The 43,671-nt window shown below is 74.0% G+C and carries 46 protein-coding genes (1 of these 46 cut by a window edge); 27 read left to right on the top strand and 19 right to left on the bottom strand.

Going from position 1 to position 43,671, the window contains the following annotated elements:
* Together Aru02nite_RS03735 and Aru02nite_RS03730 are read left to right on the top strand one after the other, a co-directional pair.
* Positions 1 to 638 (top strand): hypothetical protein (locus tag Aru02nite_RS03735; protein WP_203654882.1); only part of this gene is annotated, 638 nt, incomplete at its 5' end.
* A gap of 106 nt (positions 639 to 744) precedes the next feature.
* Positions 745 to 1,557 carry an ASCH domain-containing protein gene (locus Aru02nite_RS03730; RefSeq protein ID WP_203654880.1) on the top strand — a complete coding sequence of 271 codons (813 nt, stop codon included), beginning with the start codon at positions 745 to 747 and terminating at the stop codon, positions 1,555 to 1,557.
* Position 1,558: 1 nt separating this feature from the next.
* Here Aru02nite_RS03730 and Aru02nite_RS03725 read toward each other — a convergent pair whose 3' ends face one another.
* Positions 1,559 to 2,131: a GNAT family N-acetyltransferase gene (locus Aru02nite_RS03725; protein WP_203654878.1), complete on the bottom strand. Its 573-nt coding sequence runs from the start codon at positions 2,129 to 2,131 to the stop codon at positions 1,559 to 1,561.
* Between the two features lie 79 nt (positions 2,132 to 2,210).
* Entirely contained in the window at positions 2,211 to 3,431 is a 1,221-nt protein-coding gene (locus tag Aru02nite_RS03720; protein ID WP_203654876.1) for a macrolide family glycosyltransferase, read from the bottom strand.
* Positions 3,432 to 3,506: 75 nt separating this feature from the next.
* Here Aru02nite_RS03720 and Aru02nite_RS03715 point away from each other — a divergent pair, with 75 nt between their 5' ends.
* The 3 genes from Aru02nite_RS03715 (at position 3,507) to Aru02nite_RS03705 (ending at position 6,404) form a co-directional block, all read left to right on the top strand.
* Positions 3,507 to 4,121, top strand: a complete 615-nt coding sequence (locus Aru02nite_RS03715; RefSeq protein WP_203654874.1) for a TetR/AcrR family transcriptional regulator — start codon at positions 3,507 to 3,509, stop codon at positions 4,119 to 4,121.
* Between the two features lie 76 nt (positions 4,122 to 4,197).
* Complete coding sequence (locus tag Aru02nite_RS03710) at positions 4,198 to 5,700, top strand: carboxylesterase/lipase family protein (RefSeq protein ID WP_203654873.1); 1,503 nt, start codon at positions 4,198 to 4,200, stop codon at positions 5,698 to 5,700.
* Between the two features lie 110 nt (positions 5,701 to 5,810).
* The gene (locus tag Aru02nite_RS03705) at positions 5,811 to 6,404 is read left to right on the top strand and encodes a TetR/AcrR family transcriptional regulator (RefSeq protein ID WP_203654872.1); all 594 of its coding nucleotides are present in this window, start codon (positions 5,811 to 5,813) and stop codon (positions 6,402 to 6,404) included.
* Here Aru02nite_RS03705 and Aru02nite_RS03700 read toward each other — a convergent pair.
* Together Aru02nite_RS03700 and Aru02nite_RS03695 are read right to left on the bottom strand one after the other, a co-directional pair.
* Positions 6,394 to 7,290, bottom strand: a complete 897-nt coding sequence (locus Aru02nite_RS03700) for an alpha/beta hydrolase (protein ID WP_203654871.1) — start codon at positions 7,288 to 7,290, stop codon at positions 6,394 to 6,396. The genes Aru02nite_RS03705 and Aru02nite_RS03700 overlap by 11 nt on opposite strands.
* 41 nt (positions 7,291 to 7,331) lie before the next feature.
* Positions 7,332 to 7,883, bottom strand: coding sequence for a GNAT family N-acetyltransferase (locus tag Aru02nite_RS03695; protein ID WP_203654870.1), 552 nt, complete (start codon positions 7,881 to 7,883; stop codon positions 7,332 to 7,334).
* Between the two features lie 110 nt (positions 7,884 to 7,993).
* On the opposite strand from Aru02nite_RS03695, the gene Aru02nite_RS03690 reads away from it, so the two are divergent.
* A complete protein-coding gene (locus tag Aru02nite_RS03690; protein WP_203654869.1) occupies positions 7,994 to 8,932 on the top strand; it encodes a GntR family transcriptional regulator in 939 nt (312 codons plus the stop codon).
* 21 nt (positions 8,933 to 8,953) lie between these two features.
* On the opposite strand, the gene Aru02nite_RS03685 is transcribed toward Aru02nite_RS03690, so the two are convergent.
* The 7 genes from Aru02nite_RS03685 to Aru02nite_RS03655 all read right to left on the bottom strand — a co-directional run bounded on the left by Aru02nite_RS03685 (position 8,954) and on the right by Aru02nite_RS03655 (position 15,493).
* Entirely contained in the window at positions 8,954 to 9,595 is a 642-nt protein-coding gene (locus Aru02nite_RS03685; RefSeq protein ID WP_203654868.1) for a DUF6461 domain-containing protein, read from the bottom strand.
* 55 nt (positions 9,596 to 9,650) lie between these two features.
* Positions 9,651 to 10,463, bottom strand: a complete 813-nt coding sequence (locus Aru02nite_RS03680) for a carbohydrate ABC transporter permease (protein WP_203654866.1) — start codon at positions 10,461 to 10,463, stop codon at positions 9,651 to 9,653.
* Positions 10,463 to 11,395 carry a carbohydrate ABC transporter permease gene (locus tag Aru02nite_RS03675; protein ID WP_203654865.1) on the bottom strand — a complete coding sequence of 311 codons (933 nt, stop codon included), beginning with the start codon at positions 11,393 to 11,395 and terminating at the stop codon, positions 10,463 to 10,465. Before Aru02nite_RS03675 ends, Aru02nite_RS03680 begins: the two co-directional genes overlap by 1 nt.
* Positions 11,396 to 11,420: 25 nt before the next feature.
* Positions 11,421 to 12,779: an ABC transporter substrate-binding protein gene (locus tag Aru02nite_RS03670; RefSeq protein ID WP_203654864.1), complete on the bottom strand. Its 1,359-nt coding sequence runs from the start codon at positions 12,777 to 12,779 to the stop codon at positions 11,421 to 11,423.
* Between the two features lie 76 nt (positions 12,780 to 12,855).
* Complete coding sequence (locus Aru02nite_RS03665) at positions 12,856 to 13,617, bottom strand: DeoR/GlpR family DNA-binding transcription regulator (protein ID WP_203654863.1); 762 nt, start codon at positions 13,615 to 13,617, stop codon at positions 12,856 to 12,858.
* A 411-nt stretch (positions 13,618 to 14,028) separates the two neighbouring features.
* The gene (locus Aru02nite_RS03660; RefSeq protein WP_203654862.1) at positions 14,029 to 14,994 is read right to left on the bottom strand and encodes an alpha/beta fold hydrolase; all 966 of its coding nucleotides are present in this window, start codon (positions 14,992 to 14,994) and stop codon (positions 14,029 to 14,031) included.
* Positions 14,987 to 15,493, bottom strand: coding sequence for a GNAT family N-acetyltransferase (locus Aru02nite_RS03655; protein WP_203654861.1), 507 nt, complete (start codon positions 15,491 to 15,493; stop codon positions 14,987 to 14,989). Before Aru02nite_RS03655 ends, Aru02nite_RS03660 begins: the two co-directional genes overlap by 8 nt.
* 318 nt (positions 15,494 to 15,811) lie before the next feature.
* On the opposite strand from Aru02nite_RS03655, the gene Aru02nite_RS03650 reads away from it, so the two are divergent.
* The 12 genes from Aru02nite_RS03650 (at position 15,812) to Aru02nite_RS03595 (ending at position 26,684) form a co-directional block, all read left to right on the top strand.
* Positions 15,812 to 16,168, top strand: coding sequence for a VOC family protein (locus Aru02nite_RS03650; RefSeq protein ID WP_239076378.1), 357 nt, complete (start codon positions 15,812 to 15,814; stop codon positions 16,166 to 16,168).
* 119 nt (positions 16,169 to 16,287) lie between these two features.
* Positions 16,288 to 18,672: an ATP-binding cassette domain-containing protein gene (locus Aru02nite_RS03645; protein WP_203654860.1), complete on the top strand. Its 2,385-nt coding sequence runs from the start codon at positions 16,288 to 16,290 to the stop codon at positions 18,670 to 18,672.
* Positions 18,673 to 18,930: 258 nt separating this feature from the next.
* Positions 18,931 to 19,884, top strand: coding sequence for a metal ABC transporter solute-binding protein, Zn/Mn family (locus Aru02nite_RS03640; RefSeq protein ID WP_203654859.1), 954 nt, complete (start codon positions 18,931 to 18,933; stop codon positions 19,882 to 19,884).
* 4 nt (positions 19,885 to 19,888) lie between these two features.
* Positions 19,889 to 20,863, top strand: a complete 975-nt coding sequence (locus tag Aru02nite_RS03635) for a metal ABC transporter ATP-binding protein (protein WP_239076377.1) — start codon at positions 19,889 to 19,891, stop codon at positions 20,861 to 20,863.
* Positions 20,860 to 21,729 carry a metal ABC transporter permease gene (locus Aru02nite_RS03630; RefSeq protein WP_203654858.1) on the top strand — a complete coding sequence of 290 codons (870 nt, stop codon included), beginning with the start codon at positions 20,860 to 20,862 and terminating at the stop codon, positions 21,727 to 21,729. Before Aru02nite_RS03635 ends, Aru02nite_RS03630 begins: the two co-directional genes overlap by 4 nt.
* On the top strand, positions 21,729 to 22,565 hold the full coding sequence (locus tag Aru02nite_RS03625) for a metal ABC transporter permease (protein WP_203654856.1): 837 nt from the start codon (positions 21,729 to 21,731) through the stop codon (positions 22,563 to 22,565). Before Aru02nite_RS03630 ends, Aru02nite_RS03625 begins: the two co-directional genes overlap by 1 nt.
* Positions 22,566 to 22,571: 6 nt before the next feature.
* A complete protein-coding gene (locus Aru02nite_RS03620) occupies positions 22,572 to 22,844 on the top strand; it encodes a hypothetical protein (protein WP_203654854.1) in 273 nt (90 codons plus the stop codon).
* Between the two features lie 40 nt (positions 22,845 to 22,884).
* Positions 22,885 to 23,280, top strand: a complete 396-nt coding sequence (locus tag Aru02nite_RS03615; RefSeq protein WP_203654852.1) for a Fur family transcriptional regulator — start codon at positions 22,885 to 22,887, stop codon at positions 23,278 to 23,280.
* Positions 23,281 to 23,339: 59 nt separating this feature from the next.
* On the top strand, positions 23,340 to 23,594 hold the full coding sequence (locus Aru02nite_RS03610; protein WP_203654850.1) for a type B 50S ribosomal protein L31: 255 nt from the start codon (positions 23,340 to 23,342) through the stop codon (positions 23,592 to 23,594).
* Positions 23,595 to 23,648: 54 nt separating this feature from the next.
* On the top strand, positions 23,649 to 23,816 hold the full coding sequence (gene rpmG / locus Aru02nite_RS03605) for a 50S ribosomal protein L33 (protein WP_203654849.1): 168 nt from the start codon (positions 23,649 to 23,651) through the stop codon (positions 23,814 to 23,816).
* Complete coding sequence (gene rpsN / locus Aru02nite_RS03600) at positions 23,816 to 24,121, top strand: 30S ribosomal protein S14 (protein WP_203654848.1); 306 nt, start codon at positions 23,816 to 23,818, stop codon at positions 24,119 to 24,121. Before rpmG ends, rpsN begins: the two co-directional genes overlap by 1 nt.
* A gap of 118 nt (positions 24,122 to 24,239) precedes the next feature.
* Positions 24,240 to 26,684, top strand: coding sequence for a glycoside hydrolase family 3 protein (locus tag Aru02nite_RS03595; RefSeq protein ID WP_203654847.1), 2,445 nt, complete (start codon positions 24,240 to 24,242; stop codon positions 26,682 to 26,684).
* Positions 26,685 to 26,771: 87 nt separating this feature from the next.
* On the opposite strand, the gene Aru02nite_RS03590 is transcribed toward Aru02nite_RS03595, so the two are convergent.
* From Aru02nite_RS03590 to Aru02nite_RS03580, 3 genes are all read right to left on the bottom strand, one after another.
* The gene (locus tag Aru02nite_RS03590) at positions 26,772 to 28,055 is read right to left on the bottom strand and encodes an MFS transporter (protein WP_203654846.1); all 1,284 of its coding nucleotides are present in this window, start codon (positions 28,053 to 28,055) and stop codon (positions 26,772 to 26,774) included.
* A gap of 413 nt (positions 28,056 to 28,468) precedes the next feature.
* Positions 28,469 to 29,128 (bottom strand): response regulator, encoded by a 660-nt coding sequence (locus Aru02nite_RS03585; RefSeq protein ID WP_203654845.1) that lies wholly within the window; start codon positions 29,126 to 29,128, stop codon positions 28,469 to 28,471.
* Positions 29,125 to 30,261 carry a sensor histidine kinase gene (locus Aru02nite_RS03580; RefSeq protein ID WP_239076376.1) on the bottom strand — a complete coding sequence of 379 codons (1,137 nt, stop codon included), beginning with the start codon at positions 30,259 to 30,261 and terminating at the stop codon, positions 29,125 to 29,127. Before Aru02nite_RS03580 ends, Aru02nite_RS03585 begins: the two co-directional genes overlap by 4 nt.
* A 154-nt stretch (positions 30,262 to 30,415) precedes the next feature.
* On the opposite strand from Aru02nite_RS03580, the gene Aru02nite_RS03575 reads away from it, so the two are divergent.
* From Aru02nite_RS03575 to Aru02nite_RS03560, 4 genes are all read left to right on the top strand, one after another.
* On the top strand, positions 30,416 to 30,643 hold the full coding sequence (locus Aru02nite_RS03575) for a DUF5957 family protein (protein ID WP_203654844.1): 228 nt from the start codon (positions 30,416 to 30,418) through the stop codon (positions 30,641 to 30,643).
* Positions 30,640 to 32,148, top strand: coding sequence for a multicopper oxidase family protein (locus tag Aru02nite_RS03570; RefSeq protein ID WP_239076374.1), 1,509 nt, complete (start codon positions 30,640 to 30,642; stop codon positions 32,146 to 32,148). The genes Aru02nite_RS03575 and Aru02nite_RS03570 overlap by 4 nt, the downstream gene beginning before the upstream one ends.
* Positions 32,149 to 32,218: 70 nt before the next feature.
* Positions 32,219 to 33,226 carry a zinc-dependent alcohol dehydrogenase family protein gene (locus Aru02nite_RS03565; RefSeq protein ID WP_239076372.1) on the top strand — a complete coding sequence of 336 codons (1,008 nt, stop codon included), beginning with the start codon at positions 32,219 to 32,221 and terminating at the stop codon, positions 33,224 to 33,226.
* A gap of 78 nt (positions 33,227 to 33,304) precedes the next feature.
* Positions 33,305 to 35,293 carry a DUF8189 domain-containing protein gene (locus Aru02nite_RS03560; RefSeq protein WP_203654840.1) on the top strand — a complete coding sequence of 663 codons (1,989 nt, stop codon included), beginning with the start codon at positions 33,305 to 33,307 and terminating at the stop codon, positions 35,291 to 35,293.
* A gap of 55 nt (positions 35,294 to 35,348) precedes the next feature.
* On the opposite strand, the gene Aru02nite_RS03555 is transcribed toward Aru02nite_RS03560, so the two are convergent.
* Positions 35,349 to 36,419 carry an AF_0692 family protein gene (locus tag Aru02nite_RS03555; protein WP_203654838.1) on the bottom strand — a complete coding sequence of 357 codons (1,071 nt, stop codon included), beginning with the start codon at positions 36,417 to 36,419 and terminating at the stop codon, positions 35,349 to 35,351.
* A gap of 135 nt (positions 36,420 to 36,554) precedes the next feature.
* Between Aru02nite_RS03555 and Aru02nite_RS03550 the strand changes: the two genes are divergently transcribed.
* Together Aru02nite_RS03550 and Aru02nite_RS03545 are read left to right on the top strand one after the other, a co-directional pair.
* Positions 36,555 to 37,742, top strand: a complete 1,188-nt coding sequence (locus tag Aru02nite_RS03550; protein ID WP_203654837.1) for a sensor histidine kinase — start codon at positions 36,555 to 36,557, stop codon at positions 37,740 to 37,742.
* Positions 37,726 to 38,385: a response regulator transcription factor gene (locus Aru02nite_RS03545; RefSeq protein WP_203654836.1), complete on the top strand. Its 660-nt coding sequence runs from the start codon at positions 37,726 to 37,728 to the stop codon at positions 38,383 to 38,385. Before Aru02nite_RS03550 ends, Aru02nite_RS03545 begins: the two co-directional genes overlap by 17 nt.
* Before the next feature lie 33 nt (positions 38,386 to 38,418).
* On the opposite strand, the gene Aru02nite_RS03540 is transcribed toward Aru02nite_RS03545, so the two are convergent.
* On the bottom strand, positions 38,419 to 39,129 hold the full coding sequence (locus Aru02nite_RS03540; protein WP_203654835.1) for an SDR family NAD(P)-dependent oxidoreductase: 711 nt from the start codon (positions 39,127 to 39,129) through the stop codon (positions 38,419 to 38,421).
* A 67-nt stretch (positions 39,130 to 39,196) separates the two neighbouring features.
* Here Aru02nite_RS03540 and Aru02nite_RS03535 point away from each other — a divergent pair, with 67 nt between their 5' ends.
* Entirely contained in the window at positions 39,197 to 40,060 is an 864-nt protein-coding gene (locus Aru02nite_RS03535; RefSeq protein WP_203654834.1) for an ATP-grasp domain-containing protein, read from the top strand.
* 4 nt (positions 40,061 to 40,064) lie between these two features.
* Here the strand turns inward: Aru02nite_RS03535 and Aru02nite_RS03530 are convergent, their stop codons facing one another.
* On the bottom strand, positions 40,065 to 40,445 hold the full coding sequence (locus tag Aru02nite_RS03530) for a VOC family protein (protein WP_203654833.1): 381 nt from the start codon (positions 40,443 to 40,445) through the stop codon (positions 40,065 to 40,067).
* A 180-nt stretch (positions 40,446 to 40,625) separates the two neighbouring features.
* Here Aru02nite_RS03530 and Aru02nite_RS03525 point away from each other — a divergent pair, with 180 nt between their 5' ends.
* A complete protein-coding gene (locus Aru02nite_RS03525; protein ID WP_239076370.1) occupies positions 40,626 to 41,432 on the top strand; it encodes a SigB/SigF/SigG family RNA polymerase sigma factor in 807 nt (268 codons plus the stop codon).
* Positions 41,433 to 41,650: 218 nt separating this feature from the next.
* Here the strand turns inward: Aru02nite_RS03525 and Aru02nite_RS03520 are convergent, their stop codons facing one another.
* Positions 41,651 to 42,367, bottom strand: coding sequence for a GntR family transcriptional regulator (locus Aru02nite_RS03520; protein ID WP_203654830.1), 717 nt, complete (start codon positions 42,365 to 42,367; stop codon positions 41,651 to 41,653).
* 60 nt (positions 42,368 to 42,427) lie between these two features.
* On the opposite strand from Aru02nite_RS03520, the gene Aru02nite_RS03515 reads away from it, so the two are divergent.
* Complete coding sequence (locus Aru02nite_RS03515) at positions 42,428 to 42,853, top strand: VOC family protein (RefSeq protein WP_203654829.1); 426 nt, start codon at positions 42,428 to 42,430, stop codon at positions 42,851 to 42,853.
* A gap of 86 nt (positions 42,854 to 42,939) precedes the next feature.
* Here Aru02nite_RS03515 and Aru02nite_RS03510 read toward each other — a convergent pair whose 3' ends face one another.
* Positions 42,940 to 43,671, bottom strand: the 3' portion of a protein-coding gene (locus Aru02nite_RS03510; protein WP_203654828.1) for an aldo/keto reductase. It continues 210 nt past the right edge of the window; 732 of the gene's 942 nt are visible here — the last part of the coding sequence; its start codon lies beyond the right edge, outside the window; the stop codon is at positions 42,940 to 42,942.

Genomic DNA, 43,671 nt, shown 5'->3' with positions numbered 1-43,671 from the left:
CGGTACCGATCGGCGTCGCGGTGCTGCCGCCCGCCCTGCTGGTGCTCGCCGACCTGGTACGGCCGGTGCTCGTGGCCCGGTACGCGCTGGTGGCGTTGCCCGCGACCGTCGTCGCGGTGACCGGCGCCGCCGTACGCGGTGGCCGGGTGGCGCGGGTGGCGCTGGCGGTGGCGCTCGTCGCGGCACTCGGGACGACGCTGGTGCAGCAGGCGCGGCCGTACAAGTACGAGGATTTCCGAGCGGCGACGGATGCGGTGACCGACGCGGCCCGGCCCGGCGACGGGGTGGTGTTCCTGCCGCTGTCCAGCCGCGTCGGCTACCAGGCGTACGTGGGGCGCGAGCGCGACGGTGTCGTACCGACGGATCCGTTGCTGTGGAAGGATCCCGTGGCCGCCGACCGGATCGGTGGCCGGGAGGTCGCCGCTGCCGCGGTGGCTGCGCGGGTGCACGCCGCTCGCCGCGTCTTCCTGTACGGCACGGATCTGGTTGCGGGTGCGGTCGGCACCGGTGCCGCCGACGCCGCGAAGGCGCGTGCGGTGGCCGGCTACCGGGTCCGCTGGGTCCGGCACTTCGGTCTCGTCTCGGTCGCCCTGGTCGTCCCGCCCCGGAACCCTTCCGTGACCCCGATCTGTCCATAGTGGACGGAGTAAGTCGGTTGGCGGCGCGCGCCACGGATGGGGGAGAATTGCGGCCCGGGACGCCCCGCGGGCGGGCGCGAGGAACGTGGAAGGACGTGCGGAACCCATGGGGGAGAACGGATTCCCGCTGCCGGCGTCGGCGCGGGAGCTGACCGACGACGAGTGGGCACTGGTCGAGGTGGCGCGCCGCGCGATCGACGAGAACACCGACGCGGAGCCGGACGGCGACGGCGTGCACACCATGGGCGCCGCGGTGATGGCGGCCGACCACCGGATGTACGCGGGCGTCAACCTCTACCACTTCACCGGTGGCCCGTGCGCCGAACTCGTCGCGCTCAGTGCGGCGCGGGCGCAGGGCGCGCGGCAGATCGTGTGCATCGTCGCGGTCGGCAACCACGGGCGCGGCGTGGTCGGCCCGTGCGGGCGGGACCGCCAGGTGTTCCTGGACTACCACCCGACGATGCGGGTTCTCGTCCCCACTCCGTACGGGCCGCGCTCGGTGCGCGCGGTGGATCTGATGCCGTTGGCGCAGCGGTGGACCTCGGAGTCCGGCACGGGCCCGTTCGACCCGTCCGTGTACGACGATCCCGAGGCGTCCGGTCCGCAGACGGTGCGGTTCCACCCGCGGTACCTCGACGCGGTGCGGTCCGGCGCGAAGACGCGGACGACCCGGTGGGGTGAGGCGGTGACGACCGGTCCGGCCCGGTTCGTGTTCGAGAGCGACCCGGAGGTGGTGCTGTCCGCGACGGTCACCGACGTACGGGGCTGCACGGTGGCCGAGCTGACCGACGAGGACGCGCGGGCCGAGGACCTCACGACGGCGGACGACCTGCGGGCCGCGCTCGGTACGCACTATCCGGCGATCGGGCCCGCGGACGCGGTCGACGTGGTGACGTTCCGGGTCGATCCGGACCGCTGACTCAGCGCAGGTCGAGGCGCATCAGCACGCGCGGATGCCCGGAGAGTACGGAGCTGGTGTCCGCCGCGTACGTGAAGCCGGCGCGTTCGAAGTTCCGTCGCAGCCCCGGGTACGCCATGGTCGTGTCGACGCGCGCGTCGCCGTTGTCGAGCGGGTACGCCTCGATCGCGGGCGCGCCGTGCGACCGGGCGAACGCGACGGCACCGGCGATCAGCGCGTGCGAGACGCCGCGCCTGCGGTGGCCGGGCCGTACCCGGATGCACCACAGCGACCACACGGGCAGGTCGTCGACGTGCGGGATCTTCCGGTTCCGCGCGAACTGGGTGGCCGCGCGCGGCGCCACCGCCGCCCACCCCACCGGAGTCTCCCCGTCGTACGCGAGGACGCCGGGCGGCGGATCGGCCCGGCACAGCCCCTCGACGTACTCGGCGCGGTCGCGGCCGCGCAGCTCGTTCGCGAGCTTCGTCGGGATCCGGTAGCTGAGGCACCAGCAGACGGTCGAGTCGGGAGACTTCGGGCCGACCAGGGTGCGCACGTCCGCGAAGACCGTGGCCGGGCGTACGTCGATGCTCATCGCACCACCATGTCACGCCTCCCGGTCAGGGCCCGAAGGCGGCCGAACGGCCGGATCCCGGTCGCCGCAGCGGATACGGTCAGGGTGCGGTGAGCAGGTGCTCGATCAGGTCGGCGGCGCGCGCGGCCCCGCCGCCGGCCCGGAACCGTTGCGCCAGTTCGGCCGCGGCCGTACGCGGGGCCGGGTCGGTCAGCGCGCGCTCGACCGCGCCGCGCAGCGCGTCCACCGGTACCGGGCGGTGCGACAGGTGCTGGCGCAGGACGAGGGCCGCGCCGCGCTCGGCGAGCGCCTGCCCGATCAGGAACTGCTCCACCTGCTGCGGCACCACGACCAGCGGTACGCCGGCGTCGATGCCCTCCAGCGCGCTGTTCATCCCGCCGTGCGTGACGAACACGGACGCGCGCCGCAGTACGGCGAGCTGCGGAACGCTGCGCCGGGCGACGGTGTTGGCCGGCAGGGGCCCGAGCGCGGCCGGATCGGTGCCGCCGGTCGCGAGTACGACGCGGGCGGGGTGGTCGGCGAGAGCGTCGCGGCAGGCGCGGAAGAACGCCGGGCCGGCGCTGTGCAGCGTGCCCAGCGACACCAGTACGACCGGTCCGTCGCCGGCGAGGTGCGCCGCCAGGTCGGGGTCGAGCGGCGCGGTCGGGGCGGCCGGATCCGTTGTGGTACCGACGAAGTGGCAGCTGTCGTCGACCCGCGGGTCCGGTGGCTGCAACTCGGCCGGGACGCCGAACACGGTGAGGTCGCCGCGCATCGGCAGCATCGGCGAGCGCGGTACGAGCCCGGCGCCGAAGCGGCGCAGGACGGCGCGGCGGCCGCGGACCGCGGCGGGCAGGTCGCGCAGACCCGGGCCGGCGACGGTCAGGCTCTCCCGCAGGCTGAGCGCCCGCATCGCCGCGGTACCAACGAAGAACGTGGTCATGAACGAGATCGTGGGCAGCCCGACCGTACGCGCGGCGATGCGTCCCCACAGCGCGTTCGAGTCGTGCAGCAGGGCGGCGGGCGGCCCGGCCCGGAGCAGGTCGACCAGGAACGGCGCGAGCGCGGTCGTGGCGCGCAGGATCCGGGCGACCACCGCGACGCTGCTGCCCGAGGCGGTGGCCGCCGCGATGTCCCGTGACGTCAACACATCCACCGGGTACGGCACGAAGCGCGCGCCGGCGCCGGTGATGCGGTCCGCGAACTCGGCGTCCGCGGCGTACGTGACGTCGACGCCTCGGCGGGTCAGCTCGGCGACGACCGGCAGGGTCGGGTTGACGTGTCCCGCGGCGGGCATGCCCGCGATCACCAGCGTGGCCATGGCGGAGACCCTAGGCCAGAAGTTGCATGATGTGCAAGATTGCAGATCATGCACCGAGGGCGCTAGCGTCGGGGCGTGGACGACTCGCTCCGGGAGCGCAAGAAGCGCCAGACCCGCCAGGCCCTCGCCGCGGCCGCCCTGCGCCTGTTCACCGAGCAGGGGTACGAGCGGACCACGGTGGCGCAGATCGCCGCCGCGGCCGACGTGTCCGTCCGGACGCTGTTCAACCACTTCCCGACCAAGGACGACGTACTCTTCGGCAACGACGAGCACGCCGCGGAGATCCCGGTACGCGTGATCGCTGGTCGGCGGCCGCGGGAGAGCGTGTCCGCGCTGCTCGTCCGGGCGTACGAGGAGATGCTGGCGGACAACCGGGTCAACGGGCTCGGCACCGACACGGCCGTGCTCGCCGGGTACGTGCGGCTGGTGACGACGGTGCCCGCGTTGCAGGCCCGCGCGTTGCGGTCGAACCACCAGCTCCAGCGGCGCATGGCGTACGCGCTGGTCGAGGTGGCGCCGGAGCTGGACCTGGTCGGCGCCGCCGCGATGATCGGCGCGGTGGCCGGCGCCGCGCAGGCCGCCGCGTTCATGAGCATGGAGCTGGGCCAGTCGGACCGGCAGTTCTGGGCGGCGCTGCGCCGCGGCGTGGAGACCGCCGTCCGCGGCGCCGCCCACCCGCCCCGCCGCTGACGACCCTTTGCAGTACGACCGGATTGCGAACGGTAGGATCGGTGATGCAATCCAGTCGTACTGCAAAGGAGCGGCGATGGCGGACGGGTGCACCGTACGGACCGAATCCGGTGCGGTACAAGGGATGGAAGGTGACGGTTGCCGCCGCTTCCTCGGCATCCCGTACGCCGCACCGCCGGTCGGTGAGCTGCGCTGGAGGGCACCGCTCCCGGCAGTACCGTGGGACGGGGTGCGGGACGCCAGCCGCGCCGGCGGCATCGCACCACAGGCGCCGACCGCGGTGTCCCCGGTGCGCAGCGAGTCCGAGGACTGCCTGTTCCTGAACGTCACCACACCCGGGTACGACGACGGCACGCTCCGACCCGTACTGGTGTGGGTGCACGGGGACGGCGCGTCCGGCGCGGGCAGCTTCTTCGACCCGTACCGGATCGTGCGGGGTGGCGACGTCGTGGTCGTGACGGTCAACTACCGGCTGGGGATCTTCGGCGGGTTCGGGCTGGCCGGGTTGCCGGACTCGGGCACGTTCGGGCTGCTGGACCAGCAGGCGGCGTTCGGGTGGGTGCGGCGCAACATCGCGGCGTTCGGCGGCGACCCGGCGAACGTCACCGTCTTCGGCGAGTCGTACGGGGCGCTGTCGGTGAGCGCGCACCTGACGTCGCCCGGCGCGGCGGGGCTGTTCGACCGGGCGATCGTGCAGAGCGGGTTCGCGCTCGCCGACCTGCCCGCCGGCACGTTCTTCCCGGACATTCCCGCGGTGCCGTCGATGGGGTTCCGGCCGCTCGCCGAGACGTACGGGCTCGGGGCGGTCGTGGTGGACCGGCTCGGGCTCGGCGGCGCCGGCGACCCGGTGGCAGCGCTGCGCGCGGTACCGGTGCCCGACCTGTTGCCGTACACGTCGATGTTCCTGAACCTCGCGTACGGCGGGCCGGCGCTGCCCACGGACCCGGCCGCGGCGCTGCGGTCCGGCCGGCACCACCCCGTGCCGGTACTGGCCGGCAACACCGCCGACGAGGCCCGGCTGATGGTCGGCGTGTTCCGGGAACTGGCCGGCAGACCGGTCACGGAGCGGGAGTACCCGGAGTTGCTGCGCGCCGCGTTCCCGGACAGCGCCGACATCATCGCCGCGCGCTACCCGACCGCCGCGTACGGCTCCGCGGCACTGGCGTGGGCCGCCGTCTGCACCGACCGGGTGTGGGCGCTGCGCACCCGCGAGCAGCACCGCGCGCTCGCCGCGACCGTTCCGGTGTGGGCGTACGAGTTCGCCGACCGCGACGCCCCCGCGTACGTGGCCCTGCCGACCGGGTTCCCGGCCGGCGCGTACCACTCCGCGGAACTGCCGTACCTGTTCACGATCGCCGGCGTGGACGTCACGCTCCGCCCCGACCAGCGCGCCCTCGCCGACACGATCATCGGGTACTGGACCCGCTTCGCCCGTACCGGCGACCCGAACGGGCCCGGCCTGCCGCACTGGCCCGCGTACGCTCCCGCGGAACACGTGCAGCGGCTCGCACCCGACGCCGTCGGGCCCGCCCGGTACGCCGCCGACCACCAGCTCGACCTGTGGGAGGCCCTCACCTGATCAACTACCATCCGCTCGACCCACGCCACACGCACGGAACGCGACACCGCGGCACACCAACGGATCACGTCACCGGGGTGTGGCGCGTCAGTACCGGAAAGGGAACGGGAATGCCGAAGCGGGTGGACCACGACCAGCGGCGGCGCGAGATCGCGGCCGCGCTCTGGCGACTGGCGCGCCGCGGCCGGCTGGACGGCGCCAGCCTCAACGAGGTCGCGGCCGAGGCCGGCGTGTCCAAGGGCCTGGTGCAGCACTACTTCGCGAGCCGCGACGACCTGGTCGACTTCGCGCTGGCGGAGCTGCGGGTCCGCGTCGACCGGCGGCTGCGGGAGCGCGCCGGTCCCGGGCCGGGCGGTCACCGGGCTGCGTTGCGGTCGCTGCTGGTCGCCCTGCTGCCGTTCGACGACGACGGCGCCGACGAGGTACTCGCCGGGCACGCGCTGTTCGGCCGGGCGTTGCGGGACGAGGCGGTGGCCGAGCGGTTCCGGGCCGGGCGGGAACAGCTGCTCGCGCTGATCGGCCGGTCCGTCGCGGCGGCCCGCGCGGCCGGCGAGATTCCCGCCGAGCGCCAGCCCCGCCAGGAGGCGCGTATCGCGTTGTCGGTTGTCGGCGGCCTCGCCGAGGCGGTACTGCTCGGCGAGGCGACCCGTACCGGCGCCCTGCGTACGCTCGACTACCACCTCGGCGGGCTGTTCACCCGGTGAGCTGTCGGCGGCGGGCGAGCTCGTCGAACAGGTCGACGAGTTCGGGCCGGTCGAACGGGCCGACGTGCGGCGCCGCGACGCTGCGTACGTCGGTGGGGTTGTCCGGGGTGAGGCGGTCCGCCTCGCGGATGAACCGGTCCTGCAACGCCGGCGGGATCAGCCGGTCCGCCGTGAACCGCACGTACGTGCGGGGGATCCGGCCCCACGTCGCCGCGTGCCCGCGCGCCTCGGCGACCGGGATGGTGGCGGTCTCGTCCGGCTCCAGCATGTCGAGCAGCCGGTACAGCTGCGCGTCGGTGAACCCGCCGGCGAGGCACCGGCGTACGCCGTCGGCGACGGCCGGGTCGGCGGAGCGCCAGTTGAGCCGGTTGACGCCGAGCACGGCGGGGTCGGCGACCTTCGCGGCCTCCACCAGCGGCAGCAACGAGTCCGCGTTCTCCGGGGTTCCCAGGTACGCCACCATGTTCGGCAGGTCGACGCAGCAGTACGCGGAGAGGTAGACGACCCGCTCCAGCAGCTCCGGTACGGCGTTGCCGACGAGGCTGACGGTGACGCCGCCCTGGCTCGCCCCGGCGAGTACGACGGGGCCGTGGCGGTGGGCGCGGCGGACCACGTCGACCACGTGCGTGACGTAGTCGTCGATGGTGACGGCGGCGAGCGGGGACGGTTCGGTGGCCAGCGCGGCCAGGTCCTGCGGCGCCTGGTACGCCCGCGGCAGGTGCGCGTCCGCGCCGTGCCCCGGCAGGTCGACGGCCACCGCGCGGTGCCCGCGCAGCGTCAGTTCGCGGACCAGCCCGGCGCACCAGTACGAGGAGGAGTTGGTGCCGTGCACGAACACCAGCGTCGGTGGCCGGCGGTCGGTCGCGGTCTCGTGGTTCGCAGTCATGGCAACCTTTCTCGATGGATCGGGCGGGAACGGGGGAGCGGTCAGGGGCGCCACATCGGCCACAGCGGCGGGCCGCCCCCGACGCGTACCGGGGCGCCGAGGTCGGCGAAGCCGTGCCGCCGGTACAGTGCGCGGCTGCGCGGCGAACTCGCCTCCAGGTACGCGGCGGTGCCGGTGTGCGCCAGCCCGTGCCGCAGCAGCGCCGACCCGAGCCCGCCGCCCTGCCGCGCGCCGCGCACGCCCATGCACGCCAGGTACCGGTGCGGTACGTCGGCGGGATGCCGGGCGGCCAGCGCCGCGCCGAGCGCACCCAGCCGGCCGCCGGCACCGTCCGGATCCCCGTACGGGGACTGGCCGGCGGCGAGCGTCAGCCACACCGCCGCGCCCCCGCCCTGCCCGGCCAGGTACGCCTCGGCGGCGGGATGGTCGAGCACGTCGGCGTGGAACCGCTCCTGGCGCCGGGCCCGGTCGGCCGGGTCGGGAAACAGCCACCGCACCACCGGATCCCGCGCGAACGCGTCGGTGAGTACGGCGAGCACGGCGGCACGGTCCGCCGTCCGCCGCACCGATGCGTACTGTGTATCGGTCGTCATGCCCTCGACCGTAGCGAGAACGGTGGCACAAGTCCTTTTCCGGCGACGCGAAGTGTGCTGACCCCGGGGCTGGTGAACTAGTACACTGGGCGGCCGGAGGAGGAGGTGACATGACGGGGAGGGGTGACCCGCCGTACCGGCGGATCGTCGCGGAACTGCGCGGCCGGATCCTCGACGGCGAGCTGCGGCCCGGCGACCGGCTGCCGTCCGTCCGGCAGATCGCCCGGCACTGGGGCGTCGCCGTCGCCACCGCCACCCGGGTACTCGCGACGCTGCGCGACGACGGCCTGGTGGAGCCGCGGGTCGGCGCCGGCACCGTGGTGACCGCCCGGACCGCGCGCCGCCGCCCCGCCGCCCTGCCCGCCCGGCAACCCGCCGTACGACGGGCGCTCGGCCGGCGGCACCTGCTTCGTACCGCGATGGCCGTGGCGGACGCGGGGGGGCTGGACGCGGTGTCGATGCGCCGGCTCGCCGCCGAACTCGGCGTCGGCCCGATGTCCCTCTACCGGCACGTCGCGCACAAGGACGAGCTGGTGACCGAGCTGGTCGACGCGGCGTTCGGCGAGGTGGAGCTGCCCGCGGACGGCCCGCCCGGCTGGCGCGCCAAGCTCGACCTGATCGCCCGCCGGCACTGGCAGCTCTGCCGCCGGCACCCGTGGCTGCCGCGCGCCGTGTCGTTCACCCGGCCGCTGCTCACGCCGACCCTGACCGCCCACACCGAGTGGACGCTGCGCGCCCTGGACGGCCTCGGCCTGCCCGTGGCGACCATGGTCCGCGAGGCGCTGACGTTGCACGGCCTGGTCGTGACGGTCGCGCTGTCCGTCGCGGACGAGATCGAGGCCGAACAGGAGACCGGGGTGTCGCTCGACGGCTGGTGGCTGGCCCGCCGCGGGCACGCCGAGGAGCTGCTCGCCAGCGGCCGGTTCCCTTTGCTGGCAACGGTTCCCGCCGACGCCGCGACGGACCTCGACGCCCTCTTCGAGTACGGGTTGGCGCGGCACCTCGACGGCTTCGCCGCCCTCGTCGCCGCCGAGGGGCACGCGGGCTGACGCGACCGCCGGACGGGCGGGTCAGTGGTCGGCGACGGTGCCGCACCAGAACAGCGCGTCGTCCAGCAGCGCCGGGGTGACCCGTACTCCGGTCAGCCGCTCCGCCAAAGCGAACGCCGCCGTCGTGGTCGGCCCGACCTCGTCGCGGACGGCGCCGGACAGGTCGAGACCGACCCGCGCCATGTCGTCGAGCAGCGCGTCCGGCGTGCTGCCGCCGCGGTTCGTGGCGAACAGCGGCTCGAACTCCACCCGCACCACGCCGTCCTCCAGCCAGTGGAACCAGCCGACCCCGTTGCCCCCGTTGTACCGGTGGGACACGAGCGTGGTGCCGGCCGCCACCGGTGCCATCACCGACGGGGTGACCCCCAGGTGCCCGTTCACCTCGAACGCCAGCGTCCAGTCCGCGTCCCCGCCGCGCGCCACGGTGGCGCCGATGAGCTGCACGTCGCCGTAGTGCGGCGCGCCCCAGTACTGGAAGGAGAGGTCGACGAACTCGTCGCCGAGCGGCAGCGGGCCGGGCCGGACGTCGGCACCGAGCCGGGTGAGGAACTCGGCGGGGGAGACACCCCGCACCAGGGTCAGGCAGTACGCGGAGAACAGGCCGCCGTCGGCCCCGTCCTCGACCCACGCGTAGTCGGCCGCGACCGGCCGCCCGTCGTCCATGCGCCGAGATTACCGGGGTACGCGGCCGCTGTGGAGCGTCGCGTACCCCGGTCGGTCACTTGACGGCGCCGAGCGACAGGCCCTGTACGAGCTTGTTCTGCGCGGCGAAGCCGGCGGCGAGCACCGGTACCGAGATGACGGTCGCGGCGGCGCACACCTTCGACAGGAACAGCCCCTGGCTGGTGACGAAGCTCGTCAGGAACACCGGCGCGGTACCGGCGACGACACCGGTGAGTACCCGGGCGAAGAGCATCTCGTTCCAGGAGAAGATGAAGCAGATCAGCGCGGTCGCGGCCACGCCGGGCGCGGCGACGGGCAGGATCACCCGGCGCAGCACCGTCGGCAGCCGCGCGCCGTCGAGCGCCGCCGCCTCCAGGATCGCGACCGGCACCTCCCGCAGGAACGAGTGCATCATCCACACCGCGATCGGCAGGTTCATCGCCGTGTACAGGACGACCATCAGCCACACGTTGTCGAGCAGTCCGATCCGTTGCGAGATCAGGTAGATCGGCAGCAGGCCGGCCACGGCCGGCAGCATCTTGGTGGACAGGAAGAAGAACAGCGCGTCGGTCCACCGGCGTACCGGACGGATTGCCAGCGCGTACCCGGCGAGCATCGCGAGGATCACCACCAGCAGCGTCGAGACGAGGCTCGCGGTCGCCGAGTTGATCAGGTACGGCCAGGGGCTCGCACCCGTCGACGCCCCGAAGAACTCGCGGTACCCGTCGAGCGTCAGCGGCGCGGTCACGTCCGGCGGGTTGGTCGCCGCCGCCTGCTCGGAGTGCAGCGACGTGAACACCATCCACGCCACCGGGAAGAAGAACGCGATGCCGACCAGCCACGCCACCACGCCGAGGATCCGCCTCATCACCGGGCCTCCTGCCGGAACAGCGACGACACCACGCGCAGCGCGAACGTCGCGACGACGATCGACGCCACCACCACGACCACGCCCGCGGCGGAGGCGCGACCGTAGTCGTGCGCCTGGTAGAACGTCTCGTAGATGGTGTACGGAAGGTTCGCGGTGCCGAGCCCGCCGGACGTGATGGTGAAGACCGCGTCGAAGTTCTGCACGATGTAGATGCAGCCGAGCAGCCCACCCAGTTCCAGGTACTGCCGCAGGTGCGGCAGCGTAATGTACCGGAAGACGGCGAACGGTCCGGCGCCGTCGACCGTCGCCGCCTCGATCACGTCCGGCGGGCGGGATTGCAGTCCCGCCAACAGGATCAGCATCATGAACGGCGTCCACTGCCACACCAGCGCGGCCACCACCGCGGCCGTCGGCATCGTACTGATCCAGTCCGGTTGCGGCGCGTGCGATCCGCCGACCGCCGACAGGATCCCGTTGAACAGCCCGTACTCCGGGTTGTAGAGCGCGTGCTTCCACAGCAGCGCCGCCGCCACCGGTACCACCAGGAACGGGGCGATGAGCATCGTGCGGACGATGCCGCGGCCGAGGAACGCGCGGTTCAGCAGCAGCGCGATCCCCAGCCCCAGCACCAGACTGACGAGTACGACGGAGACGGTGAGTAGCGCCGTGGTGCCGATCGAGGCGCGCAGTGCCGGATCCGTGAGCACAGCGGAGTAGTTGCCCAGACCGGCGAAGCCGCGCCGGTCCGGGTAGAGCGCGTTCCAGTCGAGGAACGAGATGACGAGCGTCGCCACGAACGGAAGCTGGGTGACGACGATCGTGAACAGCAGTGCGGGAAGCAGCGGGCCACGCCGGGCCCAGGCCCGGACCCGCGGCGCGGATCTGTTGCGGCGCAACGTCTGTGGCGCCGACACGGTCACGGTACTCATGGCGGGCTCCGATCGTGGTCCGGCGCTACCGGTACTTCTTCGCCACGGCGTCGGCGAGGCGCTGGCTGGCGCGCAACGCGGCCGGCACCGACGTACGGCCCGCGATCGCGCCCGACAACTGTTGCGACACCTGCGTTCCGAGGTCGGTGAACTCGGGGATGTCGACGAACTGGATGCCCGGCGTCGGCCGCGGCTGTACGCCCGGGTTCGCCGGATCCGCCGTGGTGATCGCCGTCTGCGTCGCCCGGTAGAACGCCGCGGACGCCTTCTGGTAGTCCGGGTTCGCGTACGTGCTGGCGCGCTTGCCGGCCGGCACCCGCGCCCAGCCGAGCGTCGACCCGACCAGCTTCTCGTACCCGGCGCTCGACGCCCACGACACGAACTTCCAGGCGTCGTCCGCGTGCCTGCTCGCCTTCTGGATTCCCCACGCCCACGTGTACAGCCAGCCGGACGAGTCCGTCCTCGTCACCGGCGCCGGTACGTACCCGACCTTGCCGGCGACCGGGGATCCCTGCCCCTCCAGGCTTCCCGCCGCCGAGGTCGCGTCGTACCACATGGCGACCTTGCCCTGCTCCATGCCGTTGAGGCACTCGGTGAAGCCGGACTGCGCCGCGCCCGCCTCACCGTGCCTGCGTACCAGGTCGACGTAGAACTGGGTGGCCTGCTTGAAGCCGCCGCTGTCGACCTGCGCCTGCCAGTCCTTCGTGAACCAGGTGCCGCCGAACGTGTTGACCACGGTCGTCAGCGGCGCGATCATCTCGCCCCAGCCCGGCTGCCCGCGCAGGCAGATGCCGCGCATCCCCGGCTTTGCGCCGTCCGCCTTCGCCGCCAGGTCCGCGACCTGCTGCCACGTCGGCTTCGCCGGCATCGTCAGGTGCTTCGCCGCGAACACGTCCTTGCGGTACATGAGGAACGACGACTCACCGTAGAACGGCTCGCCGTACACCTTGCCGTCGGCGCCGGTGAGCGACTGCCGCATCGTGGGCAGCACGTCGTGCTGGTCGAACCCGGAATCCTTGGCCAGGAACGGATCCATCGCGTCGAGCCAGCCGTTCTTCGCGTAGAACGGCACCTCGAAGTTGCTGATCGACGCCACGTCGTACCGGCCGGCCTGGCTGGAGAAGTCCTGCGTGATCTTGTCGCGTACGTCGTTCTCCGGCAGTACGGTGAAGTTCACCGTGATGCCGGTCTGCTTGGTGAAGTGCTTCGCGGTCAGCTTCTGCAGATCGACCATCTGCGGGTTGTTGACCATCAACACGTTGATGCTGTGCCCGCCGGCGGATCCGCCGCCGGCGCCGCCGCACCCGGTCAGTACGCCGGCCGCGCAGCCGGCGGCGAGCACCGCGGCGGCCAGCCGGCCGCTGCGTACCCGGAGATTGGGCATGGTGCCTCCTCGACTTCCTGCGGGCACGGCGGCCCGCGGCATCCGCGCGGATGCCTTGGCGGACAACATGTGTGGCTCAGACCCGGAGCACCTGCGGCCCCAGCAGCGACATCCGGTGCGCCTCCGTCGCCGGCAGCCCGATGTCGGTGATGATCGTCTCGAACTGCCCCACCTCGGCGAACCGGCAGAACGTGCTCACCCCGAACTTGGTGTGCACGCCGACGAACACCCGCCGCCGGGCGGCGCGGACCGCCGCGGCCTTCACCTCCGCGACGGCCGGATCCGGTGTGGTGAGGCCGTGTTCCCGGGAGATGCCGTTGGCGCCCAGGTACGCCAGGTCGATGACGAAGCCGGACAGCATCGTCGTGGCCCAGTGGTCGACGGTCGCGAGCGTGCGCCCGCGTACCCGGCCGCCGAGCATCAGTACGGTCGCCGAGTTCGCCGCGGCCAGCGCCGCCGCGGTCGTCAGCGACGTGGTGAGGACGGTCAGGTCGCGGTCCGCGGGCATCGTCTCGGCGATCAGCTGCGGCGTGAACCCCTCGTCGACGAACACGGTCGCGGCGTCGCCCAGCTGCTCGACCGCGGCCGCGGCGATCCGCCGCTTCTCCGGCACCCGCCGCGTGGTCCGTTCCGCCAGCGTCGTCTCGAACGACGCCGTCTCCACCGGGTACGCCCCGCCGTGGCGCCGCCGCACCAACCCGTTCTGCTCCAGTACGCGCAGGTCGCGGCGGACCGTCTCGGGCGCGACCGCCAGCTCCTCCGCCAGCCGCGCGACCTCGACACCGCCGTTGCCGCGCGCCATCGAGAGGATCCTGTGCTGCCGCTCCTCAGCGTGCATCCACATCCTCCGACGATCGCAGACCACCGTTCCGTCACGTATGTCTAACATCCGTGACACGTACCGACCGGGCACGTCTGGTCACATTCTCTGCCCGTTCCTGCCCGACCGCCGCCCGGATCTTGCCCGGTACGCCGGGAACGGGGTCGCTCGGCGCTGCCCGTACGGTCCGGATCCGTGCCCGTTTCGTGCCCGTTCCTGTCCGACCGGACACCACCCGGGCCGCGCGTACGCACAGCCCGGGCGACCGTTCGGCGCCGTACCGGGCACGCGCCGGTGCCGGGCCCCGCGCGCGTGGTGCCGTGCGGCGCGGCGCCCGCCGACACGCACTCCGGTACGGCGCTGGCGAAGGTACGGGGAGGTGTGCATGCCGGATGCCCGCTCACCCCGGCGCATCACCACTGTGTGTCGCTACCCGGTGGTGAGGCGGTCGGCGTGGCGGGTGTTGGCGGCGGTCCACGCGTCGACCATCTCGGCGCCGCCGTGCCCGTCGGCCTCCGCGACCAGCAGCTCGCTGCCCGGCCAGGCGCGGTGCAGCCGCCACGGCACGACGGTCGGGCCGCTGACGTCGAGCCGCCCGTGGATGAGGGTGCCGGGAATGCCGGCCAGCCGGTCCATCCGGGCCAGGATCGGCGGATCGAGGAACGCGTCGTGCGCCCAGTAGTGCGTGACCAGCGTGGCGAACGTCCGCCGGAACGCGTCGTCCCGCCAGCGTGGATCCGGCGCCACGCCGCCGGCGCCGATCGACACGTGGTGGTCCTCCCACTCCACCCACGCGTACGACGCCGCGTCACGGACCGCCGGGTCGTCGTGCGTCAGCAGCCGCGCGTACGCCTCGACGGCGCGGTCCCGGCCGCGCACGTAGCCGACGCCGGACCGTTCCGCGTACGTGGCGAAGCGGTCCCACGCCTCCGGGTACACGGCGGCGACGGTCTCGGTGATCCAGTCGACCTGGAACCGGTCCGTCGTGGTCACCGCGAACAGCACGAGCCCGAGCACCCGTTCCGGATGCGCCTGCGCGTACGCGAGGGCGAGGGTGCTGCCCCACGAGACGCCGTTGACCAGCCAGCGGTCCACGCCGCGGTGCTCACGCAGCCGTTCGAGGTCGGCGATCAGGTGCGCCGTGGTGTTCTGCGCCAGGTCGTACCCGGGGGAGCCGGCGGACGGGGTGGACCGGCCGCAGCCGCGCTGGTCGAGGCCGATCACCCGGAAGCGGGCGGGGTCGAAACGCCGCCGGTAGCCGCCCTTGCCGAGGGTGCCGCCGGGGCCGCCGTGCAGGAACAGGGCGGGGATCCCGTCCGTCGCACCGGACTCCTCCCAGTACACGTGGTGGCCGGCGCCGACCGGCAGCAGACCCGAGGCGTACGGCTCAGTCATCCGCGGGCTCCGTCAGGTCGCGCCGGTACCGGGTGCCGGACCTGCCGCCGATCTCCGCCGGGTCGGCCGGACCGTCCGCGACGAACCCGGCGCGGAGCAGTACGGCCCGGGATGCGGCGTTGTCGTGGGAGGTGGCCGCCCGTACCGTGCGCAGCCCGTACCGGGAGGGCGCGATGCGGCACAGCTCCCGCACGGTCGCCGTCGCCACGCCGCGGCCCGCGACCCGCTCCGCGACCCGGTAGCCGAGCGTCGCCGTACCGTCGGCGATGTCGATCAGGTTGAACCGGCCCAGCACCGCGCCGTCCGCGTCGACGAGGACGTGGAGGGCGTCGGTCCCGGCCTCATGAACGGCCAGCGACGCCGCGAACCGGTCGGCGAAGTGCGCGAAGTAGTCGTCGCCGCGGTCGGTGACCGAGGCGGCGAAGTACGCGCGGTTCGCCAGTTCGAACGCCAGGACGGCCGGTGCGTGGCGGGCGTGCAGCCGCATCAGCTCGGGCATCGCCCGACCCTATCCGCCCGGTACGCCGACGCCTCCCGGTTTTCGCCCGACCGCCGGCGTCGCGCTCGCCGCGACCGGCTCAGGCGAGGAAGGCGGATGTCCGGCGGGGTCCGGTTGCGCGCCGGATGGGGCGACGGGCGCCGGTGGGCGGATCCGCCGCCGGACAGATCAGGATTCGAGAAGCGTCGCGGCGTCCGCCGCCGCTAGCGTGACTGTCATGGACGGCGGCGGACCGGGACGGACCGGTCGACCGCGACGTCCACCGGGACGCGCTTTCCGTTTCCCGGCACCGAATCCACGACCGTACGAGGAGCGATCATGTCCGACACGTCCATGCAGGGGATCAGGACCGTGCTGCATCCGGTCACCGACCTGGCGGCGGCCAAGACCGTGTACACCGCGCTGCTCGGCGCGGAGCCGACCGCCGACTCCGAGTACTACGTCGGCTACGACGTCGCCGGCCAGCACATCGGGCTGGTACCGGGCGGCGGGCCGCAGCAGATGACCTCGCCGGTGGCGTACTGGCACGTGGCGGACATCGAGGCCAAGCTGGCCGAGGTGACCGCCGCCGGGGCGAAGGTCAACGACCCGGTACGCGACGTCGGCGGCGGCCGGCTCGTGGCCACGTTCACCGACCCGGACGGCAACGTACTGGGGCTGCTGCAGGACCGGTGACCGGCGGCCCTGGCACACTGGACGACCACCGCCGCGGGGGGCCGGGGCGGTGGTGCAGCGCCGATCCGCCGGCCGGGCCGTACGTGCGGGCCCGCCGGCTCCGGACCGATGGGGAGACGATGAGCACTGCCACCCGGACGGACGCGTCCGCCGTGTCCGCCGCCGACAGCCACGACCTGATCCGCGTGCACGGCGCACGGGTCAACAACCTGAAGGACGTCAGCGTCGAGCTGCCGAAGCGCCGGCTGACGGTGTTCACCGGGCTGTCGGGTTCGGGGAAGAGTTCGCTGGTGTTCGGGACGATCGCGGCGGAGTCGCAGCGGCTCATCAACGAGACGTACAGCGCGTTCGTGCAGGGCTTCATGCCGACGCAGGCGCGCCCCGACGTGGACGTACTGGAGGGGTTGACGACCGCGATCCTGGTGGACCAGGAACGCATGGGCGCGAACGCACGCTCCACGGTCGGCACCGCCACCGACGTCAACGCGATGCTCCGCATCCTGTTCAGCCGGCTCGGTACGCCGCACATCGGTTCGCCGCAGGCGTTCTCCTTCAACGTGGCGTCGGTGAGCGGGGCGGGCGCGGTCACCATGGAGCGCGGCGGGCAGAAGGTGAAGGAGCGCCGCAGCTTCAGCATCACCGGCGGCATGTGCCCGCGCTGCGAGGGCATGGGCACCGTCACCGACATCGACCTCACCCAGCTGTACGACGAGACGAAGTCGCTCGCCGACGGCGCCCTCACCATCCCCGGGTACAACGCCGGCGGCTGGAACTACCGGCTCTACGCGTCGTCCGGCTTCGTCGACCCGGCGAAGCCGATCCGGAAGTACACGAAGCGGGAGCTGCACGATCTGCTGCACCGGGAGCCGACCCGGATGAAGATCGAGGGCATCAACATGACGTACGAGGGGTTGCTGCCGCGGATCCAGAAGTCGTTCCTGTCCAAGGACGTGGAGGCGATGCAGCCGCACATCCGGGCGTTCGTGGAGCGGGCGGTGACGTTCACGACGTGCCCGGAGTGCGACGGCACCCGGCTCTCCGAGGCGGCCCGCTCGTCGACGATCAACGGCCGCAACATCGCGGAGCTGTGCGCGATGCAGATCAGCGACCTCGCCGACTGGGTACGCGGCCTGGCGGAGCCGTCCGTCGCGCCGCTGCTCACCGCGCTGCAGGAGACGCTCGACTCGTTCGCCGAGATCGGCCTGGGGTACCTGTCGCTGGACCGGTCGTCGGGCACGCTGTCCGGCGGCGAGGCGCAGCGCGTGAAGATGGTACGGCACCTGGGTTCCTCGCTCACCGACGTGACGTACGTGTTCGACGAGCCGACGATCGGCCTGCACCCGCACGACATCCAGCGGATGAACGACCTGCTGCTCCGCTTGCGGGACAAGGGAAACACCGTACTGGTGGTCGAGCACAAGCCGGAGGCGATCGCGATCGCCGACCACGTCGTGGATCTCGGACCCGGCGCCGGCGCCGCCGGCGGTACGGTCTGCTTCGAGGGCACCGTCGCCGGGCTGCGCGCCAGCGGCACCACCACGGGCCGCCACCTGGACGACCGCGCCAGCCTCAAACCGTTGGTACGCAAGGCGACCGGGCAGCTGCCGATCCGCGGCGCCAACGCGCACAACCTGCGCGACGTCGACGTCGACATCCCCCTCGGCGTGCTGTGCGTGGTCACCGGCGTCGCCGGTTCGGGGAAGAGTTCGCTGGTGCACGGGTCGGTCCCGGCGAGCGCCGGGGTGGTGTCCGTGGACCAGGCGCCGATCAAGGGGTCGCGGCGCAGCAACCCCGCGACGTACACGGGGCTGCTGGAACCGGTACGCAAGGCGTTCGCCAAGGCGAACGGCGTGAAGCCGGCCCTGTTCAGCGCCAACTCCGAGGGCGCCTGCCCGACCTGCAACGGCGCCGGCGTCGTGTACACCGACCTGGCGATGATGGCCGGCGTCGCCACCCCGTGCGAGGAGTGCGAGGGGAAGCGCTTCCAGGCGTCCGTGCTGGAGTACCACCTGGGTGGGCGGGACATCAGCGAGGTACTCGCGATGTCGGTGGCGGAGGCGGCGGAGTTTTTCGGCACCGGCGACGCGCGTACGCCGGCGGCGCACCGGATCCTCGAACGGCTCGCCGACGTCGGCCTCGGCTACCTCACGCTCGGCCAGCCGCTCACCACCCTGTCCGGCGGCGAGCGCCAGCGGCTGAAGCTCGCGACCCACATGGCCGACCAGGGCGGCGTGTACGTGCTGGACGAGCCGACCAGCGGCCTGCACCTGGCCGACGTCGAGCAGCTGCTCGGCCTGCTCGACCGGCTCGTCGACGCCGGCAAGTCGGTCATCGTCATCGAGCACCACCAGGCCGTGATGGCGCACGCCGACTGGATCATCGACCTCGGCCCCGGTGCCGGCCACGACGGCGGACGCGTCGTCTTCGAGGGCACCCCGGCCGACCTCGTCGCCACCCGCGCCACCCTCACCGGCCAACACCTCGCCGCGTACGTCGGGGCCTGACGCCGACGCCCACCGGAACCCGGGTCGTCCTTTGTGGACGGCCCGGGTTCCGTGCTGTGCGCGGGTTTCCGTCCGGGTCCGAGGGTCGGTTGCCGGACAGGCGTCGCGGACGGGGCCGATCCGCTGCCGTACCGGCAAAGCGGACGTTTGCCGTGGCGGTGTGGTGACCGTCGCCTCGTCCCGTCGGCGACTTCTTGAAAATGGGTATGGTTTTCGTTAGCGTGTGGACGGCCGTCGATGTATCCACGGAGGCGAAACGTGTCACCCACCCATCAGCAGGGCACCCCGGCGCGCCGGCGCGTCGTACGAGCGATCGGTGCCGCCGTCGTCGCCGCGCTCGCGCTGGCCAGCTGCTCCACCGCGTCCGGCAGCGCCGACACCCGCGCCGGCGGTACGACGATCCGCGTGGTCGCCGCGGAGAACCTCTGGGGCAGTCTCGCGTCCCAGCTCGGCGGGTCGCACGCGCAGGTCACCAGCATCATCCACAGCCCGGACGCCGACCCGCACGACTACGAGCCGACCGCCGCCGACGGGCGCCGGATCGCCGCCGCGGACCTGGTCGTCGCCAACGGCGTCGGGTACGACCCGTGGGCGACGAAGCTCGCCGACGCCAACCCGTCCGACTCGCGGACCATGCTGACCGTCGGCGACCTGGTCGGCGCGAAGGACGGCGGAAACCCGCACCGTTGGTACGACCCGGACGACGTGCGGACGGTGATCGACCGGATCACCGCGGCGTACAAGAAGATCGAGCCGAAGGACGCGGCGTTCTTCGACCGGCAGCGGAAGACGGTGCTGGACACCAACCTCAAGCGGTACTTCGGGCTCGTCGACACGATCCACCAGCGCTACCACGGCACCCCCGTCGGCGCCTCGGAGTCCATCTTCGCGATGCTGGCCCCGGCGCTCGGCCTCGACCTGCGTACGCCGACGGGGCTGCTCGACGCGGTCAGCGAGGGCGCCGACCCGACCGCCCGCGACAAGGCCACCGCGGACACCCAGATCCGTACCAAGCAGATCAAGGTGTACGTCTACAACAGCCAGAACGCGACCCCCGACGTACAGGCGCAGGTGAAGGCGGCGAAGGCCGCGGGCATTCCCGTCACGACGATCACCGAGACGCTGACCCCGGCGGGCGCCTCGTTCCAGGACTGGCAGGTCGCGCAGCTCACCGCGCTGCAACGGGCGCTCGCCACCGCGACGGGACGGTAGCACCGTGTCCACGCTCCCGCACGACACCGACATCCCGTACCACAGCGAGGATCCGCACCGCGCCGCGATCCCGCGCGACGATGCGGATCCGTCCGCCACCGGTATTCCCGACCACGGCGAGGATCTGCGCGGCACCGGGATTCCGCCCCGCAGCGCGGATTCCGCGGAGGTACTCGTCTCGGTCGTGGACGCGACCGCGGCTGTCGGCGGGCGTACCGTGTGGTCGCACGTGGACGCGACGGTCTCGGCCGGCGAGTTCGTGGCGGTGCTGGGGCCGAACGGGGTCGGCAAGTCGACGCTGCTGAAGGCGATGCTCGGTCTGGTACCGCTGGCGTCGGGCGCGGTCCGGCTGCTCGGTGGGCCGCCCGGCCGCGCCAACCGCGCCGTCGGGTACGTGCCGCAGCGGCGCAGCTTCGACGCCTCGGTACGGGTGCGCGGGCTGGACGTGGTGCGGCTGGGCCTGGACGGTGACCGGTGGGGACTTCCGTTGCCGGGCAAGCGTTCCCGGGCGGCGTGGCGGCGGGTGCGGGAGCTGGTCGAGCTGGTCGGCGCGGCCGGGTACGCGCACCGGCCGATCGGGCAGCTGTCCGGCGGAGAGCAGCAGCGGCTGCTGATCGCGCAGGCGCTCGCCCGCCGGCCGCGCCTGCTGCTGCTGGACGAGCCGCTGGACAGCCTGGATCTGCCCAACCAGGCGGCGGTCGCGGCGCTGATCGGCCGGATCTGCCGGGTGGAGCGGGTGGCGACGGTGATCGTCGCGCACGACGTCAACCCGATCCTGAGCTACCTCGACCGCGTGGTGTACCTGGGCCGCGGCGGTGCCGTGTCCGGTACGCCCGCGCAGGTGATCACCTCGGACACGCTGACCGGCCTGTACGGCACGCCGGTGGAAGTACTGTCCACATCGGACGGACGGCTGGTGGTGGTCGGGCAGCCCGAGGCGCCGGCGCACCACGGCGACCGGCACGGCGGTGCGGCGTGACCGGCACGTTCTCCTGGAACCTGCTGGCCGACCTGCGCGAGATGTGGTCGCTGCCGTTCATGCTGAACGCGTTCCGGGCCGGCACCATCGTCGCGGTACCGGCGGCGCTCGTCGGCTGGTTCATGGTGCTGCGCCGGCAGAGTTTCGCCGGGCACACCCTGGCGATGGTCGGGTTCCCGGGCGCCGCCGCGGCGGTGTGGCTCGGGATCGGCGCCACCGTGGGCTATCTGGCCTTCGGGGTACTCGCCGCGCTGCTGTTCGCGCTGCTGCCGGCGGGCCGCGGCGGCGGCGACGAGTCCAGCGCGGTCGGTACGGTGCAGGCGCTCGCGCTGGCGTCCGGCATGCTGTTCGTGGCTCTGTACAAGGGATTCCTGAACGGGACGAGTGCGCTGCTGTTCGGCAGCTTCCTCGGCATCACGAGCCGCCAGGTGGTACTCCTCGGCGTCGTCGCCGCGGTCGCGCTGACCGTACTGGCGCTGGTCGGCCGGCCGCTGCTGTTCGCCTCGGTGGACGGCGACGTGGCGCGGGCGCACGGCGTACCCGTGCGGTCGTTGGGCGGCGTCTTCCTGGTACTGCTGGGGGTGACGGCGGCGGAGGTCGGCCAGATCACCGGTGCGCTGCTGGTGTTCGCGCTGCTCGTCCTGCCGCCGGCGACCGTGCAGGTGCTCACCACCCGACCGGCGCGCGGCCTGGCCGCCTCCGTACTGCTGGCGGTGGTGACCGTGTGGGTCGCCCTGTTCGCCGCGTACTACTCGCCGTACCCGCTGGGGTTCTGGCTGACGACGATCGCGTTCGGCGGCTTCGTGCTGGCGTACGCGGGCCGGGCGGTGGTCGACCGCATCGGCCGGCTGGCGGTGGCGCCGTGATGTTCGCGCATCCCTTCCTGCAGAACGCCTTCCTGGCCGGTACGTTCGTCGCGCTGGCCGCCGGACTCGTCGGCTGGTTCCTCGTCCTGCGCGCCCAGGTGTTCACCGCGGACGTACTGTCGCACGTGGCGTTCACCGGCGCTCTCGCCGCGCTCGCGGCCGGCCTCGACGCCCGGATCGGCCTGTTCGCCGTCACCCTGCTCGTGGCGCTCGCGATGGGCGCGCTCGGCCGGCGTGCCCGGCCCGGCGACGTCGTCATCGGCGGCGTCTTCGCCTGGGTACTCGGGCTCGGCGTGTTCTTCCTGACCCTGTACACCACGGTCCGCAGCGGCACCGGGAACGGCTCCGCCGGCGTCACCGTCCTGTTCGGCTCGATCTTCGGGCTGACCGCGTCGCGCGCCGTCGGGACCGCGGTCGTCGCCCTGGTCATCTGCGCCCTCCTGCTGCTGCTCGCCCGCCCGCTGCTGTTCGCCAGCCTGGACGAGAACGTGGCCGCCGCCCGGGGAGTACCGGTGCGGTTGCTGGGGTTCGCGTTCCTGCTGCTGGTCGGCGGGACGGCGGCGGAGTCCACCCAGGTGGTCGGCGCGCTGCTGATCCTGGGGCTGCTGGCGGCGCCGGCCGGCGCGGCGCACCGGCTCACCACCCGGCCGCTGCGCGGGCTCGCACTGTCCGCCGGCATCGCGGTGGCGAGCGTCTGGATCGGCCTCACCGCAAGCTTTCTCGTCCCGGTACTGCCGCCCAGCTTCGCCATCCTCGCCGTCGCGTCCCTGACGTACCTGGGCGCGGCGGTCGGCACCCGGCTGCGCGGCACCCGACCGACCGTCGTCGAACGCTGAACAACTGTGCGCTGGGGCCGTGGCTCGCCGCTGCCGGACCGGCGGTGGCGAGCGGCGGGCGCCCGGCGGCGGGCCGCCGCGCTCGACCGGAACCCGTACTTCGGTGACCGCGCAACGGTTCTGGCGTTCGTACGGTTCGGTCTGGATCTGGCCCGGTTGTCCGGTCCGCGCACCGGCTGCCCGTTGTCCGACCACGGCTCGGCCGCCGGTGCGGAGCGGCAGCGGCCCGACTCCGGCCCGGCCGTAGGGGTGCCTGAGGAGTGGTCGACGCTGACGTAAACGGTTATCATTAGCTTTAGGCCCGGCGGGAGGTGACGACATGACGAGCACGAGGACGACGCGGCAGCGGGCCGTGGTGCTGTCCGCGCTGGCGGACAGCGACGGGTTCCGCAGCGCCCAGGACCTGCACCGCGCGCTGGTCGCCGCCGGCCATCGCATCGGCCTGACCACCGTGTACCGGGCGGTGCAGCGGCTCGCCGACGCGGGTGACGTGGACGTGGTCACCCTCGGCGGCGGCGAGCGCCTGTACCGGCGGTGCGACCGCGGCGCGCACCACCACAACCTCGTGTGCCGGCAGTGCGGCACCGCCCGCGAGGTCGACCTGCCCGCGCTCGAACGGGCGGTGGCCCGGGTCGCCGCCGCGCACGGCTTCACCGACACGGGCCACACGGTCGAGATCTTCGGCCGCTGCCCCGACTGCCCGGCCGCCGGCTGAGCGCCGCGCCACGATCGCGCCGGGCGTACGTGACGTTCGTACGGGACGAAGGAGGAGACGTGAAACCAGGCATCCACCCCGACTACCACCCCGTGGTGTTCCGGGACCGGTCCACCGGGGAGGACTTCCTCACCCGGTCCACCGTCAGCTCGGAGCGCACCGTCGAGTGGACCGACGGGCGGACGTACCCGTTGGTACTGGTGGACATCAGCAGCGGATCGCACCCGTACTGGACGGGTCGGCAGCGGGTGCTCGACTCGGCCGGCCAGGTCGAGAAGTTCCGCCGTCGCTACGGGCGGCGGGCGCAGGGCTGACACCACACACGAGCGGGCGGCGCGTCGCGCGTCGCCCGGGAAGACGAGGATCCGATGGCACAGTCGAACCGGCTCCGTCCGATCGTCCGGCTCCGCAGTACGGCGGCGACCGGCTACACGTACGTGACCCGGAAGAACCGTCGCACCACGCCGGACCGGCTGGTGCTGCGCAAGTACGACCCGGTGGTGCGGGAGCACGTCGAGTTCCGCGAGGAGCGCTGATGGCGGGCGCGGGCGCGCGGGCCCGGGACGTCCGGCGGCGGGCAGTCGTGGCCCGCCATGCCGTACGCCGGGCGGAACTCAAGCGTGCCGTCGCCGACCCGGCCCGGTCGGCGGCGGACACCGCGGCGGCGGTACGGGCGCTGTCCCGGCTGCCGCGCGACGCGAGCCCGACCCGGCTGCGCAACCGGGACGCCCTCGACGGGCGGCCCCGCGGGTACCTGCGGCGCTTCGGGCTGTCGCGCATCCGGTTCCGCGACCTGGCGCTGCGCGGCGAACTGCCCGGCGTCCGCAAGTCCGCCCGCTGACGGTCCCCGCCGGACGCTGGGATCGCGGGCCGCCGGCGGGCATGCTGTGAGGTGCCCGGCCGGCGAACCGGTGCCGTGCCGGGACCGACCGCGCCGCGCAGCAGGGAGGGAACCGCCCGTGACAGACATCAGGGACCTGGTGGACCGGCTCACGCTGGAGGAGAAGGTCGGGCTGCTGACCGGCCGCGACTTCTGGACGACCCGGCCGGCGCCCGCGATCGGCCTGCGGTCGATGGTCGTCTCGGACGGCCCGTCCGGCGTACGCGGCCCGCGCTGGGACGAGCGCGAACCGTCGCTGAACCTGCCCAGCGCGACCGCGCTGTCCGCCGCCTGGGACCTCGACCTAGCCCGCGCGTACGGGGCGGCGCTGGCGGCGGAGGCCCGGCGCAAGGGCGTCGACGTCGTACTCGGGCCCACGGTCAACCTGCACCGTTCGCCGCTGGGCGGCCGGCACTTCGAGGCGTACAGCGAGGACCCGGAGCTGACCGCGGCCGTCGCCGTCGCGTACGTGAAAGGGTTGCAGGACAACGGGATCGGCGCGACGCCGAAGCACTACGTGGCCAACGACTACGAGACGGAACGCTTCACCGCGGACACCGTCGTCGGCGAGCGCGCGCTGCGCGAGCTGTACCTGCTGCCGTTCGAACGGGCGGTCGTGGACGGCGGCGCGTGGCTGGTGATGAGCGCGTACAACTCGGTCAACGGGGTGACGGCGAGCGAGAACGACCTGCTGGAGACGCCGCTCAACACCGAGTGGGGCTTCGACGGTGTCGTCGTCAGCGACTGGACCGCGGTACGCAGCCTGGCCGCCGCGCGCGCCGCGCAGGACCTCGTGATGCCCGGTCCGGACGGGCCGTGGGGCGACGCGCTGGTCGCCGCGGTACGCGCCGGGGACATCGCCGAGAGCGTCGTCGACCGCAAGGTGGAACGGTTGCTGCGCCTGGCATCCCGGGTCGGCGCGCTCGGCACGCCGACCCCGCCCGACCCGGCGTCCAGCACCGACCCGGCGAGTACGCCCGCGGCGGACGGGGTGGCGCTCGCGCGGCGGGTCGCCTCGGCCGGCAGCGTCCTGGTCGCCAACGACGGCGTGCTGCCGCTCGACCGGGCCGCGCTGTCCTCGGTCGCGGTCATCGGCCACAACGCGCGGCTCGCCCGTACCCAGGGCGGCGGCAGCGCGACCGTACTGCCGGACCGGGTCGTGTCGCCGGAGGCCGGCATCCGCGCCGCCCTGCCCGGCGTCGACGTCCGGTACGCGACGGGTGCCGTGGTGCAGGAGGGCGTCGCCGAACTGCCGCTGGCGCAGCTCACCAACCCGGTCACCGGCGGCCGCGGCGTACGGGCGCGGTTCCTGGCCGGCGGCGCCGAACTGTACGCGGAGGACCGCCGGACGACGGCGCTCACCTGGCTCGGCGCCACCGCCGCGCCGGTCGCCGAGTCCGACACTCTCGAACTCCACACCCGTTACGTACCAACGGAATCCGGGCGCGCGTCGCTCGGCTTCGCGGCCGTCGGTACGGTGCGGATCTTCGTCGACGGCGTCCTCGCGCACGAGCGGACGCTGGAGCCGGTCGGCACCGACCTCGGCGCGGCGCTGCTGTCCCCGCCGGCCAGTACGTTCGAGGTGGACCTCGTCGCGGACACCCCGGTGGACCTGCGCGTCGAGTACGACATCGCGGACCGGACCGGGGCGCTCGCCGGCATGCTGTCCTGCACGGTCGGGCGGGGGCCGGACCGCGCCGATCCGGAGGCGTTGATCGCCGCCGCCGCCGAGACCGCCGCGGCGTGCGACGTGGCGGTGGTCGTGGTCGGCACGAACAACCGCGTCGAGTCCGAGGGGTACGACCGCGCCGACCTCGCGCTGCCCGGCCGGCAGGACGACCTCGTGCGCGCCGTACTCGCCGCCAACCCGCGTACCGTGGTCGTCGTCAACGCCGGCGCCCCCGTCGTCCTGCCCTGGGCGGACGACGCGGCCGCGGTCCTGCTGACCTGGTTCGGCGGCCAGGAGTACGGTGACGCGCTCGCCGACGTGCTCCTCGGCGCGGTCGAACCCGGCGGCCGGCTGCCCACCACCTGGCCCGCCGCGCAGGCCGACGTGCCCGTTCTCGACGTCACCCCCGTCGACGGCCGGCTTTGCTACGACGAGGGCATCCACGTCGGCTACCGCGCCTGGCTGCGCGCCGGCGCCACCCCCGCCTGGCCGTTCGGCCACGGCCTCGGCTACACCACTTTCGCGTACGACGCGGTCACGGCGGAGGTCGCCGCCGACGGCACCGTGACCCTCCGGGTGACCGTGACCAACAGCGGGGCCCGCCGCGGCCGTACGGTGGTGCAGGCGTACGCGGCGCGGCCGGAGTCCACAGTGGACCGTCCGGTGCGCTGGCTGGTCGGGTTCGCCGGCGTCACCGCCGATCCCGGCGCCACGCGGACCGTCACGATCACCGTGCCGCCCCGAGCCCTCGCGTACTGGGACGGCGCCTGGCAGTACGAGACGGGCCCCGTCGACCTGCTCGTCGGCCGCTCCGCCACCGACCTCGCGCTCACCACCACCGTCACCCTGTCCTGATCCGGCACGCCCGTTCCGTTGTCCCGCAACGGAACGGGCGCCGAGCGGCGCCCGCCGGTGCCGTTGCGGTGCGACGTCCCCGGCGACTCACTCGGCCGGTGTCGGTGGCGCGACCGGCGCCGCGGGCTCGGGCGTCGTGGGCGGCGACTCCGGTTCGGTGGGTGGCGCGGACCGGTCGCGGGTCGTACGGGCGAGGACGAGGGCCAGGGTGAGCAGCAGGAGGCCGGCCGCCGGGGCCTGCGCGAGCGCGGCGGAGGCGCCCCAGGAGTCCACGGCGCGGCCGGCGAGTGACGCCGCCAGCGCCGAACCGGCAGCGCTGGCCGAGTTTCCCCAGGTGAACGCCTGAGTCAGCACGATCGGGTGGACGGCGCGCTCGGTGAGGACGTTGAGCAGGACGAGCGTCGGGGGTACCGCGACCTCGGTGGCCACGACCGCGACGGCGAGCCACGGCGCGGACGGTGCGAGCGGCAGCAGCAGCGCCGTACCGGCCAGCCAGGCGGTCGTGACGACGAGCTGCCGGCGGGCTGGCGTGGGATGCCGGCGCAGGCCGTACAGCCACCCGGCGAGCAGCCCGCTGAGGCTGGACGCGGCGACGATCGGCGCGGCGGCGCCCGGCGTACCGTGGCTGGTCGCGAACGCGCTGACGGACAGCCCCATCGTGCCGAAGTACAGGCCGATGGCCAGGTTGAGCAGGGCGAGCAGCAGGAACGTCGGGCGCCACAGCCGACGCCCGGTGCCGGCCGCGTCGCCGGCCCGCGCCCGGTGTTCCCGGGCCGACGGCGGCGCGGTCCGCCGCTGCGCCGCGAGCGCGCCGCCCCCGCCCACGATCAGAACCACCGCGATCGTACTGGCCACGGCCGGGTCGCCGAGCGCGCCGAGCGACGTGACGAGTACCGGACCGACCAGGAACGCGGTCGCGTTCGCCAGCGACTCCAACGAGAACGCCGTCGGCAGCTCGTCCGACCGCGTCGCCCGCAACAGGTGCGCCCACCGCGCCCCTGACAGCGCACCGAGCTGCGGTACCACCGCGCCGGCGCACGTCGCCGCCACGACCGCCGGGACCGCCGAGGTCGCGGTGAGCACGCCGACGCTGGCGATGCCGTACGCGAGAAGGGAAAGCGGTAGTACCCGCGTCTGGCCGAACCGGTCGACCAGCCGGGCCAGGTTCGGGCCGACCAGCGCCTCGGCCAGCGCGAAACCGGCCGCGGCGAGCCCGGCCGTGCCGTACGAGCCGGTGCGCGCGTGCAGCAGCCACACCAGCCCGAGACCGGTCATGGCGATGCCGATCCGCCCGAACGCGGCGGTGAGGAAGAAAGCGGCCGCGCCCGGGGTGCGCAGCAGGGAACGGTAGCCGGAAACGGCCCGTGGCATGGGAGTGTCCTTCGTCGCCGACCGGCGGGACGGGCCGTCGTGGGCCGCCGGCGCCTGAGTGGAGCGAGAAGGTGCGGCCCTGGCCCGCCGGGGGACGTCCAAGACCGCGGTGGGACGGGACACGCGCCCACACCGCCGCCCCGACACCGGGCGGAGGAGAAACGTAGGGCCCGGACCAAGGCGGGCCCGGACGACTGGCGACACCCTAGCAGCCCACCCGCCCGCCGTTCCACACCCCGACTCCCGGCTCCGATCCGTCAGTGCGGACAGACGGCGCGACCGGGCCCAATCACCTCGTACTCCCGCGCCCGTCGCCCGCGCCCCGGACCGCCCCGGACCAGCCCGGGCGCGAGCACTACCACCGTCCACAGTGGATAGCTTCTGATCCCTTGGGCGGCAAGCGAAGTCGGGCGTCAGTCGGCGCCGGGCCGGACCAGGCCGCTCTCGTACGCGACGCGGACGAGTTCGGCGCGGTCCCGGGCGGACAGCTTGGTGAGCAGCCGGCTGACGTACGTGCGGACGGTGGCGGGGCTGAGGAACAGCCGGCCGGCGATCTCGCTGTTGGTGGCGCCCGTGGCGATCTCGGCGAGCAGTTCGCGTTCCCGGTCGGTGAGTCCGGTGATGCGGGCGGGATCGGCGCGCGGGTGGGCGGCGGCGAGCGCGGCCATCACCCGCGCCGTGATGGACGGGGAGAGGAGCGCCTCGCCGCCGGCGACCGTGCGTACGGCGTCGCGGAGTTCGGCGGGTCCGGTGTTCTTGAGCAGGAACCCGGCGGCGCCGGCCCGGATCGCGTCGACGATGTGCTCGTCGGTGTCGAACGTGGTCAGGACGACGACGCGGGTGCCGCGCAGGTCGGGGTCGGCGACGATGCGGCGGGTGGCCTCGATCCCGTCCATGCCGGGCATCCGGATGTCCATGAGGACGACGTCGGGGCGGTGGCTGCGGGTGAGCGCGACGCCGGCGGCGCCGTCCGGTGCCTCGCCGACGACGGTGATGTCGTCGGCGCGGTCGAGCAGCGCGGCGAGTCCGGCGCGCAGGAGCTGCTGGTCGTCCACCAGCGCGACCCGGATCATCGGCCGACCGCCACGGGCAGCGTGGCCGTCACCCGGAACCCGTTGTCCGGCAACGGTTCCGCGGTGACCGTGCCGCCGAGCAGGGCGGCCCGTTCCCGCATCCCCGCGATCCCCGTCCCGCCGTCCGGTACCTCGTGGACGGGGTTCGCGCCGCGGTCGGTGACGGTGAGGTGGAGGCGGTCGGGACCGTACCGGAGGAGTACGTCGGCGTGGGTGGCGTGGCCGTGCTTCAGCGCGTTGGTGAGCGCCTCCTGCACGATCCGGTACGCGGTGGCGTCGACCACGGTCGGCAGCGGCACCGGCTCCCCCTCGGTACGGACGGACACGGTGAGGCCGGTGGCGTCGGCGAGCGCGTCGAGGTGGGTGAGGCTGCCGGTGGGGGCGCGGTCGGCGCCGTCGCGGAGCACGCCGAGCGTGTCGCGGAGTTCGCGGACGGCGGTGTCGCCGACGGAGCGGATGGTGGCGAGCGCGGCGCGGGTGGCGGAGGGGTCGTCGTCGAGCGCCTCGTCGGCGACGTTGGCCTGCACGGTGATGACCGCGACGGTGTGCCCGAGTACGTCGTGCAGGTCGCGGGCGATGCGCAGGCGTTCCTGGGCGACGCGGCGGGCGGCTTCGGCGTCGCGTTCGGCGGCGGCGCGCCGGGCGGCACGTACCTGCTCGGCGCGGAGCAGGCGGGTGGCCCGGACGGCGGCACCGAGCGCGATGGCGGCGAGCATCAGCCCGACCGTGGACGCCAGCTCGAACCCGAGCAGGTACGCGGCGCTCTCGCCCTGCGCGAGCCGGAACCCGGTACTGACCGCGACGAGCGCGACGGCGGTGAGCGCGGCGGGCAGGTACCGGCCGGCCTCGGCGGCGGAGTACAGGGCGCCGGCGACGGGCAGGGCGAGCCCGACGGCGGGGTAGCCGGCGGCGTAGTACCCGAGGATGCCGGTGCCGGTGGCGACGAGCGCGAGGACCGGGAAACGCCGGCGTACCAGCATGAGCGCGCCGAGCCCGGCGGCGAACAGGTACGCGACCGGGTCGGGGCGGCGTTCGCCGCCGAGGTCCATGGCGATGGCGACGGCGACGACGACGGCCACGCCGACGCCCAGCGCCGCGTCGCCGAGTACGGCGCGGTGCCGGACGAGGCTCACGACCGGAGCGTAACCCGCCCGTACGCGAGGGACCGTCGACTCGGGGCGACACCTGGGGTCGTACCGGGGCGACCGTGGCGACGAGCCGGGACGGATGCCCGCGTGGACCCCGCCGACCTACGTTGTGCCCGGTCGGCGACGGAGTGGAGGGGCGATGCGTACGCTGGGGATGGCGGTGCTCGGGCTGTTCGTCGGCCTGGCCGTCGGGTTCGTGGTCTTCGACGAGATCGTGGCGCGGGTGGTCGTCGCGCAGGGCCCGGTGAGCACGCCGTGGGCGCTGGTGATCGGGTTCGGCCAGCAGGCGCTGGCGGTGGTCGGCGCGGTCGTCGCGGTCGTGGTGGACCGTCGGGTACGGGCGCACCGGCGCCGGTCGGGCTCGTGAGTCTCAGTCGCCGCCGGCTGTTCCGGGTGGCGGCCGGTGGGCTGCTCGTACCGGCCGTGGCCGGGTGCGGCGGCCTGTCGATGGGCGGCGGGAACACCGAGACGGAGTCGAGTGCCGGCGCGCTGCTGGTGAGCGGCGCCCGGCTGCCCGCGCCGTTCCGCGTCCCGCTGCCGGTCCCGCCGGTACTGCGCCCGCTGCGTACCGCCGGTGGGGTGGACTCGTACGAGGTCACGCAGCGGGCCGCGCGGGTGGAGATCCTGCCCGGCACCCGTACCACGATCTGGGGGTACGAGGGGGTGTTTCCCGGGCCGACGATCGTGTCGCGGCGCGGCCGGCGCACCGTGGTCCGGCACCACAACGCGCTGCCCGTACCGACGGTGGTGCACCTGCACGGCGGGCGTACACCGGCCGAGCACGACGGGTACCCGACGGACACGGTCGCGCCGGGCGGGAGCCGCGAGTACCGGTATCCGGTGGAGCAGCGGGCCGCGACGCTCTGGTACCACGACCACCGGCTCGACTTCACCGGGCCGCAGGTGTGGCGCGGGCTGGCCGGGTTCCACCTCGTGCACGACGACGAGGAGGACGCGCTACCGCTGCCGCGGGGCGACCGGGACGTACCGCTGATGGTCGCGGACCGGTCGTTCGGCGCGGACGGCGCGCTGGCGTACCCGGCGCTCGATCCGTCGCTGACCGGCATGCCGGGCGTGCGGGCGGAGTTCATGAGCGGGGTGCTCGGCGACTGCATCCTGGTCAACGGCGCGCCGTGGCCGACGATGGAGGTGTCCGCGGTCCGCTACCGGTTCCGGCTGCTCAACGCCTCCAACGCCCGCCGGTACGAGCTGGCGCTGGATCCGCCGCCGCCGGACGGCCGGGCGTTCGTCCAGGTCGGCGGGGACCAGGGGCTGCTGCCGGCGCCGATCGGGCACGACACGCTGCGCATCGCCCAGGCCGAGCGGTTCGACGTCGTCGTCGACTTCTCCCGGTACTCCGTCGGCCAGCGCGTCACGCTCGTCAACCGGCTCGGCTCCGGCGGTACGGCGCGGGTCATGCGGTTCGTGGTGGCGCGGCGCGGGCACGACGACAGCCACGTACCGGAACGGCTGGCGGAGTACCGGCCGTTGGGGGTGTCGGAGGCGGTGCGGCGCCGCGAGTTCACGTTCCGGCGCGGCGGTCCGGAACACCACGGGGTGACGCCGTGGACGGTCGACGGGCACCTCTTCGACCCCGACCGCATGGCCGCCGAGCCGGAACTCGGCACTGTCGAACTCTGGCGGCTGCACGCGCAGAACGTCCCGCACCCGGTGCACGTCCACCTGGCGCCGTTCCAGGTACGAAACGCCGACCGGTACTCCCGCGGGTGGAAGGACACCGTCGACCTGTCCAGCGGGGACGCGGTCGAGGTGCTGCTCCGCTTCGACGGCTACCGCGGCCGGTACGTGTTCCACTGCCACAACCTGGAACACGAGGACATGATGATGATGGCCAACTTCCGGGTCCGCTGACTTCCCTTGCGCCGCAACGGTGTCCGCGCGTGATTCCCGGTGGGCCGCGGCGGGTGGCAGGATGGTCCGGATGAGAGGTGTGTACCTGCCGGGCGGGCGCGTCGTCGATCTCCGGACGGTCGACGTGCCGGAGCCCGGGTACGGGCAGGTGCTGCTGCGCGTCGGCGCGTCGACGATCTGCGGCAGCGACCTGCGGGCCATCTACCGGGAGCACCTGGGCACCGGACCCGAGGCGTACCAGGGGGTCGTGGCGGGGCACGAGCCGTGCGGCCAGGTGACCGCGGTGGGGGAGGGCTGCCGGCGTACGGCGGTCGGTGACCGGGCGGTGGTGTACCACATCTCGGGGTGTGGGCGCTGCGACGACTGCCGCGCCGGCTACCGGATCAGCTGCACCGGCGCCGGCCGCCGGGCGTACGGGTGGCAGCGCGACGGCGGGCACGCCGAGTACCTGCTGGCCGACGAGGACGACCTGGTGCCGCTGCCCGACACCCTGTCGTACCTGGACGGCGCGTGCGTGGCGTGCGGCTTCGGCACCGCGTACGAGGCGCTGCGGCGGGCGGGGGTGTCCGGCGCGGACCGGGTACTCGTGACCGGGCTGGGTCCGGTCGGCCTGGCGGTGGGGATGCTGGCGCGGGCGCTCGGCGCCGCCGAGGTGGTCGGCGTCGACCCGGTCGCCTCTCGCCGCGAGCTGGCCGGCGAGCTGGCCGCGGTGACCGACGCGCGCCCGACCCCGACCGGGGAGTACGAGGTGAGCGTGGAGTGTTCGGGGGTGGGCGCCGCGCAGGCCGGGGCGCTCGCGCACACCCGGCGCTGGGGCCGTTGCGTGTTCGTCGGCGAGGGCGGGACGCTCGGCCCGGTCGACGTGTCCGCGGCCCTGATCCACCGCAGCATCACCGTGTACGGCTCGTGGGTCACGAGCATCGTGCGGATGTCGGAGCTGCTGGACAACCTGGCCCGGTGGGACCTGCACCCGGCACGCGTCGTCACCGACACGTACGGGTTGGCGGAGGCCGAGCTGGCGTACCGGGTGGCGGACGAGGGTCGGCGCGGCAAGGTGGCACTCGTACCGGAGCGCTGACCGCGGGGCTTGGACGGTCCCGTCCGGTTTGCTAGAAACGATGTACAACGATGTACATCGGAGGCCGCGATGGTCCGGATGACACGCAGAACGGTGCTGGCGGCGCTCGGCGGGACGGCCGTGGCCCCGCTGCTGACCGGTGGCCCCGCCGCCGCGCAGGACACCGCGTGGTGGGTCGGCGCCGGCCCGTTCCGGCACGTGTACGACCCGACGCCGGCCGGCGGACCGGCCCGGTACATCAACGACCACACCGTCGTCCGCGCCGCCGACGGCAGCTGGCACCTGTTCGGAATCGTCGGCGACGCCGCGCCGCCCGGCCAGTTCCCGGACGGGGCCAGGGAGATCAGCTTCGCGCACGCCAGCGCGCCCGACCTCGCCGGACCGTGGACCACCCTGCCGGACGCCCTCACCGTCGACCCCTCGTACTTCGGCGAGGTGCACCTGTGGGCGCCGCACGTCGTCGAGCACGCCGGGACGTACCACATGTTCTACGCGGCGGGCGGGGACGGCGCCGCGGTCAACCTGGCCACCTCCACCGACCTGACCACCTGGACCCGGCTGCCGTCCGGCCCGCTGTTCCGCGGCCTCGTCGCGCGCGACCCGTACGTGGTGCGCGTCGGCGACCGCTGGGTCATGTACTACTGCGAGCTGGCAGCCTGGCACGGCAACCACATCGTCGCGTACCGGACCAGTACCGACCTGGTGCACTGGAGCGAGCCGGGCACCGCGTTCACCGACCCGGCCACCGACGACGACTCGGCCTCCGTCACCGAGTCACCGTTCGTCGTGTACCGCGACGGCTTCTGGTACCTGTTCGTCGGCCCCCGCAACGGGTACGTCGGCACCGACGTGTTCCGCAGCCGGGATCCCTTGCACTTCACCGTGTCCGACTGGGCCGGGCACGTACCGGCGCACGCGGCCGAGGTCGTCGCGGACGGGGACGACTGGTGGGTCACCGGCGCCGGCTCGTTCGAGCGCGGGGTGTACCTTGCGCCGCTGCGCTGGCGGTCGTCCCCGCCGCCCTGGCAGAGCCCGGCGAACCCCGCGGTGGCGCTCGACGGCGCCGGCCGGCTGCACCTGTTCGCCCTCGACCGCACCGACCACACCACCCTCCACTGTGTACTGACAGCGTCCGGTTCCGGTACGTGGCAACGGTTCGGGCCGCCGTCCGGTGCCGTGCCCACGGTGGCGCGGGAGGTGGACGGGCGGCTGGCGGTGTTCGCCCTCGGCGTCGACGGGCGGGACCTGACGACGCGCGTACAGCGGGCGGACGGGAGCTGGGACGACTGGCTGCCGTTCGGCGGGCCGGCCGGCGCGGCACCGGCCGTGTCCCGCAACGCCGACGGCCGGCTGGAGGCGTTCGCGCTCGGCCCGGCCGGGGCGTACCTGAGCCACCGCTGGCAGCTGGCGCCCGGCGGCGACTGGAGCGACTGGGCGACCTTCGGCGGACCGGCCGGCGGCCCGCCCGTGGTCGGCGTCAACGCCGACGGCCGCCTGGAGGTACTCGCGCTCGGCCCGGCCGCGGCGTACCTGGCGCACCGCTGGCAGAACGCGCCGAACGGCAACTGGAGCGACTGGGACACCACCCTCGGCCCCACCCCCGCCGGCTCCGCCCCGACCATCGAACGCGACCTGCGCGGCCTGCTCACCGTGTTCGCCGTCGCGCCCGTCGGCACCGGGGTGAACCTCCGCCCGCAGGCCGCCCCGAGCGGCGGATGGGCGCCGTGGCAAGGGTTCGCGCTCTGGGCCGACGCCTCGCCGACGGTCGCCGTCAACGCCGACGGCCGACTCGAAGCCTTCCTCGTACCGCCCGGCGGCGCCGTCCTCACGCACCGCTGGCAGGACGCCGACGGCGGCTGGTCCGCGATCGAGGAGTTCGGCACCGGCCCGTTCGCCGGCACGCCCAGTGTCGGTACCGACGCCACCGGCCGCATCCACGTCGTCGCCCTGGCACCGGACGGCACCCTGCGCGAGCGCGTCCAGGACGTACCGGCCGGTGGGTGGCGGGACTGGCGGTCGCTGGACCTCGCGCCCGTCGCCGTCCTCCCGACCGGCGCGCCCACCTGACCCCACCCGTGCCGGGCACGGGACCGACCGCCACACCAGCCCGGCGGGGAACCGGTCACCGGGCGGCGGCGGGTTGCGGCAACGCCGGGGTACGGCGGCGGTCCAGGGCGGCCAGCAGCGCCAGCGTGAGCAGCCCGAGTACGGCGAGCCCGACGCGGTCGAACAGGGTGTGCACGACACCCGCCACGCCGTACGCGGTGTGCGCGAGCAGCGCGCCGCCGACGAGCCGGATCCGGTGCCGGTCGTTCCAGCCGCGCCGGCCGGACCACCGGTACACCAGCAGCGTGGTGCCGGCGGCGACGAGCGCCGCGACGGCCATCGGTACGAGGGCCCACGCCCCGTGCGTGAAGGCCGGCTGCTTCGCGCCGAACGCCGGGTACGCCAGCGCGAAGAACACCAGAGTCGCGCCCGCCCCGACGGCGGCGGCCAGCCACGGCGCGGGGGCGGGGCCGGCGGGCAGCGGGCGGGCGGCGCGCCGGGGGAGTACCCGGAGGGCGACGACGGCGAGGAGAGCGACGGCGGCGACACAGCCGAGGAGTACCCAGGCGGGCGCGACGTAGCCGGGGTCCTGGCTGGGCGGCACGCTGACCCGCAGCAGGGCCACCCCGACCACGGCGCAGACCGCGACGCCGACGAGCCCGCCGCGCTTCAGGTACGGGCGGTCGGCGTGCGCGGGGAAGATCAGATCGGTGAGGGCGATCGGGACCAGCACGCTGAACACCACGTGGTAGACGACGTTCACCTCCCAGTACGCGGTGTTCAGGCCGAACAGGCGCGGCGCCCACCCGGCGGCGCCGTACAGGTGCGGGCTGGACAGGGCCTGCAACCCGATGCCGTCCTCGACCAGCTCGTACGCCACGCCGAGCAGCACGAGGCTCGCCCAGCCGCCGCCGACCCGGCGTACGGCCTCGCGGATGAGCAGCACGCCCGCCCCGTAGATCGGCAGCCACAGCAGGAGCAGGAAGGCCAGGTGCATCGGCGTACTGCCGAGCCCCAGCTCGGCCACGACCGGGGTGAGTACGGCCAGGGTCAGGGCGGCCCGGCGGCGTCCGGCGGGTCGGTGGTGCGTCACGTCGTACCCCCAGGTGATCGGCGGGCGCCGGCTCCGGCGCCGTGCGTCGATCACACCGCCCGCCGGTACCCCGCCGCGAGCGGGAAACGTCGCGTTCCGGCCCGACGAAGGTCGCGACCGGACACGACCTTCGTCGCTGTCCGCGCGTGACGCACCCGTACGGTGCCGCCGGCTCAGTACCGTGTCGGTGTGCCGGAGTGTGCTGGGCGGACGAGACGGGACGGGGTCGTCGACGGGGTGGCGGTCGCGCTGCTCGTGCTGGCCGCCCTCGGCTCCGTGCCGCTGGCGGGCGGTACCGGGTCGGCGGTGGTGTGGGCGGTGACGGCGCTGCAGGTGGTCACCTCGGCGGCGGTACCGGCGCTGCGGGCGCGGCCGGTCGCCGTCTCCGTACTGGTCGCCGCGGTGGTCGTGGTGGGCCTGCTGCCGTCGGTGGTGGCACCCGGCGCGCTGACCGACCGGTACGCCGCGGTGAATCTGTGGCCGCCGATCGCCCTGTTCAGCGCCGTCGTCGGCCTCCGCCGGTACGCGCCGCGCACCCGCGCACCCGCCCTCTGGGTACTGATCGCGGTGGCCACCGTGCTCGCCGCGCACCCGTGGCGCCCGACGTGGTCCGGCACCCCGGTCGGCATCCTGCACACCGCCGTCCCCGCCCTGCTCGGCCTGTACCTGGCGGCACGCTGGCAGATGGTGCAAGCCCTGCGGGACCGCGCCGAGCAGGCCGAACGGGAGCGCGTACTGCTCGCCGAGCAGGCCCGCGCCCAGGAACGCAGCCGCCTGGCCTCGGAACTGCACGACTCGGTGGCGCACCGGGTGAACCTGATGGTGCTGCAGGCGGGCGCGTTGCGGCTCACCACCCCGGATCCGGCCGTACGGGACGCGGCGGAGGCGTTGCGCCTCACCGGCTGCCAGGCGTTGCAGGAGCTGGGCGACCTGCTCGGGATGATCCGGCGCGGCGACACCGGTACCGGAGCGGTCACGGCACCGCCCGCCGACGACCTGCCGGCCCTGGTCGCCGACTCCCGCGCCGTCGGCCTGCCGGTCGTACTCGCCGAGGACGGTGACCCGGGCGTCGCGTCGCCGATCGTCCGCCGCACCGCGTACCGGATCGTGCAGGAGGCCCTCACCAACGTCCACCGGTACGCGCCGGGCGCGGCGGTCGACGTGACCGTCCGGTACCGGACGGACCGGGTGGAGGTGGTGGTGCGCAACGGACCCGCGGCGGGACCGGCCGGGCTGCCGGACACCGGGAGCGGCACCGGGCTGCTCGGGCTGAGCCGCCGGGTCGAGGCGTTGGGCGGCACACTGACGGCCGGCCCGGCGGAGTCCGGCGGGTTCCGGGTGAATGCGACAATGCCTTCCCATGTGTCCAGCCGCTGACCGCCGCGTCCGTGTCCTGCTCGTCGACGACGAGGAGCTGGTCTGCGCGTACCTGTCCACGATCCTCGGTACCGCGGACGACGTCGAGGTGGTGGGGACGGCCGCGGACGGCGCCGCCGCGATCGAGGCGGTGGCCCGGTTCCGGCCCGACGTGGTGCTGATGGACCTGCGGATGCCCGGCATGGACGGGCTCACCGCCACCGGCCACATCACCGCCCGGCCGGACGCCCCCGCCGTCGTCGTGCTCACCACGTTCGACACCGACGAGTACGTGACGCGGGCGTTGCGCGCCGGTGCCGCCGGGTTCCTGCTGAAGTCGACACCGCCGGAGGACCTGATCGGTCTGGTACGGGTGGCCGCCGACGGCCACACCGTACTGTCGGCCGCGGCGACCCGCCGGCTGCTGGCCGCCACCGGCCCCGTACCGGACGGCGCCGGCCGGCTGGTCGCCGAGCTGACCGAGCGCGAGCGCGAGGTCCTCACCTGCCTGGGCGAGGGCCTGCCCAACGCGCGCATCGGCCAGCGGCTGCACCTCAGCGAGGCCACCGTCAAGGGGTACGTCTCGCGCCTGCTGGTGAAGCTCGCCTGTGCGAACCGTACCCAGGCGGGGTTGCTGGCGCGGGAGGCCGGGCTGACGCGCTGACGCCGGATTCCGTTGCCGGTGAAGGGATTCCGGCTACCAGGGCAGCGTGCCGTCGAGCGTACGGTAGCTGCCGGTCGGGCCGTCCGGACCGATCCGCGCGAGCTGCACGATCGCCCGCGCGCCCTCCTCGACCGTCTTCGTCCCGGTGCCCTGGTTCAGGTCGGTACTCGTGAAGCCCGGCTCGACCGCGTTGATCCGCATCTCCGGAAACGCCTTCGCGTACTGCACCGTCAGCATGTTGACCGCCGTCTTCGACACCGGGTACGCGACGCCGCGGTAGTCGTACCCGGGGCTGCCGGGGGTGGTGGCGCGGGTGATCGAGGCCAGGCCGCTGGACACGTTGACCACGACGGGCGCCGCCGACCGCGCCAGCAGCGGCAGGAACGCGTGCAGCACGCGCACCACGCCGAACACGTTCGTCTCGAACGTCTCGCGCAGCACGTCGGCGGTCAGGTCCGCGGCGCCGACGACCACCGTGCCGTCGCGCATCTCGGCCTGGATCCCGGCATTGTTGACCAGGACGTCGAGCCCGCCGGCCGCCTCGATCGTGCGTACCGCGGCGCCCACGGAGGCGTCGTCGGTGACGTCGAGCTGCACCGCGCGGGCGCCGATCGCCTCGGCCGCCCGCCGGCCGCGTTCGAGGTCGCGGCTGCCGAGGTGCACGGTGTGCCCCGCGGCCACGAGCTGTCGGGCGGTCTCGAACCCGAGACCCTTGTTCGCGCCGGTGACCAGTGTCGTCGTCATGACCTCGACGGTAGGTTTTCGAGCGCGGTCGAGGTCAAGCCGCGCCGGCGCGGTACCGTCCGGAGTCATGCCCACCCCCGTCCTGTACTGCCGCGACCCGTTGCGGCCGAAGCGGGTCGACGAGCACTTCGCGGCGGAGGCCGCGGCCGTCCGCGCGGCCGGCGGTGCCGTCGCCCTCGTCGACCACGACGCGCTGCTCGCCGGCGAACCCGACCGGGCCGTCGCCTCCGTACCGGTGGACCTGCCCGAGGCCGCCTGGTACCGCGGCTGGATGGTGCCGACCGACCGGTACGCGGAGCTGGCCGACGCGCTGGCCCGGCGCGGGGTACGGCTGCGCGTGCCGCCCGGGAGGTACCGCGCGGTGCACGAGCTGCCCGGCTGGTACCGGGCGTTCGAGGCGGTGACGCCGGCGAGCGCCTGGCTGCCGGTGACCCCGGGCGCGACGGTCGCCGACGAGGAACTCGCCGAGCTGGCCGCGCGGCTGCCGGCCGGGCCGGGCATCGTCAAGGACTTCGTCAAGTCCCGCAAGCACGAGTGGCACGAGGCGTGCTTCGTCCCCGACCTCGCCGACACCGTACGGCTGGGCCGGGTCGTGCGGCGCTTCCTCGACCTGCAGGGCGACGACCTGGCCGGCGGCATCGTGCTGCGCGCGTTCGAGCCCTTCGACGACCCCGAGGTACGCGTCTGGTGGCGGGACGGCAGCCCCGAGCTGGTGACCCCGCACCCGGACAGCGCCCGGATCCGTTGCCCCGAACCGGATCTGGCCGCCGTACGTCCCGCGGTCGAGGCGCTCGGCGGCGGGCTCGTCGCCACCGACCTGGCCCGCCGTACCGACGGGGCATGGCGGGTGGTCGAGGCCGGCTCCGGCCAGGTCAGCGACCTGCACCCGGACGTCGACCGGGCCGGGTTCGCCGCGCTGCTGACCGGCTGAGGCCTCAGGGCCACACGTTCGCCGCCGCGGCGAACTCGTCGGGCGGGGTCTCCACCGGCAGTACGCACAGCAGGTGGCCGCCGGGCGCGCGCAGCACGCGGCACTCCTGCCACCGCGCGATCTCGGTGGCGCCCAGCGCGACCAGCCGCGCGGTCTCCGCCCCGACGTCGTCGGTCTCGATGTCCAGGTGGTAGCGCGGCGTGTCGTCGACGGCCTGTACGGCGACCACCAATCCGGGCAGCGCGTCGTGCAGCGACGTGAACTGCGGCGCCGGGCCGAACGGCCGGGCCGTCGCGCCGAGTGCCGCCGACCAGAACGCGGCGGCCCGCGGTGCCTCGTCGGCCGGGGTGTCGATCAGGACGGCGTACGCGCGACTGCGATGCATTCGCCGCAGCGTACCGGTCGACGCGGTGCATTCCATCCACAGTGGACGGTTTCGCGGGACCGCCGACGGGGTAACCGATCCCGTGATGACAGATCGGCAGCGTCGCGGCCGACCGCGGCGTACGACGCCCCGGGGGTGTGTGCGGCGATGCGTGACGACCCTGTCCGTTACCACGAGAGAATGCTGCGACGGATGGCCGCACTGCCCAGCGGCAGTACGCGCCGGACAACGTTGCGTACCACGGCGATCGAGGGGCTGGTGCCGGTCGCCGACCGGATCGCCCGGCGGTACGCGAACCGCGGCGAGTCGCCCGACGACCTGGTCCAGGTGGCGCGGGTCGGCCTGGTCAAGGCGGTCGACGGCTTCGACCCCGCGCTCGGCGGCTTCCTCGGCTACGCCGTGCCCACCATCCAGGGCGAACTCAAACGCTACTTCCGTGACCAGTGCTGGGATGTACGCGTCCCCCGCGAACTCCAGGAACTGCGCCGCGACGTGCAGCGCACCGTGGACGAGCTGGCCCAGCGTGCCGGGCACGACCCCACCAGCGCCGAGGTCGCCGCGGCCCTGCGGGTCGACCGCCGCGCGGTACTCGCCGCCCTCGGCTCCGACCGCGCGTACTCGACCGCCTCGCTGAACCTGCCCGTCCGGCGGGACGGCCAGAGCTGCGAGGTCGGCGACCTGATCGGCGCCCGGGACGAGCGCGTCGAACTCGTCGCCGACCGCGTCTCCCTGCGGCCGGCACTCGACCAGCTGCCCGACCGCGAACGCGAACTGCTGTTCCTCCGGTACTTCGAAAACCAGACGCAGAGCCAGATCGCGGCCCGGGTCGGCCTGTCGCAGATGCACGTCTCCCGCCTCATCACCCGTACGCTCGCCGGGCTGCGTGCCTGGATCGAGGGCGACTCCGACCGCGTCGACGTCTGCGGCCAGCGCACCGCCGCCCGCCGTACTCCACGTCGTCCGGCGGGCTTCTCCGGCGTCGCCTGACCGTCCCGGGTTTGGTCGTGGGACCGTGATGCCTTGCGGCGCAACGGATCCACATCGCGCCGCGGCAGCGTGGACCCGGGTTTCCGTGCCACGTCACGGATCGGCGTCGCTCGGCGCCGTCGTGGGTACGGCGGCGCGGGTCCGCGTCGTGGCGACCGCGTGCCGCAGGCCGGATCGGCCGGCGCGCCGGAGCGGCCGCCTCGTACGAACGGGCGCGGTCAGGGGCGGCGCTCGGCGTCGCCGGCGGTGAGGACCTCGAACGCGTGCCGGCGGTGCGCGGCGAACAGGTCGAGCGCGGTGTCCGCGTCGCGGGCGCGCAGCGCGGCGGCGAGTGCCCGGTGCTCGTCCGGTACGTGCGCCAGGTAGTCGTCGGTGCTGTGGCCGATCCGGGTCAGCAGGTAGAGATGCACCTGGGACCGGACCGCGCGCCACGCGTCCTGGAGCCGCCGATGGTGGCTCGCCGCGTACACCGCGTCGTGGAAGGCGATGTCGTGGCCGACCATGGCGTGCTCGTCACTCGTACGGCCGATCCGGTCGGCGGCGTCGGCGACCGCGTCGAGGTCGGCGTCGGACGCGTGCGCGACGAGCTGTTCGACGGCGAGCCGGTCGAGCGCGCCGCGGAGGCTGTCGAGTTCGGCGACGTCGTCGGCGGACAGCGTGGTGACGGTGGCCCCGCGGTGCCACGACGTGCGGACGAGTCCCTCGCGTTCGAGGCGGAGCAGCGCCTCGCGGACGGGTCCGCGGCTGACGTCGAGCGCGGCGGCCAGCTCCACCTCGCGCAGCTGCGCACCCGGCGGGTACGTCCCGGCGAAGACCGCGTCGCGGATGCTGTCGGCGACCTCGTCGGCGAGGCCGCGGCGGCGGGCGGGCGCCACCGTGCGCTGCTCGACGGCCGTCCTGCGCTTCTCGACGGCCACCCTGCGCTGTTCGACCATGTGTCTCCTCCCGTTGTCGCAATGTTAACATTGCGACAACCAACCGGAAGGTGCCGACCGATGAGTACCCCGATCCCGCGGTTCCACCTGGCCATGCCGGTCGACGACCTCGCCGCCGCCCGCCGGTTCTACGGCGAGGTCCTCGGCCTGGCGCAGGGCCGCAGCACCGACACCTGGATCGACTGGAACCTGCACGGCCACCAGTTCGTCACCCACCTGGCCGCGGCCCGCGCCGGGGGCGGCGCGCACAACCCGGTCGACGGCCACGACGTGCCCGTGCCGCACTTCGGGCTGATCCTGCCGGTACCGGAGTTCCACCGGCTCGCCGAGCGGCTGCGCGCCGCCGACGTCACGTTCGTCATCGAGCCGTACCTGCGCTTCGCGGGCCAGCCGGGCGAGCAGTGGACCATGTTCCTGCACGACCCGGCCGGCAACGCGCTGGAGTTCAAGGCGTTCGCCGACGACACCCAGGTCTTCGCCGTCTGACGACGCGCTCGCCGGGCACCGCGGGCGCGTGCCGGCGGCGCGGGCGGAGTGCCCGCCATGCTGCGCCCGGCCGCCGACCGTTGCTGTCACTCGGTTACGGTGCGGTGCAAGCGATCCAGCCGGTCGAGCTGGGCGGGGGAGAGCGTCAGGTCGAGCGCGCCGACGTTCGCGGTGAGGTGGCGGCGGTGCCGGGTGCCGGGGATCGGTACCACGTCGGCGCCGCGGCTGTGCACCCAGGCCAGCGCCACCTGTGCGGCGGTCGCACCCAGTTCCTCCGCCACATCCCGTACGGTGTCGGCGATGTGCGCGTTCGCGGCGAGTGCGGCGGGCCCGAACCGGGGCAGGGTCGACCGGAACCGGCCGACGTCGTCGCCGGCCGCGACGGCACCGGCGAGGAAGCCGCGGCCGAGCGGGGAGTACGGGACGAGGCCGACGCCGAGCGCCCGCGCCGCGGGGAGTACCGAGTGCTCGATGTCGCGCCGCCACAGCGAGTACTCGGACTGGACCGCGCTGACGGGGTGCACGGCGTGGGCGGCGCGGAGCTGGTCGGCGTCCACCATGGACAGTCCGATGTGGAGTACCTTGCCGGCGGCGACCAGCTCGGCGAGCGCGCCGACGCTGTCCTCGACCGGTACGGCCGGGTCGACGCGGTGCAGGTGGTACAGGTCGATGCGGTCGGTGCCGAGGCGCCGCAGCGACGCGTCGCACGCCGCCCGCACGTACTCGGGGCGGCCGCACAGCCGGCGCTCGCCGTCGGCGTACACGAATCCGACCTTGGTGGCCAGGACGACCTGGTCCCGGATGTGGTGGATCGCTTG

The sequence above is a fragment of the Actinocatenispora rupis genome (assembly GCF_016861975.1).
Classification (GTDB): Bacteria; Actinomycetota; Actinomycetes; order Mycobacteriales; family Micromonosporaceae; genus Actinocatenispora; species Actinocatenispora rupis.
The sequence above is the reverse complement of the archived record's forward strand: the minus strand, read 5'-3'. Positions and strand labels throughout refer to the sequence as shown.

What these genes read in the sequence shown, in the direction of transcription:
- Aru02nite_RS03730 (WP_203654880.1), top strand. Translation starts at nt 745, where the DNA reads ATGGGGGAGAACGGATTCCCGCTGCCGGCGTCGGCGCGGGAGCTGACC.
- Aru02nite_RS03725 (WP_203654878.1), bottom strand. Translation starts at nt 2,131, where the DNA reads ATGAGCATCGACGTACGCCCGGCCACGGTCTTCGCGGACGTGCGCACC.
- Aru02nite_RS03720 (WP_203654876.1), bottom strand. Translation starts at nt 3,431, where the DNA reads ATGGCCACGCTGGTGATCGCGGGCATGCCCGCCGCGGGACACGTCAAC.
- Aru02nite_RS03710 (WP_203654873.1), top strand. Translation starts at nt 4,198, where the DNA reads ATGGCGGACGGGTGCACCGTACGGACCGAATCCGGTGCGGTACAAGGG.
- Aru02nite_RS03705 (WP_203654872.1), top strand. Translation starts at nt 5,811, where the DNA reads ATGCCGAAGCGGGTGGACCACGACCAGCGGCGGCGCGAGATCGCGGCC.
- Aru02nite_RS03700 (WP_203654871.1), bottom strand. Translation starts at nt 7,290, where the DNA reads ATGACTGCGAACCACGAGACCGCGACCGACCGCCGGCCACCGACGCTG.
- Aru02nite_RS03695 (WP_203654870.1), bottom strand. Translation starts at nt 7,883, where the DNA reads ATGACGACCGATACACAGTACGCATCGGTGCGGCGGACGGCGGACCGT.
- Aru02nite_RS03690 (WP_203654869.1), top strand. Translation starts at nt 7,994, where the DNA reads ATGACGGGGAGGGGTGACCCGCCGTACCGGCGGATCGTCGCGGAACTG.
- Aru02nite_RS03685 (WP_203654868.1), bottom strand. Translation starts at nt 9,595, where the DNA reads ATGGACGACGGGCGGCCGGTCGCGGCCGACTACGCGTGGGTCGAGGAC.
- Aru02nite_RS03680 (WP_203654866.1), bottom strand. Translation starts at nt 10,463, where the DNA reads ATGAGGCGGATCCTCGGCGTGGTGGCGTGGCTGGTCGGCATCGCGTTC.
- Aru02nite_RS03675 (WP_203654865.1), bottom strand. Translation starts at nt 11,395, where the DNA reads ATGAGTACCGTGACCGTGTCGGCGCCACAGACGTTGCGCCGCAACAGA.
- Aru02nite_RS03670 (WP_203654864.1), bottom strand. Translation starts at nt 12,779, where the DNA reads ATGCCCAATCTCCGGGTACGCAGCGGCCGGCTGGCCGCCGCGGTGCTC.
- Aru02nite_RS03665 (WP_203654863.1), bottom strand. Translation starts at nt 13,617, where the DNA reads ATGCACGCTGAGGAGCGGCAGCACAGGATCCTCTCGATGGCGCGCGGC.
- Aru02nite_RS03660 (WP_203654862.1), bottom strand. Translation starts at nt 14,994, where the DNA reads ATGACTGAGCCGTACGCCTCGGGTCTGCTGCCGGTCGGCGCCGGCCAC.
- Aru02nite_RS03655 (WP_203654861.1), bottom strand. Translation starts at nt 15,493, where the DNA reads ATGCCCGAGCTGATGCGGCTGCACGCCCGCCACGCACCGGCCGTCCTG.
- Aru02nite_RS03650 (WP_239076378.1), top strand. Translation starts at nt 15,812, where the DNA reads ATGTCCGACACGTCCATGCAGGGGATCAGGACCGTGCTGCATCCGGTC.
- Aru02nite_RS03645 (WP_203654860.1), top strand. Translation starts at nt 16,288, where the DNA reads ATGAGCACTGCCACCCGGACGGACGCGTCCGCCGTGTCCGCCGCCGAC.
- Aru02nite_RS03625 (WP_203654856.1), top strand. Translation starts at nt 21,729, where the DNA reads ATGTTCGCGCATCCCTTCCTGCAGAACGCCTTCCTGGCCGGTACGTTC.
- Aru02nite_RS03615 (WP_203654852.1), top strand. Translation starts at nt 22,885, where the DNA reads ATGACGAGCACGAGGACGACGCGGCAGCGGGCCGTGGTGCTGTCCGCG.
- rpmG (WP_203654849.1), top strand. Translation starts at nt 23,649, where the DNA reads ATGGCACAGTCGAACCGGCTCCGTCCGATCGTCCGGCTCCGCAGTACG.
- rpsN (WP_203654848.1), top strand. Translation starts at nt 23,816, where the DNA reads ATGGCGGGCGCGGGCGCGCGGGCCCGGGACGTCCGGCGGCGGGCAGTC.
- Aru02nite_RS03590 (WP_203654846.1), bottom strand. Translation starts at nt 28,055, where the DNA reads ATGCCACGGGCCGTTTCCGGCTACCGTTCCCTGCTGCGCACCCCGGGC.
- Aru02nite_RS03585 (WP_203654845.1), bottom strand. Translation starts at nt 29,128, where the DNA reads ATGATCCGGGTCGCGCTGGTGGACGACCAGCAGCTCCTGCGCGCCGGA.
- Aru02nite_RS03575 (WP_203654844.1), top strand. Translation starts at nt 30,416, where the DNA reads ATGCGTACGCTGGGGATGGCGGTGCTCGGGCTGTTCGTCGGCCTGGCC.
- Aru02nite_RS03565 (WP_239076372.1), top strand. Translation starts at nt 32,219, where the DNA reads ATGAGAGGTGTGTACCTGCCGGGCGGGCGCGTCGTCGATCTCCGGACG.
- Aru02nite_RS03560 (WP_203654840.1), top strand. Translation starts at nt 33,305, where the DNA reads ATGACACGCAGAACGGTGCTGGCGGCGCTCGGCGGGACGGCCGTGGCC.
- Aru02nite_RS03545 (WP_203654836.1), top strand. Translation starts at nt 37,726, where the DNA reads ATGTGTCCAGCCGCTGACCGCCGCGTCCGTGTCCTGCTCGTCGACGAC.
- Aru02nite_RS03540 (WP_203654835.1), bottom strand. Translation starts at nt 39,129, where the DNA reads ATGACGACGACACTGGTCACCGGCGCGAACAAGGGTCTCGGGTTCGAG.
- Aru02nite_RS03535 (WP_203654834.1), top strand. Translation starts at nt 39,197, where the DNA reads ATGCCCACCCCCGTCCTGTACTGCCGCGACCCGTTGCGGCCGAAGCGG.
- Aru02nite_RS03530 (WP_203654833.1), bottom strand. Translation starts at nt 40,445, where the DNA reads ATGCATCGCAGTCGCGCGTACGCCGTCCTGATCGACACCCCGGCCGAC.
- Aru02nite_RS03525 (WP_239076370.1), top strand. Translation starts at nt 40,626, where the DNA reads ATGCTGCGACGGATGGCCGCACTGCCCAGCGGCAGTACGCGCCGGACA.
- Aru02nite_RS03520 (WP_203654830.1), bottom strand. Translation starts at nt 42,367, where the DNA reads ATGGTCGAACAGCGCAGGGTGGCCGTCGAGAAGCGCAGGACGGCCGTC.
- Aru02nite_RS03515 (WP_203654829.1), top strand. Translation starts at nt 42,428, where the DNA reads ATGAGTACCCCGATCCCGCGGTTCCACCTGGCCATGCCGGTCGACGAC.